This is a genomic window from Paenibacillus sp. 01T443 (genome assembly GCF_056398325.1).
Genome location: NZ_JBFTPE010000010.1, coordinates 57,672 through 115,342 on the forward strand (window position 1 = coordinate 57,672; position 57,671 = coordinate 115,342).

The following is a 57,671-nucleotide window of genomic DNA, read 5'->3' on the forward strand; positions in this document are numbered from 1 at the left end:
ACAAGTATACGGTCAAGCCTTCGCTATCTACGCTTACTCCGAATATTACCGGGCAACCGGCAATGAGTCTGCGCTTCAGCAAGCGATCGATTTGTTTCACACGCTTGAGCGCTACAGCTATGATGATCAATTTATGGGCTATTTCGAAGCGCTGACGCGCGAATGGCAGGAAACCGACGATAACAGCCTAAGCGAGAAGGATTTAAACGAAAAGAAGTCCATGAATACACATCTTCATGTCATGGAGGGTTATACGAATCTTTACCGGGTATGGAAATCAGACGAGCTTCGCTCCAAGCTGAAGGAGCTTATTGAAATAACGATCAAGCACATCATTAATCCGGTTAACGCGCACTTCATTCTATTTTTCAATGAGCAATGGAACTACAAATCCGAGCATATCTCATACGGCCATGACATCGAGGGCAGCTGGCTGTTAGTTGAAGCTGCCGAGGTGCTAGGTGACGAAGCTCTGCTTTCCGCAGCGAAAGAATCAGCAATCCGAATGGCTGATGCTACGCTTAACGAAGGCGTGGACGCCGATGGCGGTCTGTTAAACGAAGCAGGCCCGGAGGGCTTGCTTGATACGCATAAAGATTGGTGGCCGCAAGCAGAAGCGGTCGTTGGCTTCTATAATGCTTACCAAATGACAGGCGAAGAGAAATATCGCGAGGCTGCCGTTCGGTCATGGGCTTTCATCGAGCGCTTTATCGTTGACAAGGAACATGGGGAATGGCACTGGAGCGTAAATCGAGATGGTTCGCCAAGCGATAACGTTCAAAAGGTCAGCCCTTGGAAATGTCCTTATCACAATGGACGCGCCTGCTTTGAAATGATCGAACGTCTGAACGGGCTATCCACAACACACTAATGGAGGTTATTCTTATGAGCAAATTTAAGGAACGCAAGCAATTGCTGACTGAGCGCTATGAGGCGCTTATTCAACGCAAAAACGAGCCTGAAACGCTTGGAAACGGCGTTTTCGACCGTTATGTGCATCCTGTTCTCACGGCAGCGCATGCTCCGCTTATTTGGAAATATGATTTTAATCCCGAAACAAATCCGTTTTTCATGGAGCGCCTTGGCATCCACTGCGTTTTCAATCCCGGTGCGATTTTCTTAAACGGTAAATTCCACCTTGTCGCACGCGTCGAAGGCAATGACCGCAAGTCCTTTTTCGCGATTGCTGAAAGCGACAGCCCCGTTGACGGCTTCCGCTTCTGGGATCATCCGATCCTGCTTCCGGAGACAAGCGATCCTGATGTAAACGTCTATGATATGCGTCTCGTTCAGCATGAAGACGGCTGGATTTACGGATTGTTCTGCACGGAAAGAAAAGATCCATCCGCGCCGAAGGGAGATCTCTCGAGCGCTATCGCGCAATGCGGTATCGTAAGAACGAAGGATTTGAAGCAATGGGAACGCCTTGCCGATCTGAAAACCGCATCGAACCAACAGCGAAACGTCGTGCTTCATCCTGAATTTGTGGAAGGCAAATATGCATTCTACACTCGTCCGCAGGATGGGTTCATCGACACAGGCTCAGGCGGCGGCATCGGTTGGGGACTATCCGATACGATTGAAAATGCGGTTGTGGAACGCGAGATTATTATCGACGAGCGTCACTATCACACCATAAAAGAAGTAAAGAACGGCCAAGGCCCTGCTCCAATCAAGACGGATAAAGGCTGGATTCATATCGCTCACGGCGTTCGCAACACTGCGGCAGGCCTCCGTTATGTGTTATACGCCTTCCTTTCCGACTTATATGAGCCAAACAAGGTTACGCACCGTCCAGGCGGGCATTTGCTTGCTCCAGAAGGCATCGAACGCGTAGGCGACGTATCGAATGTTGCCTTCTGTAACGGCGTCATCGCACAGGATAATGGTGATGTATTTATTTATTACGCCTCCTCCGATACGCGCTGCCATGTAGCCGCAACGACAGTAGATCAGCTGCTTGACTATTGCATGAATACACCGGAGGATCCGCTTCGTTCGCACGCTTGCGTAGAACAGCGCATTGCTTTGATTGATCGCAACCTGCAGCCGCAATCTTAATTTTCCAACCAAGCGTAAACGGCTGTCGCCGTCCTCTGTGGCAAAAGCAGTCGTTTCGCGGAGATATATAAGCACATTTATATGTGAAAACATATAAATTCTTATATATCAAAAGAGGGAGTGCTTCCTATCGTCCTTACAGACGCTTAGGAAGCACTCCCTTCTTATTGTTTAGCGCTTTTTCCGATTATTTCTCACAAGTAAGACCATGATGACAATTAAAAATAATCCGATAACGTAGAACGAAGCTTTCTTCCAGTCAAAGATACTGCCGGCATACTCACCGTCATAATTTGCTTTGATAAAAGAGTCATCCGCCACCTTAACGGCTATGGCTACATTGCCTGCTACCCCTTTGATCGCATAGTATTCAGTACCCTTCGGATAAACATTCGAGAAATTACCTGAATAAGTGCCTTCTTCATCCGAATAGGAAGTCACCTTCCCGATCCTTGAGCCAATATGCTCTATATCTACTGTGTTATCCGACACCGTATAGGACTTCCCATCGTTAACAACAAAACGGCTTGCCCAGTCGGCATGAGCTGCAGCCCCTACAAAAAACGCACTCAGCAGCAAAAACACATTCGTAAGTAACCATGATTTTTTGTACAGCTTCATTGTCATAAGCCTCCGCACTCATTTATTTACCTTTGAGTTTTCAGACGCTGCATCGCAGAGAAAAGTTTCTTTTTTTTACATAAGGTTCGATCGGACAGCTCCTATCTCATCTATTTGTCTGCCCAAGCGTGTAGGAATAGAAGCTCGTAACTGGCAGCAATGCCTCCATTCAAGCTGAACTGCTCCTCGTACACCTTATACATGTCAGCGAACAGGCGTCGCGAGCTGAGGCCGCGCATGGCAACGGCTTCCGAAGTGCTTGCACCCATCGCTTTTACCGAAATCAGAAAATCTCTTACAGAAGCATACGTTTCCGTCTGGATGGAATGCTCATATTGGATGCTTGAAAAACCTGATTCCTTGAGCAGGCTTTTCCACTGGTCTGCCGATTGGAACGACAGTCCGTGCCGCTGCGGCTCTATTCCATTGGCTCGGTAAACTTCATGAAAAGACTTATGCAGCTCATGGAACGTACCGGGCCCGAAGGTGGTGAACAACAGCAAGCCCCCGGCACGAAGCATTCGGCGAAGATGGTCCAGTGTTTGCTTCGGATTGCTCAGCCATTGAAAACAAGCACTCGAGACGATGAGATCAAACGAGGCTGACGGAGCATTAGGAGCCCATGTTTCAACGTCTGCTTGAAGAAAGCTTACACGTGTCGTCTTTTCTTTGCTGCTGCCGGATTGGTTTGCTGTATTCCATAGAAGTCGTTGTTCTGCTGCTTTGATCATATCGGGCGCAATGTCGAGAGCAGTAATCGACGCATTGGACCAATCCTTCACCAGCATTTCAGTCAGAGCGCCCGTGCCGCAGCCGATTTCAAGAATATTAGACCAGTCTCTATCACTCTCATGCTCCCTATCCTTAAGAGATTTGGCGAGCCGGTTTGCCATGCTGCGCTGCACATGGGCGTGAACGTCATACGAACCCGCCGAGCTGCGGTTAAATTGACGCTTAATAGCCGCTGTTCTGCTGCTCATCCCACCATCTCCTCAGTTTCTCAGCCATGTCTGTTTCTCTCCCCAAGAACGGAACATGCCCTCCGCCGGGTATAGCAAGCAGCTCCGCTTGAGGTACTCTCTCAGCAAGCTCTGACGCAGCTCCGAAAGGGCAGATCTGATCCGCCGTGCCGTGGACAAGAAGAACCGGGCATTTAATTTCCGGTAATTGAGACAAACATTCCTCGCTTCGCAGAAGCTGGAGTCCGGCAATTAATGCCGAGGCTGTCCAACTGCCGTTACCAGGAAGGCTATTACCCAAACCGGACTCCCATTCGGCCTCGGTAAACATATTCCTGCGAAATTTCATTTCAACGCCCTGCCGGTCGTTCATTAGCCCTTTAATCATCTGTCTAACAAATACATCCGGCCAGCCGAGGTCCGTCTCTTCCTTTGAACGGGTAAAACGAGCGTTCGTCGCAAACAACACAAGGCCATCTACGCAGCCTTTGGCCGCTAATTTCAGTGCCAGTAATCCGCCGAGCGACCAGCCTCCGATCAAAAGTGGACCACACCCCCTTGTATTGCAGTTGAATGCACGCGAAGATCGGAAATTTTCCACCGCCGATTCAGTAAGCATCAGCATTTTCTCTGGAGAATCGGCCTCCTTGTAATCAGCGAAAATATGATGAAAATCAGGCAGTTGCTCTCGAAGCCGATCGAAAACCGTTTCCGGCATGCTCCAGCCTATCAGCCACAAGATCGTGCCGACTGCCTCCTGCTGCTGATTCTTTAATTGGGCAGCTGCTGCCATCATGGTCTCAACACTCCTAATTGCTGTCCGATGATGCGAATTTGCGATGCTGCATCGGTTAGTTCCTTATCCGTATGGATGGCTGATAACGAGAAGCGGATTCGCGCCGTACCCGCAGGGACGGTAGGCGGCCGAATGGCCGCTGCAGCAATGCCAGCAGATTCGAGAGCGCCGCTGAAGCGCAGAGCCGCATCGTTATCACCGACGATCACAGGCACAATCGGAGAGTCTCCTGCGATGATTTTAAAACCAGAAGAGCCAAGCAAGGACCGAAAGGACCTACTGGCCACGAAAAGCCTTTCGCGGCGCCAAAGTTCATCTTGTACCAAAGCTAATGCCTCGGATACACCTGCTGTGATAGAGGGAGGAAGAGCAGTCGAATAGATGAGAGGCCTAGCCTTGTTGACCAGCCATCGAATGAGCATGCGGTTTCCGCAAATATAAGCGCCGTAGACACCGAATGATTTGCTGAAAGTTCCCATATGAATATCCACTTCTTCCTGCAGTCCAAGCTCATGGCATAAACCCTCGCCTCGTTTCCCGTAAATCCCACCGCTGTGCGCCTCATCTACCATCAGCATCGCTCCGTACTCACGTTTGAGCGCAGCGAGCTCGCGCAATGGCGCCTGGTCGCCGTCCATGGAGAAAACCGCATCGGTTACGATCAGCTTTCTCCGTCTATCCCGGTGCTTATCTAATAACGCGCGCAAATGCTCCATATCATTATGACGGTACCGGGCATGCTCCGCACGGCTGAGTATAACGCCGTCCGCAATGCTTGCATGATTCAATTGATCGCTGAACACAACGTCACCTCTGCTTACTAATGAGCCAATAACACCGGAATTAGCCATATAGCCATTTGCAAAAACTAGCGCCGCCTCGCGGTTTTGCCATTCGGCCAGAGCTTCTTCAAGACGGCTGCATGACACCCGATTGCCTGTCACAAGGCGGGAAGCACCTGATCCGGCGCCTTCGGCGAGAAGAGCTTCGCGCATCGCTTCAATTATTGCAGGATGCTGCGAGAGACCAAGGTAATCATTGGAGGACAAGTTGAGCAGCTTCCGATCTCCGCGCATCATATAACCGGGAGATTCGGGGACCGGACTGCACTCACGCAAGGAACGCTCCAATGAGGCGTCAGCCAATAATTCAAGTTCTTTTTCCATCCAGTTCATGGTCGGCACCACCTTAAAGGGCGTTTAATTCAATCTCAAAGCCCAAATCCTCTATGATTTGATGATCGGCCGAAACGTCTTGCCCTGCCGTTGTCAAATAGTCACCTACAAACAGTGAATTTGCAGCGTACAGAGACAATGGCTGCAGTGTACGAAGATTGACCTCGCGACCGCCCGCCACGCGGATTTCTTTGGAAGGGCAGATAAAACGGAACAAAGCCAGTACCTTCAATGCTTTCATCGACGGCGTACGCCCTGCATTTTCCAGAGGAGTTCCCGGAATCGCGTTCAGAAAATTGATCGGAATCGAATCTGCATCCAGCTCGCGAAGCGCATAAGCCATTTCAACGATTTCTTGGTTTGTCTCGCCCATGCCGATAATGACTCCGGAGCACGGGGACATCCCGTATGCCTTTACTTGTTCTACGGTTTCGACACGCTGGTCATAGGTGTGGGTCGTCGTGATGGATGGGTAGTTGGCTTTGCTGGTGTTCAGGTTGTGGTTGTAGCGATGTACGCCAGCTTCAGCAAGACGTTCTGCTTGCCCGTCTTTCAGAATGCCCAGGCATGCGCAAATTTTTAGCGGCATCGTCTCACGTATTTCTCTAACCGCGTCCACCACTTGTTCCAGTTCCTTGTCTGTCGGGCCTTTACCTGCCGCTACGATACAGTAGGTTCCGGCTTGGCGTGCCATCGCTTCACGGGCGCCATCCAGCAGCGTTTCTTTATTAAGCAGGGTATACTTGTTTACCGCTGCCGTTGAAACAATAGATTGTGAGCAGTATCCGCAGTCCTCGGGACAAAGCCCGCTCTTCGCATTGATGATCATGTTCAGCTTCACTTTTTTTCCGTAAAAATGTTTTCTCACCCTAAACGCAGCATACATCAGCGGCAATACCTCATCGTTATCGGAGTCGAGCACAGCGAGCCCTTCCTCTATCGTGATACATTCTCCATTCAATGCTTTTTGGGCAAGCGACTGCCATTCCATATCCGCTGCAATTGTTTTCATCTTTATTATCCTCCCATAGTTTGGACTTCTAATGCCTGTCTAATAGGCGCAAAATGCACTGATTCTCTCACACTATGTATCCACGTATTTGAAGACTCTTCCCGGTGCAGGCGTGGAATTCGGCCGAGCACCCTCAGGCCGCTGTAACGCTCGATTAGTTCCGCATTCGTGGCCACGCTCGGATCGTCATGCGGCTCCGTTATTTCGCCATCGTTCAGGATGACGCCTATAATCGGTACTCCGCGATGCTGCAGGAATGACGCCGTCAGCAGCGTATGGTTAATCGTACCGAGGCCGGAACGGGCTACGATGAGCGCAGGGAGCTGAAGCTCCGAGATCAAGTCCGCCACCAAGGCGTCATCGGTTAGCGGAACAGCGACACCGCCCGCTCCCTCAATAATTAGCGTCTCATAACGGCTGGCGAGCGGGATGCCGGCGGTGATCAGCTCCTTTAGCGTGAGAGTCACACCAGCATGCTTGGCTGCGAGCAGCGGCGTAAGCGGAGCTTCAAATGAAAATGGAGCCACCGCCTCCGGCCGGTCATCGATTCCCGTGCTTTGCAGCAGCCGTTCAGCATCGGTCACTCCGCTGCCAATCGATGCTCCCGACTGGACCGGCTTCCAGACACCGGTATTCATCCCTTCAACTCGAAGCACTGCGGCTATGGCTGACGACACAACCGTTTTTCCCACGCCGGTATCCGTACCTGTCACAAATATTCCGCGTATTGTTGTTTCAGCGTTTATACGGCTCATTTAACTGAACCGCCTTCGGTAACGCTAACAATCGATTCCGCCAAAATATCCGTCATGGCATCGAGTTCGGCCTCGGTACTGACCAGCGGTGGAATGAAGACCATCACATTGCCAAGCGGTCTTGTTAACATTCCGAGCTCTCTGGCCCGCAAACTTGCCCGAACGCCGACCCGCTCTGCCCAATCGTACGGCTCGCGTGATGCTTTATCGCGGACGAGCTCAATTCCGATCATCAGTCCCTTTTGCCGGATTTCGCCGACATGCGGGCGATCCTTCAGGTCTGCGAGCTTATGCTCGACGAATGCCGCCTTTGCTCTCACTCCTTCTATGATGCTCCGCTCTTCAAACAGCTTCAGACTGGCCAAAGCAACGGCGCAACCGAGCGGATTCCCTGTAAAGCTATGACCGTGAAAAAATGTTTTCTGCTCTTGGTAATCTGCATAAAACGCGTTATATACCTCATCGGTCGCAAGCGTCGCTGCCACAGGCAAATAGCCGCCGGTAAGCCCTTTTCCGATCACCATCAAATCAGGCGATACGTCTTCGAGATCACAAGCGAACATTTCGCCCGTTCGGCCGAATCCGGTCGCTACCTCATCGGCGATAAGCAGCACATCATGCTTACGGCAAAGCGCAGCCATCTCTCGTAAACAGTAAGGCGGCATGACAACGATGCCTCCTGCTCCTTGTACAATCGGCTCTACAATAAGAGCCGCAATCTCATCTGCCCGGGTCTCTAGCAATTGACGCAGCGCGGTTAGCGTAGCCTCCAATGCCTGAGCCTCACCTCCCTCATGGCGATAGGCGTAGGGATAAGGAATCACATGCGAGGGAAACAGCATAGGGCGGAACACGTCATGGTATAGGGGAATCGCACCGACACTTACCGCACCGATCGTATCTCCGTGATACGCTTGATTCATGGTAATAAATGTCTTCTTGCTCCTTACCCCTTTGTTATGCCAGTATTGAAACGCCATTTTGATCGCTATCTCGACGCCCGTTGCTCCGGAATCGGAATAAAACACTTTGTTCAAACCTTTTGGTGTGATCTCCGCCAGCTTCTCTGCAAGCTCAATTGCCGGTACATTGGCCATCCCGAGAAGGGTGGAATGAGCGACTCTCCCGAGCTGCTCCGTAATCGCTTGATTCAGCTCCGGGACGTTATGTCCATGCACGTTGAGCCAAACGGATGAGAACCCGTCATAATACGCCCTTCCATGGACGTCATACAGCATAATGCCTTCACCACGTTCAATAACAAGCGGATCAGAGTTGTTGTAGTCTTTCATTTGAGTAAAAGGATGCCATAAGTGGTTCTTGTTTAGCGATGCAAGCCGTTCGTAATCCGTTGCCACAATGATCACCATCCATCTATCATTTAATTGTTAACCTAAATTTTATTTTTAAGGTTAACAATTAGGTGAGATTATTCTATCAATCAAGAACGCCCCTGTAAAGAGAATTCAAAATGAAAGATTGAATTTGCTCCGCACTTCTCCAATACATCAAAGAACCCTTCTGCAATAGTTGCAGAAGGGTTCTTTGGAAATATTTAAAGGATGATCACAGAATCTGTATTTACCGATCCTGCTTTGGATTTATTTTGTGCAGCTGAAAACAAGAAAAAGCGGGATTCTCATCCTTCTCTGATACTCTTCCTCACTGTTAAACATCTGGTAATTCGGCGTGCATTCCCTAACATCCTCAACTTGAAACCCTGCGCGCTTCAACGACTGAAAATATTCCTCGAAGGTTCTGTGGTATTTGATTACACTTTCACCAATCCAAGGTTCAGTACGCTTACCCATTTCAAAATAATCGTCGACTATCCAGTCCGACTTCTTTCCAGATGCTGCAGCACTTTTCATCGATGAAGTTAAGACGGGGTGTTGTACGCTAAAAATAAATTTGCCCTTGGAATTTAATGCACGGCGGATTTGATCAAACGTTGGTTTGAGGTCTTGCAAATAATGTAATGCCAGCCGTGAAATCACCAAATCGTATTGCTGAGCGGGGTAATTCCAGCTCTCCATTGCAGCATGATGAATCTTGCTATTGGCTGAATCTACTTTGTTCCTCGCCTCATTTACCATATTAACCGAGCCTTCCACACCCTCATAGAAGCCGCATCCCAGCTTGAGCAGCTCGTATCCGAAGCCAGCATCCCCACAACCCAAATCAAGCACCTGTTTACCGACGACATCGCCAATAAGCTCAAGCAGTACAGGCTTTTCAATGATGTTGTTTGGACTGTCTGCGCGGTTTCTTCTCGATAAGTAGTTAACAAAAAAATCAGTGTTGTCATAAGCGGATGACCCTTTGTATTCCAAACGAATACCTCCTGACCTACTTTGTATATAGCCTAAGATATTCGGGGTATGCACGAAGATGTATTTCTTTAGCCCACTTTTGGTCTTATCTTTCACTTCTTGAATATTCTCTGATTCAACGTAATAACCTGCAGGCCTTCCTCGAAACGGGTTATGTACTCCTCTTTCATTCCTTTTCTTAATAGATCTTATTAACGCCGTTAGGAGGAACAAAGGTTGCCGATCATATCAGCAGCCTTGTAGATGTTTATTGAGTCTAGTAAAGTTAATATGAAAAAACATGGGAATTAGGTGTATGATGTTGAAACCCTATCTTATTTTTGACTTTGACGGAACGCTTGTTCAGTCGAAAAAGTTGGCTATCCAACTTTTTAATGAGCTTTCAGAAAGCTATGGTGGCCGAAAAATTAACAACCATGATATTGCATATCTTTCGGGCTTATCTATTCCAGATCGTTTACGAGCTCTAAATGTTCCTCTACGGAAGCTCCCAGCGTTGGTTTTCGAAGGGAAACGCGAATATAAGAAGGCAGCTGTTCACTTGCAGCCAGTTGAGGGTATAAGAGATGTTCTTTTGTCACTTAAAGAAAATGGCTATTCGTTTGGGATTCTTTCGTCCAACACATCGGAAAATATCCAGCAGTTTCTTGACTTTAATGAGTTTCCCTCCTTTGATTTCATTCATTCAGCCACGAATCTTTTCGGTAAGCATAAGGCAATTACAAGCATGGCTCGAAAATTACAGATTCACCGCAGCCATATGCTTTACGTAGGCGATGAACAACGTGATGTACTAGCTTGCAAGAAGATTGGGGTGAAGATCGCTGCAGTGACGTGGGGATTTGATTCCGCCCCCTTGCTGGCTGCAGCAAAACCGGACTTTTTATGTGATACCCCTGAAGCATTTGCTGGTCTTTTTCAGACGATAAGTTTATAAAGCGCCTGTCTTCACCGCGCAGCACTGGCATTCCGCCACCTATAAAACGAAAAGACCATCCAAAAAAGGCAATCAGCCTTTCTAGACAGTCTTCTTTTCTCTCCATCTGCTACCTCACAAAACTTGGATTTACCTGCCCCGTAGACTCCCGATAAAGCAGTTCTCCCGCAACCAGAAGTTTCTCCATCGGTTCCTGCTTGCTCTCGATTCGGCTGATAAGCCGATCAACCGCACGTTTCCCAAGCGCTTCCTTAGGTACATGCACGGTTGTCAAAGCGGGTGTCATCCGGAAAGAGTCATCAATATTGTCGTAACCTGTGACCGATACCTCCTCGGGCACCGATACGCCGAGCTCCTGCAGTGCTTTTACCGCGCCAATTCCAATCATATCGTTGGCACAAAGCAAAGCAGTAGGCAGGGCCTTCGCCTTTATCCGTTTCATGGCCCACTGTTTAATCGGCTCTAGAAATTGTTCATGCTCGAATCCCTCAACCGGCAAATAACATTCACTGCTGATGGCAAAACGGGACACTTCCTCTGTCTGCTCCTCCAGCGCGCTGCGGAAGCCCAAGAAGCGGTCCTTAAAGCTTCGTGAATAGTTCACATCACCGATAAAGCATAGCTGCGTATGCCCCTTGCCCATTAAATGCTTTGTAAGGCGGTACATTGATTCATAATTGTTTGTGAATACCGTATCGCTAGGAATAAGCATGTCCTCATGATCGACGAGAACCATTGGCAGGCCGATACGATGTACCTCCAGCAGCAGCGGTGTCGAGATTTCACCCACGCCGACCAGCCCCAATATACCGTTAGGGTTTAAGAAATGCAGGAAATGATCGACGCTCTGCTCCGAGACAATAACCATGCCGTAGCCGCCCTCTTCCAATCTGGAAGCTATGCCGTCTAGAATGCGTCCCCAATAGAGCGACTCCTTCGTTTGAAAGCGAATGTTCGGCATCAGCACGAGCACCGACTGTTTACCCGCAGCAGGGATTTTGGGCAGCTGCTCCAGCTTCATCGTCTTAACATAAGCGTTCTTTTGGGAAAAATAGCCTAACTGTGATGCTGCTTGAATAACCCGCTCCTGCGTAGCCTCGCTGACTCCGCCTTTACCGGAGAGCGCCTTGGAAACGACAAACTTGGATACTCCCAAATAATCGGCAATTTGCTGCATCGTGACCTTCTTTGACATTACAAAACTCCACCTTAACTTTCGGTAATGGTTCGTGCTGCTTTCCATAGCTCGTTATATTTATCGAATGCCTTCTGCAAATCAGGAGCGGCAATCCATTCCTGGATAAAATCGCCTGACCAAAAAGAAATTTGCGCCGAATTAGCAATCTCGAGCAATAAATCATTCGGAACCCGGCGCTCCAGCAGCTCGATATTATAGGATAAAAACTGCTGGAACTGCGGCAAGGAAGGCTGCTTCTCCTCGTTGACAGGCAAAAATCCGGAGTCATCGACATAGCCGGACTCATTTATGAAAAACTTCACCCACGCCTCAGCCAGCTGCTTATTGTCGCTAAATTTGCTCACGCCGACAAACCAATCCGGGCTTAATGGCGCATAACGCTTATCGCTATTGTCATACGGAAACGGAAAAAAACCGATATCTTCCGATTTTGCTCCAGCAGCGATAACTTGATTAATGACCCAGTTGCCCATTAAATACATAGCCGCTCTGCCGTCCGCAATCTCTGTTTTGGAGGTTTCCCACTGATTAGACATCATCTGCTTCTCTACATAACCGCGATTGATTAACGTTTTTACGATTGTAATCGCTTGACCCCAAGGGTTATCAATCTGCCAAGGCGCATCTTCGTTTACCATATTGTTTAAATAATCGGCATCGCCGGTCATATAGCTGACCAAATCCTCGCCCCATGTCATAAGCGGCCATTGGGCTCCATAGTTCAAATATACAGGCAGGATACCCGCATTCTTCAACTGCTCGCAAGCAGCATAAAACGCATCCAGCGTTACGGGAATCTCCGTGATTCCGGCCTTTCTAAAGGCATCCTTGTTATAGACGATCCCCGTCGTCGAAGCACCCGTAGCAATGCCGTAACGGGCTCCGGCATAAGCTTTAAAATCAGCGAAGCGGATATTTTCAAACAGGCTGTCATTTAGCGGTTCGAAATAATCGGGCAAATTCTCATTTTTAATATTGTTTGGCAGCAGCAGCACATCACCCAGATTACGAGTGGACAACCGGACCATAATATCGCTCGCATAGTTCGGCACGCCTTCGAAGGTCACGGTTACGCCGGGATGAAGCTCGGAGAATCGATCCGCATATTTTTTGAATACGCCGTTCTCCACAAGATCAACGCGATTGGTCAGCACTCTAAGCGTCACGTTCCGGTTTTCCTGCTCGGTCTGTTTCTCAGGTTTGGATCCCGCTCCGTTTCCGGGTGAATTATTCTCGCAGCCTGCGATACACAGGCCGCATAACAGAACCACAAGCATTATAATGGACCTGTATTTGTTCATTCTGCTTCTCTCCCTAATTCAATTGGAAGCTGTAAAATCACCTCGGTGCCTATGCCCCATTCACTCGTTACCTTCAGTCCGTAGGTATTTCCATAGTGGAGCTTGATGCGTTCGTTTACATTTTTCAAGCCAATACCGCCTGATTTCCGTTTCACAACCGCTTCCTCTGCCCCAGCCAAAGAACGATTTAGGCGCTCTAGAGTCTCCTCGTCCATGCCGAGCCCATCATCCTTGATCCGGAGCCAAATGATTTGGGAGGTCTGCTCGCTGCTGATTTCGATCCGCATACACGGCTTGTTGTCATCCATGCCATGATAAATCGCATTTTCGACAATCGGCTGCAGCACAAGTTTAATAATGGGATAGCTTAACAAGTTTTCCGGCACGCGGGTAACCAAGCGAAAACGATTCGGATACCGATAATTGAGCATTTCCACATAATTCCGCATATGCAGCAGCTCGTTATCCAAGGTAACTTCCTCATGCAGGTCGCTGATGCTGTAACGCAGCAGCTTTCCAAGTATAGCAATCATATCGGCGGCGATCTGATCGTCGTTCAGCTCGGCTGCCATTCGAATCGACTCCAGCGTGTTATACATAAAATGCGGATTGATTTGGCTCTGCAGCGCATGCAGCTCTGCTTCCTTCTTCTTCTTCTCGATTACATAAATATCTTGAATGAGATGATCGATCCGAACAATCATCCGATTGAACTGCGTACCCAGCTGTCCAACCTCGTCACGGTATTTAACCTGGAACTGTACGTTAAAATCGCCTTCCTGCACATTTCTCATCAAGCGCATCATCTTGCGCAGCGGATTCGTTAGCGCGAACGAAAAGACAAATGAAATGAAGAGCGCGACGATTATTGTAACAATCGTTGCAATCCAAATCACTCTGCGTATTACAATCGTATCCTTAGTGAGCTCGCTGTCAGGAATTGCGGTCATAACCTTCCAATTCGTGTTGGGCGATGTCGTATAAATATATAGTTGGTTTACACCGTCGCGTTCAAAATAAAAGCTGCCTTTGGCGCCCTTTGCCAGTCCAACCGCGCTATCATCCGCAATATTCGTTGCCATGCGAGATTTGTCGCTGTCGTATACGACATTCCCAAGCTCATCGATAATAACCGATTTCCCGTTCGTTACCTTATCGAGCTCGCTCATTTGGTCTTCAATGACGCTAATATTCGCATCAACGGCAATTAAGCCAATCGGCTTAAGCGACTTGTCAATGACCTTGCGGACGACGGTAAACGCATATCTGACGCTCTGCAAATTGCTTGTATACTTCTGGGTGCTGAACAGCAATGCTTCGCCGCCTGAGGTTTTTACGCGCTCGCGCCAGTAGTCATAGCTCTCCTTTACATTAAGCCGAATTCCGCCGCCTGCCGTTGAATAGTAGCCGTTCCCGTACGTATCAAAAATATAAACGGAGTTTGCACCGCGTTTTATCGTATTGATGAACGAGATATTTCCTTCTATCCCCCGCTGAATGAGAAGCAGCTGGTCAAAATCATCCGGCAGCTGGCTGCTGTTATTTCCAGCCGTTTGCTGCCGCTGATCATAATAAGCATTCGAGCGGATTAAATTTTGCTTTATGTCGTCTTGATAAGCCGGAATCGAAGAAATACGAACCATGTCCTCGATGTAATCATCCACTCGAACCATCATATTTTCAAGCATTTTGGTTGAATAGACTATCGTCTTTTCCTCGATCGAGCGTGAATAATTGCTATAGGAAATGTAGCCGATAAACGCCAGCGGCAGCGTAATTAGAAGCAGGAAGACGATAAACAGCTTCCTCTCCATCCTCATTCCGCCAAAAGCCGCCCATATGCGCCACAATCGTTTTTTCACACTCATCCTCTTACTCCCTCATTCTCTAGATGGCAGGCATGACGTTTCCGCCGTTTACAGGAATATAGGCGCCTGTAATAAAGCTTGCCAAATCGGAAGCCAGAAATGCTACCGTATTGGCAATTTCTTGATCGGTGCCTCTGCGCTTCAGCGGCACGCTTTGCGCATAGGGATTGTTTTCATCAATGCCGCTTGCACGGTCGCGATCGCTGATGGTCCACCCTGGCGCCACCTGGTTAACCGTAATCTGATGCTCCCCTGCCTCCTTGGCTAGTACGCGATAAACGCCGTCCATCCCGCGTTTCCCGGCTGTGTAAGCCGATTGGTTCACAAAATTTTGCATCGCGCATTCCGTATTTATGCCGATCACTCTGCCTGCTTTCCGTTCAATCATCGCAGGCACGAATGCTTTGGCCAAATAGACGCTTTGCAGCACACATGATTCGAACTGGCTCACATAATCGGCAATAGGCTGCTCCAGTATGCTTGTCCATTGATATTGGATAACCGCGTTCGCGACAACGATATCTACATGTCCAAGCTCCGCGGTTACCTTTGCTTTCATTTCATTAATATGCTGCTCGTTCGTTACATCTGCCTGCACGATCATCGCTTGTCTTCCGAGATCGGTAATTTCCTGCAAAAGCTCTCTCGCCTTAGCTTCGTTATTATTATAATGAAGCACGATGTTAGCGCCGCAGCTAGCAAGCGTACGTGCCATTACCCGACCCAAATCGCCGGTCGCTCCTGTAATTAATGCTGTTTTATTCGATAGATTAATTTGCATGTAATTGTTCACCCTTCTTATGAAAAGAGATTTGTTATATCATTTATCATAAATTATGCTACCAAAAAATCAATGTTTTATAAAGCGTATTCAAAAAAAAGGCGGATTTGCCTACAAGTAAACGACATAACGAATTAATTTATAATATGGTTATCTTTTTACGCTATGAAATCCGGGTGTTTCTAGCAATATTCCTTGTGATTTAGACTGTTTTCATGTATATTACAGTCTATACACACCAACTAATCATTCACATATGTATTAATAATATCGCTCATTCGGAGGTTATCCATTGAAAATCGAGCTATCAGAGCAAAGCCTGCCCATATTTGAGGCGATTTCAAGTAATGTTCGTATCCAAATTATTCATCTGCTATCCAAAAAATCAATGAACATTCGTGAGCTTGCCGAAGCGTTAGGGCTAAGCAGCGCGATTATGACTATGCATGTCAAGAAGCTGGAAAAGGCGGGCATTATCCGTTCCGAAATGACGCCAGGCAAAGGCGGCGCCGCACAGAAGGTGTGCTCCCTTAGCATGGACGGACTTGAAATCGCTTTTCCGCGCAAGGATGTCGTTCATCGCGAATCCAGAAGAACGGAAGTATCCATTGGCCACTATACCGATCTAAGCATTGTTCCTACCTGCGGCATTTGCACGACCGAGAAAGTTATCGGCATCTTCGACGATCCGCGTTACTTTCTTGATCCGGACCGCGTCAACGCCAAAATTTTATGGTTCTCACAAGGCTACATTGAATATAAAATTCCGAACTTCCTTCTCAGCAGCGAAAATCCGGAAGAGCTCGAAATTTCAATGGAAATCTCGTCGGAAGCACCGCTTACCAATATGAATTGGCCTTCGGATCTTACGTTCTTCTTTAATGGCGTCAAAGTCGGCATGTGGACGAGTCCTGCCGATTACGGCGGAAAGGGCAAGCTTAATCCCCCATGGTGGTTTGACGATGTCAACCAATTCGGATTATTGAAGCGGCTTATTATTAAGAAAGACGGGACTTATATGGACGGTCTCAAACTATCCGATGTTAGTCTCGACGAGATTGACATCAGCAACAGCCACTGGACCTTCCGTATTGCCATTCTTGAGGATGCCGAGCACATCGGAGGTTTCACCTTATTCGGGTCTGGCTTTGGCAACTATAATCAGGATCTCATCTTTAAGCTCTATTATACGAAGGTGGCTCAAGAGGATCGGACGACGCTTGCCTAAAGAAGCTTATAATAGAGCGTCAAGTGTAAACGGCTGACGCCGTCTTTAGCGGCAGAAGCTCGTTTCGCGATGAAATATAAGCATTGTATAAGGTTAAAATTTATACTTTCTTATATTTTAAAAGAAGAGCTGTGCGCCTCGAGGCGCACAGCTCTTTTTTTCAGCGTAATAGAGAAAACCGTTGGATTTCCGTCCGCAATATTAGCTTAAAGATCTTAACGCATTCGTATCGAAGTCCTGCAGCTCATCCGTACGACCGTCGCGTATTTTTGCCGCCCACTCCGGATCGGCCAGCAGAGCTCTGCCGACTGCCACGAGATCAAACTCCTCGTTTTCCAGCCTTTCCAGTAATCCGGCTAAAGAAGATGGCTTTGCCGTATTTCCTGTGCTGCTTCCAAACTCATTGTCGAGACCGACTGAGCCGACGGTTATCGTCGGTTTTCCAGTCAGCTTCTTTGTCCACCCTGCCAAATTCAATTCGGAACCCTCAAACTCAGGCTCCCAGTAACGGCGCGTAGAGCTATGAAATACATCGACTCCCGCATCAACGAGCGGTGTCAAAAATTGCGAAAGCTGCTGGGACGACTCGGCTAATTTTGCCGTATAATGTCCGCCCTTCCACTGGGAAAAACGCAGCACAATCGGAAAATCGGCTCCGACAGCACGGCGGCACGCCTCCACAACCTCAACTGCAAAACGTGTACGGGCTGCCAAATCACCGCCGTAACGATCTGTACGCTTATTTGTTCTATCCCAGAAGAACTGATCGATTAAATAACCGTGCGCGCCATGCAGCTCAATGCCGTCAAAGCCGATTCTAGCGGCATCGGCCGCGGCCTGCGCAAATGCTGCAATCACGTCGGCGATCTCATTTTCCGTTAACGGCTCCGTTACTTTTTCTCCGGAAAGATTTAGTCCCGATGGTCCGATCGGCAATGCCTCCGGATTAGGAAGATCTCCAATTTTACGCGTCAATCCTACATGCCATAGCTGCGGAATAATCTTTCCTCCAGCCTCATGCACAGCGTTCACTACGTTTGACCAATGACTTAAAGCAGTCTCTCCGTGAAAGCTAGGCCAATTCGGGCTCGCTCCTGCGGCGGGATGATTTATAAGCGTTCCTTCCGTAATGATCAGGCCGACTCCGTTTTCCGCCCTCCGACGGTAATAAGCAGCGACATCCTCACTGGGCACTCCGTTCGGTGAATACCCCCTGGTCATCGGCGCCATAACAATTCGATTGGCAACCTCTAGATTTTTGGATGAGAAAGGCTTAAACAACGCTTCAACCGACGTTTCGCTTTTGGCATTAGACATATGGACTCCTCCTCTATATTCGGTATATAATTTAGTTACAGTTTACCCTTCTTTATAATAGCATTTATTCCCTTGTATTCCCAGTCCTATAATTAAAATTAATTTTTATCATCTAGCAGCTTATAAACATAAAAAAAAGACTGAGCAAAGGTCGATTTCCGCCTCGCACAGCCTTTAATGGAAGAACAGCATTTTCCTTGCCTTATGCTGATCTCCCTCTGTTTTCTTACTCAGCTTTCYCCTCCGGAGGCAGCAGCACGATTCTGCCTTCTCCCAGCTCTACGCGCAGCTTGTTGGAGTTTTTCACGCCGATGGATTCGAGATAGTTGGCCGGAACCTGTAAGCGGCCTGCTTTATCAAGCACGGCATACTCCACATGGGTGCCCTCTTCCTCATCTGCTTCCTCCAGCTCCGCCAGCTCTTCAAGATACGAGCGTTTACGCAGCATCTCTGAAGAAATTTTGCCATCGCGGATAGCGGCTACGCGATCCACCTTCTTCGCCAGCTCAGGATCATGCGTAACGATGACAACGGTAATGCCAATCGTTCGATTCAGCTCGCGGAACAAGTCGAGAATTTGATTGGCCATACGCGAATCCACCGATCCGGTCGGCTCGTCAGCAAGCAGCAGCTTGGGATGATTCGCCAGCGCAATAGCGATCGCGACCCGCTGCTGCTCTCCCCCCGATAATTCATACAGCTTGTTCGAAGCCCGGTGGCTAAGACCCACCGCATCAAGCAGCTCTTTGGCCCGCCAACGCTTGCGGCTCCCCGTAAGGAGGATCGGCAGCTCCACGTTCTCAAGCGCCGTCAAATAAGGGATTAGATTTCTTGCATTATTTTGCCAGACGAATCCGACGCTTTCCCGCTTATAACGCACGAAATCGCGCTCTTTAAACTTCAGCATATCTCTTCCGTCAACAGTCAGCTTGCCGGCCGTTGGGCGATCCAATCCGCCCAGCATATTTAGAAGCGTCGATTTGCCGCTGCCGCTATTGCCGATAATGGCCATCAGCTCGCCGTTTTCAATATGAAGATCGAGGCCTTGCAGGGCGAATACCTCTAGGTCGGCTGTTTTGTATATTTTGACAAGCCCTTCGCAATGTATCATCCGTCAATCCTCCCCTAGCTTTATCGCTTGATGGATACGCAGGCGCGACAGCATGTACGCCAGTATGCCAAGCCCAATGACCAGCATGAAGCCGACAAGCAAATAGATGCGCATTAAATCCGAAGCGTCGAACATGACCTTGAACGGCGGTACAAGGCTGCTCGGATTAAAGGCAATTTGAAAATTAGGCACGTACAATCGGCTCGCCACGTTTCCGACTGCGATTCCAATGAGAACGGCAACGCCCGAGGTTAGCAGCTGTTCAACCGCAAGCATTCCGATAAGCTGTTTAAGCGATAAGCCAATCGCCCGCAGTATACCGTTTTGCAGCGTTCTGCCCCGCAGCGACAATACCCAGTACAATAAAAACCCGATAAAGCTCACGAGAATGGACAGTACGAAGCCTAAGGTCAAAATTCCGTTCAACGCCATCAGAAACGGATCATTTTTGGCATTCACGAGTGCTTCTCTCGTATTCACGATGTTCGTGATCGGAAGCTTTGATTCCTTGAGTCCTTCATAAAAGTCAGCCGTGCTTACCTCGGGCTTCAGCTTGATCCAGACATCGTATGGCTCGAGGGCAAGCTGTACCTGTATGCGCGGCAAATGTCCTACGATCAGCATAGGCGCGTTACCAGCTGGCGACTCATCGCTCGCATCCACGCTGCCTACGGCTGGGTTTGGATTAAACGTAGGGAAATAATCGATAATGCCGTACACCTTAAACGGCTGCTGCGGCACATCGCTCCAGCCCACCCAGATCGTATCGCCAGGCTTCACCTTGTTTTGCTCGGCAAGCGTCTTTGAGATGAGCACGGCTTGCGAGTCGCCTGCGAGCAAATTCAAATAGTCATTGATCGGATAATCAAGCAAGCTGTCGCGAAACCAAGTCGTTGCTCCAAACTCATCGGTATCAATGCCGATAAGCGTTGCAGCCCCCGAGCTGTCATTCACGCTGAAGGCAGCTTCCTTTTTGAACACTTTTGCCGCATGCTCCACGCCCTTAATCGTCTTAAAAGGCTCAAACGCGGGCTCCAAATAATGTACAGGCGCTTGCGTGACCGGTGTTTCCGGCTGCGGCGCCCCTGGAGCTGGAGGAGGCGGGGCGTCATTAGTCCATTGCGACGTCAAAACGATCTCTGCGCCGTTGCCATACCTGATTCGGTCCTCTGTATTATTGTTGATCGTCCGTGCCGCAGAAGCGCTGAATACGCCTGTCGCAATCGTCATGATGAGAAAGATCATCAGGAATTGATATTGCGTGCTGGAGCGTCCGACTTGGATCAAGGTCGCGTATACGGATGGCGGCCACCACTTCTTACCGATCCAGTACACGAGCCTAAGCACCCATGGATACAAGCGGAGCAAGAGTAAGCCCGCTCCCATAATAAACAACGCGGGAACGACAAACTGCAGCGGATCAATGTTCAAATCATCGGCATTCAATCCTAAGCTTTGCAGATCGGCCAGCCTTTTTTTGAATGTGTATAATCCATAAATAGCCAGGGCCAGCGCAATGACATCAAGAAACATTTTATGCCATAGCGGAGATTTCAAAAGTCTGGCTAATTGCTGCTTATGTCCGACAATGGAGACGCGGGTCGCCATAATAATCGGGATAAGCATAATGACAAAGCAGGCAGCGGATGCGATTGCTCCATAGCGGTAAGCCTCCTCCGTCAGTCTGACAGGCAGACGGACACGCTGCACAAATTCGAGGAATCCATTCGATGCGCCGAGCAATTCGGTCAATGCTACGCCGAGCAATGGGCCTATGCCAAATGCGACGCCGCATAAAATAATTCCTTCCACTGCATAGGAGGTGATGACCTGCCAGCGCGCCGCTCCTCTGCTGCGCAGGACGGCAATTTCGTTCTTTTGCCGGTCGGCGATAAGATTCGATACCATAAACATATAGAAGCCAAGCATAATTAATACGGGAACATTCAGCGACCACATTAACGTTCTCAGCTGCTCCGCCCGCTCCAAATATTTGGAGATAGTGTCGAGCGCTGGCGTTTCCGAAACGGTCTGATAAAGCGTTACGTTGTTTAGCATCACGTTGCGGATTTTGTTGGTCGTCTGAATGAAGTCATCTACGAATCTTAGCTCAAGCTTGGAATAATCCAGCACGAAGAACCAGCCTACCGAAGCTACCGGAAAACGGGCTTCCTGCATGAGATGCTGCTGCGCAATCTTGTCGCTGATAACAAAACTTCCGCTCAGCTCGCTCAGGTCCGTATCTCTGAAATACGGATCATCATCCAGCTTCTTCTGAAAAACACCTACCGGCTTAAACTTTATTTCCCCGGCAATTTTATCGTCATCGACAAAAAATTCTGAATCCAGAACCGTTTTGAATTGTATGAGGCCCCGTTCCGTCACAAGCACTTCATAAACGCCATCGACTGGCTGCTGCTCTGCCGGCATTCTTCCGTCAGTCAGCTTGATATGCTCCTCTAGATCAGAGAATGAGCGCAGCGTCATGGTCTTAACCGACTTCTTCGAACTCGGATCAGGATCATTTTGCGGCCTGATCTTCATTGATTTCGATTGCATATCCACGACAAGCTGCTGCACCGGAATTTGAAAGCTGGCCTCAGCCTGCTCCTGAATGTAGCGGTCCACTTGCGTATAGATCTTATTCATTTTCTCTGGTGTTTCTTTCGTGTAAAACAATTTATTGTATTGGTTTCCGGGATAAACGCCTTTCTGGGTCTGCATCGTCTCTAAGTCCTTGACCAGCATCCGCGACAAAATAGCCTCTGAGTAAATCGGCATGCTGCTGACGAGTGCGACTGACATCACCAGGCCGATAAACAAACTAGCAACCAACCACTTATTTTGCACCATTTTTCGTATAATCATGACAAACAAAGCCACTTCAAAACCTCCCAAGCGTCAACGGCTGTAGATAAGCAATCGGCAAAAGCTCGTTCTATTACTGCAGCACGACGACCGCGCCTTCCTCGAGACCCTTCGTAATTTCCATTTCGGTTGACCCTTTAATTCCCGTTTCCACGTCGATTTCGCGAATTTTATTGCCGTCCTCCAGCGTTCTGACGAATGTTCTGCCAAGGAAGCTGCGCACACCGCTGCGAGGGATCTTCAAAACATCATCGCGCTGCTGCAAAATAATTTTCACATCGGTAAACGCCCCGATCTTCGCATCGCTCGGCACTTTCGGCACTTCGATGAACAGCGTCTTGGAATAACGATCCTGCAGCTGCTCGTTCAAGGTCGTTGGAGCCGATGACGGCGTTTGTACCACTTTTCCCTGAAGCTCTTGTGTGCCAAAGGTAACGAAAGCAGGGAAACCCACATCTACGCTGCTAATTTCTGCACCTGCCTCAACCCTGAGCGCGACACGGAGCTTCGAAGGATCGGAAATAATGACAAGCGTCTGATACGCCTCGACAAAATCGCCCTCCTCCAGTTCCTCAACAAACGTAACTTGTCCGTCCATACCGGCAACAAGCTGCTTGCTATTGAAGGTGGCCATTAGCCTCTCCAGTTTTAACTCCTCGATCTCCATTTGCAGCTTAGCGATATTGATCGCATCGCTGTCTGCGCCTGCTTTGGCTTGCTTAAACGACAGCTTCGCCCTTGCAACCGCGAGCTGCTGCTCCTTTAATTGAATATCTAATCCGTCAACGTTAAGCTGAACAAGGACATCGCCCTTCTTCACCTGCGCGCCGGCGGTCACCATCATCTTCGCGATGCGGCCGCCTTGGCCCGTAAACTGGGCAATCTCGGACTTCGTCGATTCAAGGCTGCCGCTTCCTTTAATTTCTTGCGTAATCGTCCCTTTCTCAACCGTGACCGTGCGATAATTTTCTTGCGCAGGTTTAACGAGAGGCGGCTTTAATGCCTCCTCCTCAGCAGGAAGCAAGGAACACCCCGTAAGTGAAGCGCTAAGAAGCAGCGCGAATGACCAGCCTAGCAGCGGCTTAAGCTTTTGCGACAATTTGTCCATCCTCCAATTCATAAACATGGTCAACAATTTCCATAATGGCAGGATCATGCGTCGTCATGATAATCGTCATGCCTGCCGTCTCTACCAAATCGCGAAATACCTTCATAATTTGCAGGCCCGTGCGGCTGTCCAGCTCGGCAGTAGGCTCATCGGCCAGCAAAAGCTTCGGCTTATGGGCAATAGCCCTTGCGATTGCCGTTCTCTGCTGCTCCCCGCCCGAGAGCTCGAAAGGACGATGATGCATGCGTCCCGTCAAGCCGACCTGCTCCAAGGCTTCAACGGCTGCTTCCTTCCGGCCGTTCGCCGCCATACCGGAAACTCTTAATATGAATTCCACGTTTTCATAGGCAGACATAAGAGGAATGAGAGCGAAGGATTGAAAAATAAGTCCCATTTCATTGCGTCTAACCTTATCCCTCTCTTGATTCGACATCGCTGTCAAATCGCGGCCTGCAAACGTGATTTGACCTTCTGTGGGACGGTCCAAGGCGCTTAGTAAATTAATAAGCGTCGTTTTCCCGGAGCCTGATCTTCCTTTAAACGCGATCAGCTTGCCGGCGGGTATGGATAAATCCACCCCTTTTAATACGGTGACTGCTCCCATTCCACGTCCGAACGTTCTTTTTAAAGCGCTTGCATGAATGATATCATGCGTCGTTGGCAGCATTTTAAGGTAATCCTCCGTTTCCAATAAAACGTTTACATTTATATCTTTTTCCATTTTAACCTCACCCATCTTGATGTACAAGCAAAAAAATAAGCCTATCAGACTAGCGCAGCTAGACTAATAGACTTTACCGGCATTATACATCCAACTTTAAAAAGAATATGACCGCCGTGACCGTAATAATGCTCAAAATCGTGGAAACAAATACCGATTGCGAAGCAAATTCCGCTTCATTATCAAACTCTACCGCCAGCAAAACGCTGCTTAGCGATGTCGGCACGGCAGAGGAAACGATAAGCGCAGCAGCGGTCAGCTTATCGAGACCCATTAGCCACACAATTAACCATGCAAGCAATGGGCCCGCAACGAGTCGCAGCATACCCGATAAGCTGACGTCGATGAGAAGGGATCGATTGATTTTCCATTCCATATTGCCAAGCTGAACGCCTAATGTAATTAGCGCCGTGCCAATAAAGGCAGAAGATAAATATTCGATCGGCGTAGCCAGCGGCTGCGGGATCGCCACCTCGAAGCCCCGCAATAAGAAAGCCAGCGGAATGACGTAAATGATCGGCATGGACAATATGGTCCGCCAAATGGCGCGCATGTCGGCTTTATGCGCGTTGACATTATAAATGCCATACGTGTTCGGCACCAGTGATTGCACCATCATAATTAATACCTGGATGGCGAGCGTCTTTTCATTTCCCGCAAAAGCCAGCTGATTAAGCGGTATGCCGTAATTCGCGCTGTTATAGAACAGAACGCTGTTGCGCATCGCGCTTTTCATGCTGGGCTGATAGCCTCTAATTCGAATGACAGCCTCAACGATGAAATATTGTGCAAGCATGAAAATCAGGAAGAAAAACAAGATTTTTCCGATAACCTGCGCGGAAATATCGGTTTTATAAAGCAAATCGAACATGATTGCCGGCGAAAACAAATAAAAGTTCAGCTTGGATAAGGTTTTGATATCCAGCTTGAACGCTCTTTGAATAATGATGCCGAGACCGATCATAAAGGCCATCGGAAGTACGTTGGTCATGAGGATATGAAGGAAAATACTCATTGCTGCATCTGCTTCTTTCTATTCTAGAGTTTGAGAAAGCGGCCAGTGCGGCCCTATGTTCGCTTCACTCATTTTAATAGGATACGGATCGATTAGGCAAGCTTTCTAGTAGGCGCGGACTTTCTGATGCTGTTGCCCCGTATCAGATTCCTGATTTCCCCACTCTATTAATTAACTGGAATTTCTCAGGCTAAGTTAGCTTTATTCAACCGATATTTTGAAATAACTGGAATTTTTCATGTTAATCCATCGGTTTCGCATCAGATTCTCCTAATTGCACAGAATTAGATGGAACTTTTCCATCTAAATTCCTTTAAAAGCAGAAATCTATCATTTTAAAGGGAGAAATTCCATCTATCAAATCTAACAACTAACGACTAACTACTAACGATTAGCGACTGATGGCTGCAGATTTAAACAAAAAAAACGAACAGCCTTCCGGCGTATGAAGCCGTTAGCTGTCCGTGATTCTCGTCTTTGAATACGCTTAGAGCTGCTGCTCCTGCTGATACAGCACCGTCGATAAATAACGCTCGCCGTTGCTCGGAATGACCGCGACAACCCGTTTGCCCGTGCCCAGCTTCTGCGCCAATTGAATGGCTGCGAACACGGCCGCCCCTGAAGAGATGCCGCCTAAGATGCCTTCCTCTTTCGCTACTCTTCTCGCCGTTTCGAAGGCATCCTCATTGGTTACCTGTATGATTTCATCATACACCTTTGTATCCAAAATCGATGGAACGAAGCCCGCTCCAATACCTTGGATCTTGTGCAGCCCTGGCGATCCTCCCGATAAAACGGGGGAGGAGGCCGGTTCAACAGCCGCAATCTGAATGGATGGGAACCGCTCGCGCAATATTTCGCCCGCGCCCGTGATCGTGCCGCCGGTACCTACCCCCGCTACAAAGCCGTCCAGCTTGCCGTCAAGCGACTCGATCGCCCTTACGATTTCGGGACCGGTCGTTTCACGATGAATTTTCACGTTGGCCGGGTTATCGAATTGCAGCGCCGGAAAATATTCAGGATGCTTCGCTTGAAGCTCCTGCGCCGTTCGAATCGCTCCCTTCATCCCTTCTGATCCCGGGGTAAGCACCAGCTCAGCCCCGTAAGCCCGCAGCAGATTGCGGCGCTCCAAGCTCATCGTCTCAGGCATAACCAGAATCGCTTTATAGCCTCTGGCCGCTGCGACCAAAGCGATGCCAATGCCCGTATTGCCGCTTGTTGCTTCAATAATCGTATCCCCTGGCTTCAGCTTTCCTTCACGTTCAGCTTCTTCAATAATGCTAATCGCGATTCGGTCCTTAACGCTGCTGCCGGGATTAAAAAACTCCAGCTTCAAATAAATTTCCGCGCTGCCTTCCGGCACCACTTTGTTTAATCGAACGAGCGGCGTACTCCCTATTAAATCGGTAATATTGCTTACGACGAGACTCATGACATCTACCTCCTGCTATAGTAATGGCCCTGCGGCACGTGCCGATACTTTGTGGAGCAATGCAGCTTACTGCCGGCTACACCGCAACATTGCCTTGCGAATGCTCATAAAGCTCTTTGTAGTGACCGTCATGCTCAAGCAGCTCTTGATGATTGCCCTGCTCCACGATTTCACCATGGCTCATGACAATGATACGGTCGGCCTGCATGATGGTAGATAATCGATGCGCGATGACAATTGTCGTCCGATCCTGGGACACGACTTGCAGAGCATTCTGAATCAGCTGCTCCGTATGGGAATCCAAATTCGCGCTCGCCTCATCCAATATAAGTACCTTTGGCTTAAAAACGATAATTCTAGCGAAGGAGATCAGCTGGCGCTCGCCTGCCGACAAGCCGCTGCCGCGCTCCGACAGCTTCGTCTCGTAGCCGTCCTTCAGCTTCTTGATGATCGTATCCGCCCCAACAAATTCGCAGGCGCGAATAACCTCCTCGCGGGAGATCGACTCATCGAACATCCTTATATTTTCGATAATGCTGCCCGAATAAAGGTACGGCTCCTGTTGCACGAGCCCGACCAGACGGTGCAGCGTGGCTTGCGGAATGTCTCGTACATCCGTCTCATCGATAAGTATGCTGCCTTCCTTCACATCATAAAAGCGGCATAACAAGCTGATCAGCGAGCTTTTGCCTGCGCCGGTCGTCCCCACCACGCCAATGAGCTCGCCGGAATTAATGTGCAGGTCCAGATCGCGGATAATCGGTATCCCTTCCTCGTAGGAAAAGGAGATCCGGTTAAAATCGATCCGGCCTTTTACCTGCTCCAGGCAGAGGTTCGACATAGAAGCCTGATGTTCATCAGCGTCTTCGCCCAGCTCTTCCTTCCGCAGATCCACATGGTCCAGCTCGCGATCCGTCACATCCGGCTTATTCTCAAACACGCTCCAAATTCGGGTAACGGCCACCGTAGCCGACTGGAGCGTATTCCACTGCTGCGTGATCGTATTAATTGGCTGAAAAAACTGGCGAATATACGTAATGAATGCATACAGCACCCCAAATTCAAGCTGCTGCCCGAGCACGGCATTGCCGCCGATCCACGTTACGAACGCAATCGATAAATTGCTCAAAATATCAAAGGTCCGGCCAAACACGACATTCGTACGGATTTCCCGAAGATTCGCCTTGAAATACAAGCCGTTTCGCTCATTGAACTGCTTCTCCTGCTCCTTTTGCTGGTGGAACACCTGCACCAAATTCATGCCTGACAAATTCTCCGCTACAAAAGCCACCAAACGGGACAATCTCGTTCTTGCAAGCTGATAGGTCGTACGCATGAAGGAACGGAAGGCGATGGCGATTGCCCATATGATCGGAAGCAGGATTAAGCAATACAGCGCCAGCTTCGTGTCCAGCTGAAACATCATCACGATAATGAAGACAAGGGTCAACCCGTCACGGAACAGGCTCAGCAGCACTTGATTAAAAAATTGGTTCAGCGCCTCGGTATCGCTCGAGACATGCGTAATGAGACTGCCGCTCGACATGCGGTCGAAATAGCGCATCGACTGCTTCAAAATATGTCCGAACAACTGCTTGCGAATACGCGACACGATGCTTTGGCCGATATTTTGGAGCAAATTGTTTTGAAAATAGGTAAAAAGCAAACTCGACAAAGATAAACCAAAATAAATAAAACAAATCGTAAGGAGGCCTTTGAAATCGTTTTTGCCGGATAATAAATTATCATCAATCGCAATTTTCATCAAAAAAGGCTGCAGCAAATCCGATAAAATGGCTATCAATGTACAGCAAAATACGCCGATGAATGCCCACAAATGCGGTTTTGCATAGCCGAACAGCGTGCGGAAGGCAGATACATATTCCGGCTTCTGTTCCGGCTGATTAGGATCACCCTTCTGATCCGCCTGCCAATTATGAATGGCTTGTGCCGGTCGCATGTTGACTTCCCTCCTCCTGTATAGCATGAAGCGTAGCATAGAGTCCTTGCTGCATGAGCAGCTCCGCATGTGTTCCCCGCTGCACGATCATACCGTCATCCAGTACGATAATTTCATCCGCATGTTTAATTGCACTGATGCGGTGCGCAATAATGATCGTCGTTTTGCCGTTTCGATCGGTTTGGAGCGCTTCAATAATGTCCTTCTCCGTCACCGCATCAACCGCACTGACGCTATCGTCCAAAATCATAATAGGAGCATTTTTGACGATTCCCCGCGCAAGGCTCGTTCGCTGGCGCTGGCCGCCCGATAAAGTTAAGCCTCGCTCGCCAAGCCTGGTTTCGAACTGATTCGGCAGCTCAATGATATTATCGTAGATTTGGGCATGCTTCGCAGCAGCCTCAACGGCTTCAAGGTCAAGCTCTCTGTTAGAGAATGCGATATTTTCTTTAATCGTCGTACTGAATAAGAAGCCATCCTGAGGTACATAGGCAATTTGATTGCGCAAGCTCGCAAGCGTCATCTCCCTCACATCCGTCTGCCCGTAAACAATGGTGCCAGGAGGCGGATCAAAGGTGCGGAGCAGCAGCTTCATCAAGGTTGTCTTACCGCTGCCTGTTCGGCCGATGATGCCTAGGGTCGTACCGGCTTTCACGTTCATGCTTATATTTCGCAGGACGGGATTCGAACCTGGATCGTAAGCGAACGTCAAATTCCGAACAGTGATCCCTGCATCCTCCAAATTTACAGCCTTAGCATGATCCAGCTCGACAATATCCGATTGCTGCGCGAGCAAGCCGTTCAACCTCTCCAGAGAAGCGCGCGAGCGTTGAATGGAATTGATTACGTTACCAATTTGCTGAAGCGGATTCATCAGCATTCGGATATAGAGCGTTAAGGCAACAAAATTACCGAGTGTGATCTGCTTCGTAATCGTCAAATAGCCGCCAAAAGCAAGCCCGATAATTAAAGCGATTGCCCCCAGAAATGGAATCAACGCCTGAAAGAATGATGAAACCCGCACCAGACGCAATTGCTTATGCCTGATTTGCTCTACGGTTTTGCCAAAACGCTCATTCATAATGTCTTCGACCGCAAATTTCTTGGTCACCCTTATCCCGCCGAATTGCTCTTCCGCGGTTTCCGTCATCGTGCCCAGCGCTTCCTGCACCTCAAGTGACCTCTTTCTAATAATAGGACCGAGATAAACAACGATGACCGGGATCAGCAGCAGCGGGAAGACAGAAGCCAATATTAAATAATAGGGTATATGGCTCAGCAGCATCATGGTTATCGCCGCGATCAGCAGCATCGTCGCGTTTGCGGTCGAATTGACGCCCATAGAGATGGACTCGCGAACCGCGGTGACATCATTCATAAAGTAGCTGAGCAGCTTGCCGACGCCATTCTTCGAATAGAACTTTTCGCTCATGTCGGTAAAATGCTTAAACAATCCCCTTCGTACAAGAAACTCGAATTTTCTTCCCACATACATAACCAAATACATCGCTAAGCCGTTAAACAGTACATGGCCGACACCTATCAGCAGCAGCAGCAAGCTGTAGTCCACAATCAGCTTGCTCGTTAATCCGCCCAATTGCAGCTTATCCGTGAACTGACCCAGCACCTTTGGAAAAAAAACATTGATCAAGTTAGAAATCAAATGGAAAAAAATTGAGATCAGGTAGATATACCACGTTTTCCGAAAAAAATCTGCCAATATTCTTTTTGATTTCAAAAAACGATCACTTCCTAAAATGGAGTATTTTTGTTACGCTTCATCGGTTTGCGGGAATTGCAATTCATACAGCTGGTTGTAACGGCCTTGGAGGTTCAGCAGCTCGTCATGCGTTCCATGTTCAACGATCTGCCCCTGCTCCAGCACGTAAATCCGATTTGCCTTCTGAATGGTAGATAAACGATGCGCAATAACGAGACAGGTCCGGCCTTGGAGCAATTGCGCCAGCGCATCCTGGATGTGCTGCTCCGATTCTGTATCCAGCGAAGCGGTAGCTTCATCCAGTATGATGATCCGGGGATTTTTCAGAATAGCTCTAGCAATAGAAAGCCGCTGCTTTTGCCCTCCTGACAGCTTTACTCCCCGTTCGCCAATTTGCGTCTCATAGCCCTGCGGGAAGGAATCGATAAAGCCGGCAGCATTCGCCGCTTCAGCCGCCGCGATAACCTCGGCATCCGTCGAATGATGATTGCCGTAACGAATATTTTCCGCAATCGAACCGTTAAACAAGACGATATCCTGCGACACAATACCGATCTGCTCTCTAAGTGAGGCTATCGTGACATCCTTTAATGAATAACCGTCAATCGTTATTTCTCCAGACTGCGGATCATAAAATCTAGCGATGAGATGCGCAATCGTTGTTTTGCCCGAACCCGATGATCCGACAAGTGCGGTCACCTTGCCAGCCTCCAGCTCCAATTGAAAGTCTTTGAGAACGGTTGAATCGCTCGAATAAGCAAAATCGATATGATTAAAAACGATATGCCCGCTCACAACAGGAAGACTGCTTGCATTTTCCCGCTCAACGATCTCGGCTTTCGTGTTCATAACTTCCATAATGCGCTCGTAAGCGGCAGCCGATTGCTGAATCGTGTTCATGATGCGGCTAAAATGCCGAACCGGATTTTGCAATAAACGCAAATAAGCAATAAACGCAACAATGGTGCCCACTGTCATCTGATCCTTCATAGCCAGCCATGCGCCGAAGACCAGTACGATAGCGAGACCAAGAAAATTAAGAAAATCGATAATAGGTTCATAAGCGGCCCGCAAGCGGGTCACCTGAATATTCGCATCCATGTTCCGCTGGGTTCGTTCGGAGAACCGCTCCGACTCGTATTCCTCAGCGGTAAACGCTTTGATTAGCCTTATGCCCGTCAGCGTATTTTGCAAATGGTCGCTGACGTCAGCCACGGACTCCTGCACCGTTCGGAACGACGATCGCATTCTCTTGCCAAAGACTTTCGTCGTCAAAATCATAAATGGGAAGGTCGCAAGCAGCAGCAGCGTAAGCTTCCAGTCTATCCAAAGCATATAAACCGCAATGGCTGTAAAGGTAAAGAAATCGGTAAATAATTGCATCATGCTGGAGGAAATCATCTGCTGAAGGATGCTTACGTCGTTCGTGACGCGTGACATCAAATCGCCGGTACGATTGCGGTCAAAGAAGGAAACATCCAAGCTTTGCATATGGCGGTAAAGCTCATTACGAAGATTGTAAAGCACTTTTTGCCCGACGGAGGCCATGAGCGAGGTACTGATATACCGCAGGGCGCCTAACGCGACAGCCGAGCCTAATACTCCTCCGCCAATCAGAACAAGCTTGCTGAACAGCTGGTGCGGGATAATATGGTCGATCGTATAACGAGTCAATTGAGGCACGATGAATTCCAGCAGCGAAATAGCGATAACACAGGCTATTGCAGCAATCAATAGAGGCAGCTGCGTCTGGGCATGCTTATAGATCCGTATGAACATGCTGTATATGCTTGCCGGTTTTGCCTTCTCGCCCGTTCCAAATTTTCTCATGCCGCCGCCCTGCCTGAACGTGGGAGCAGAGTTAAGGTTGTTGCTCATAGGCATCCCCCTCGCCATTGCTTTCTGCTTCAACAGCGATTTGGCGAAGCGCGAGACGCAGTTGATCGAGCACGATGCGGAGCTGCACTGCTTTGCCGGCATCGCTCACGGCCGTCCGCTCAGCTGCCTTCAGTAAATGAAGCAGTTCCTTGCCCGCAGGCGTTAACCGCCGATTGGGCTTGTTCCGATCACATGGCACTCCCTCTTCATCCGGGCTGCTAAACTCCCGGCGGTCCGAAGCATCAACGGCGCTTTCCTTCTCTTCAAGCAAATAAATCCTGCCTTCTTCCGTGATCTCAAATATCTTCTTGCCGTCCTGCTTCGAGGATTCCACGAATCCCTGATCCCTCAGCATTTGCAGGGTTGGATATATCGAGCCTGCACTTGGCTTATAAGTGCCTCCCGATTGCTCTTCGAGCGCCTTCATCATTTGATAGCCATGCATACTCTCCTTCCCCAGCAGCTCCAGCAGCGCATATTTTACTCCGCCGCGGCTGAAATAGCGCCTGCCTGAACCATTGTTGTCTCTTTCATTTGCATGATGCAAAAATAATCTTTCCTCTGGCTGCCATCCTTCTTTCATTCCGTAATCTCCTCCGTTAACGATATATCGTATTAATTAGAATAATATACGATATATCGTTAATTGGCAATCATTAGTTGCGCAACCAAAGGTAACCTTGCATACCGAATTTGCATCCCTTTTTCTCAGCGGATTTTTTTCCATGAAAAAATCCAGTAAAAACGTACTTTACTGGATTCGGTCTCATTCCATGCAATCGGTTTTAGAATTTACCTTTGGAAGCTGCCGGATCATTGTCAATAATGGAGGAGATACGCTCTAATGTATTTCCGTCAAGCACGATACCTGAAGCCTTCGCGTTTTCTTCTACCTGTTCGGGACGGCTCGCTCCTACCAATGCACTGGATACATTCGGCTGACGCAAAATCCAAGCAAGAGATAGCTGACCGACCGTAATATCAAGTTCAGCCGCGATACCCTTCAGCTGCTCTACCTTTACAAGCTTCTCCTCTGTAATTTTATTTTTAAAGTTTTCATGCTTCGCCGCGCGAGACTCGTCAGGCACTTGATTGTCTGCTGTATATTTACCAGTTAACAGTCCTTGCGCAAGCGGTGAGAAAACAACCTGGCCGAAGCCTTTTTTGAGCCCGAGGGGAATAATCTCCTTCTCAATGTAACGCTCAAATAAGTTGTAGATCGGTTGGTTAACCACAATGCGGTCGAGCAAATATTTGTCCGCAATCGCAAAGGCTTCCGTAATTTGCGCCGCCGTCCATTCGCTGACGCCGACATAATGGACCTTGCCTTGGCGGACCAAGTCCTCGAATGCGCGAAGCGTTTCTTCCAGCGGCGTCTCCGTATCAAAGCGGTGGCTGTAGAAAACATCCACATACTCGAGACCAAGGCGCTTTAAGCTTGCGTTTGCCGATTCGATCACATGCTTTCGGGATAAGCCGCGATCATTCGGCCCGTCGCCGATTTTTCCGTATACCTTCGTTGCAAGCACATACGATTCGCGGGGATAAGCCCGGAGCGTTTCCCCCACAACCTTCTCTGCCTCGCCCTTCGCGTATACGTTGGCGGTGTCAAAGAAATTAATGCCGAGGTCGTAAGCCGTTTGAATCGACTTTACCGCGTTCTCGCGCTCTACGTAGCCACCATACGTAAGCCAGCTTCCGAGACTGATTTCACTTACCTTCAACCCGCTTGCGCCCAATTGGCGATATTGTACAAACATGTTATGATTCCTCCCAATAATTAGTTAGCCGCTATGAGCCTGCTTCTTCTCGTTCTCCTTGCGCAGCGCCCAAATCGCTTTGTTCGCATTTTCCGGCCGGGCGAGCCCGAGATTTTCACGCAGCGTCCTGCCTTCATACTCCGTCCGAAACAGGCCGCGGTTTTGCAGCTCTGGAACGACCTTATCAACGAACGTTTCCAACCCTTTGAAATAAATGTGCGGTAAAATATTAAAGCCGTCGGCTCCGTTCTCGCGAATCCACTTCTCGATAAAATCGGCGGTCTGCAGCACCGAGCCTGTAAAGGAAACATGGCCGTGTCCCGCTGCGCTTCGGGCAATAAACTGACGAATCGTCATCTGGTCCCGTCTGGCGGCGTCCACGACGACCTCTTGACGGCTTGTAATGCCGGTCGTGATCGTTCCGTAAGGCTTTGCTTTATCCACCGGCACGAGATCATCCAGCGAGTATTCCGACAAGTCCACCGTAAAATAGTTCGACAGCCTGCGCAGCGCCTGCTTCGTATTGAGCAAGCTGTTGAATTCCTCCTCAATGTCTCTTGCTTCTGCTTCTGTATCTCCGACGATCGGGCTTAGTCCCGGCATAATCAGCAGCTGCTCCGGCTTGCGTCCGTATTTCTTCAGCCTCAATTTTACGTCCGTATAAAACTCCTGAGCAGCGCCCAGCGTCTGCTGCGCCGTGAAGATAACCTCCGCCGACTTCGCGGCAAGCTCCCTACCGGCATCCGACGAGCCTGCCTGCACAAGTACCGGATAGCCTTGCGGCGGTCTAGGGATGTTCAGCGGCCCTTTGACTGAATGGTATTTGCCTTGAAAATCGATTTCGTACACCTTGCTGGAATCGATCGTCACCTCATTCGCCCTGTCGTAAACAAGAGCGTCCTCTTCCCAGCTGTCCCACAGCTGCTTGGTAATTTCGACGAACTCGTCGCCGATCTCGTAGCGCTTCGATACCTCGGGATGCTCCGTCCTGTTGAAGTTGCCGGCATCCGCCTGCGAATGGCCCGTCACGATGTTCCAGGCCGCCCTTCCTTTACTGATATGATCCAGCGAAGCAAACTTTCTGGCCACATGATACGGGTCATTGTAGGTCGTGCTTACGGTAGCGATAAGCCCGACATGCTTCGTCAGCGCGGCAAGGCCGGACAGCAGCGTGAATGGCTCCAGTCTTCTGCCGAGGCCCGAATAGTTGTCCGCGGTAAACAAGGAATCGAACAGCCCTCTTTCCGCGATCTTTGCAATGTTCGCGTAATAGTCGAGGTCCAAATCCTCCTTCGGACTCGAATCCGGATGCTTCCAGGCGGCGGAATGATGTCCGGCTCCCCGTAAGAACACATTAAAATGAGCTTTTTTGTCTGATTGCAAGCCGCTCATGTTCATCACCTCATCAAGTTTGTTGTGAAGCGGCAGCGAGCCTTCGCTCCTGCCATTTTCTTCGGAACACCGGGAGCAGCGCTTTGCCGGAGGCCGACGCTTCCTCCAGGTTCGGATATCCGGACAATATAAAGGAAGTGACGCCGATGTTTGTATATTCGAGCAGCCGGTCCGCCACCTGCTCCGGCGTTCCGACAAAAGCCATCGCGCCTCCGCCCCTTACCTGGGCCAGCCCCGCCCAGAAGTTGGGACCGATCACATAATCATTGGCTTCCGCCAGCTTGCGCAGCTCGTTCTGCCTCTGCTGGCCCGCAGACAGATTGTAAAACAGCTGCCCTTTGAGGCCCTGCTTCAAAGCCGGATCGATGCGGCTGACGATTGTTCTGGCCGCGGCCCAAGCTTCCTCCTCGGTATCGCGGATAACCACCTGGGCCCGCAAGCCGTACCTTATCGTCCGGTCGATTCCTTGCGTCTGCAGCAGCTCCTTGCGGTGCTGCTCGACCTCATCGATCTGCTCCTTGATCCAATCAAGCGGCTCCGCCCACATGAGGTAGACGTCGGCAATTTCCGCCGCGGTCCGCTTGGCAGCCGGCGAGCTGCCTCCGAAATAGAATGGCGGATGCGGTCTTTGAACAGTCGGCGGATAGCTGATGCCGCCTTCCAGCTGAAAGTATTTCCCTTGATGGTCATAACGCTCGATATGCCCCAAAGCATCATGCGCCGCAACCAGCCCGTCTCTCGGCACCGCTCCCGAATTGATCCATAATTGCTTTACGATCTTGATATATTCAAGCGTTCGCTCATAGCGGGCTTCCTTGTCAAACGCCAGCGGATCGCCCATCGCCTTCATATCCGCCGCTGAGCTGCCGGTTACAATGTTGATCAGTGCCCTGCCGCCGGTCACCTCATCCAGCGTTGCTCCCATCCTTGCCGCAAGCGCCGGTGCAATGAGTCCTGGCCTCATCGCCACGAGCGGCTTGAATGTCTTCGTATGGGCTGCAAGCGTCGCGCCGACCAGCCAGGCATCCGAGCAATTCCCGCCCGTTGGGATAAGCGCAAACGTATAACCMGCTTCCTCCACTGCCTGAGCGACTTTGATATTGTAGGCGATGTCGACCGTACGCTCGGATTTCACGCCTACATACGGCCCGTCCCCCCTTGTCGGCATGTACCAGCCGAATTCCGGTTCGATCTCATAAATGCGACTCATGCTGAACACCCCGTTTTCCGATTTTATAAAAGCTTTCGTTCCCGTTCTCCCCTACTTTAGTTCAAACCCCCGTTTCAACAGGAATTCGTGCATATGTCCGCGGAGCCTCTCCTTGTTAAACCGTTTGAGCATTTCCTTGGACCATTTCGTTTCCTGCTCGCCTCCTTTGCCTCCGCCTTTGCGGGTCGCATAATAATGGCGGGTGATCTCGTCATAAGCCTTGATTTCCTCCTCCAGTCCTTCCTGCCGGTACACCTCTTTGTGATAGACAGCCGCCAGCGGCAATCTCGGCCGAATGTCCGGCTCCTGATCGGGAACGCCCACACATAAGCCGAACACTGGATAGACGAGCTGCGGAAGCTCGAGCAGATTGGTTACCGCCTGCGGATTGTTGCGGATGCCGCCGATATACACCGTTCCGTACCCGAGCGATTCAGCCGCAATCGTTGCATTCTGGGCAGCCAGCGCGGCGTCGATTGTGCCTAGCAGGAACAGCTCCACATTTTGCTGCAGCTCAATATCCTCATGCAGTCGCACCGCCGTTCTAATTTTGTTCAGATCCGCTAACCATACGAGGAACACGGAACTCTCCGCAATTTGCTGCTGGTTGCCGGCAAGCTCCGCGAATTTCCGTTTGCGCTCCGAATCTCTCACCGCGACCACGCTGTAGGCCTGTATGTTGGAGGAGGTAGGGGCAGCCTGCGCAGCCAGCAAAATATCCGTCAAATGCTCCTCGGGTACCGCCGCGTCTTTATATTTCCGCACGGAGCGGTGCTTTCTCAATAGTTCAATCGTTTCGCTCATCGTTATCCCCCTGTCCCTTGGCATAAAAAAAACCGGAGACACATGATGCAGGTGTCTCCGGTTGACCGGTAGCCGTATAATTCCGATTATTCCAAGGAATTTAATATGAAAAATGTCATACAAAACTTATCACGGAAAAGAAGAGTTGTCAACACGCAAATTAGACAGATTTTCGTTGCAATTCATAGTTTACCGAGTATAATTCTCGGTATATTTATTTTACCCGTTTGACTGGAGGTAATGACATGGTTGATCTCATCATAATCGGTGCCGGTCCTTACGGCATTTCACTTGCCGCGCATGCCAAAGCTTGCGGGCTTTCCTATGTTCTTCTGGGGAGGCCGATGCATTTTTGGAAGGAGCAAATGCCGCAAACTATGTTTATCCGGACGAATCCGCGCTACATCAGCTTCTCCGACCGCGATGACGCGCTGACGATCGAACGGTTTAGCCAAGAGACGAAGGTTCCGCTCGAATCCCCCTTTCCCCGGCCGGCCTTCGTAGACTACGCCTTCTGGTTCGCCCACCATGCCCGTGTCTCTTTTACTCCCGAGCTGGTCGTTTCGTTGGACCGCCTGTATGACGGCTTCTCGATCATTACAGAGACGGGCAAGCGATTAAACGGTAGAAACGTAGTCGTCGCCACTGGACTTCAGCATTTCAGCTACATTCCGGATGAATTAAACGGACTTCCTGCGGCGCTGCTGTCGCATACCTTCGGACAGACCGAGTTCGGCCGTTTCAAAGGACAGAAGGTCGCCGTCATCGGCAGCGGCCAAAGCGCGTGGGAAGCCGCCGCTTTGCTTCAGCTTGCCGGAAGCGAAGCGGAGCTGCTGTACAGGAGGGAAGTGGTTCAATACGCAAGCGAAGACAACACAGCTTCAGGGATGAAGCTGATTGAATCGGCCGAGCAGTTCTACAGGCTTCCGCTTGAGCAAAAGCAGGAACGCTGGCATACGCCCCGCCAAGGAAGCGTCGCTTCATTCCTTAAGCCTTATGTCGAAGGAAAAGTGAAGACAACCGGCGGAGCTGCCATCAAAAGAGCAGGTATGACGCAGGACGGCAAAGCGATTCTCGAACTATCAGGCGGTGAGCATCGAATCGCAGACCATGTCATCGCGGCAACGGGCTATCGCATCGACTTGAACCGGGTGCCCTTTCTGCCCGATTATTTGCTTGAAGCGATTCAGAGGGAGAGCTGCTTTGAACGGTTCCCCTTATTAAACGGGGATTTTGAAAGCAGTGTTCCCGGTCTTTTTTTTGCCGGACCGCTCGCCAGCCATACCCACGGTCCCGCCTTCGGCTTTGTCGCCGGTCTCCGGCAAGCCTGCCGGTCCATTATTCCATACATACAACAAAGCAAAGGGCGAGGTCATTAACCTCTCCCTTTGCTTTTTGTTTGCTTATTAAGGCGTGCCAAGCGTCGTCCGAAGCGTCTCAACGTCCTTGTTGATCGTATCGGTCGCCTTGCGGATTACTGAATTGACGTCCAGCCCGTTGACGGCCAGATCCTCCGCTGCCTCCGTCATCCGCGCAGAAATTTCTAGCTCGAACGGATGAATATAGTGTTCCTGCAGCGGCTCGCCGATAAATACGTTTTGCACCGACTTGCCCTGCAGCACCGGAATGTCAAGGCCGTATTCCTTCTCCAGCTCAGGATTGATAATCGCCGGAACGCGTCCGTTTCTAGCTAAAATACGCTGCCCTTCATCGGACAGGATTTCTGCGATAACCTGGAACGCCTCGTCCTTGTGCTTGCTTTGGCTGTTCACGGACAACGAGTGAATTTGCGCTTCTCTCGACTTGCCCAGCTGGTCTTCAAAGTTAGGCGCAGGCGCGATATCCCAGTTAAATTCCACGCCCTGCTGGCGCAGCTCCTCAAGCGGTCCGACCATGTTGGCAAGCCAGGTTACGCGCATTGCAATCGTCTGATCCTTCATGAACTGATCGCGGCCCCAGTTCCACGTTCCGTCAGGCGTCACGTAGCCCGGAATTTCAAAGATCCGTTTGTTGAGCTCGAACACGCGCAGCCACTCCGGTGAATCCAGCGCCGCATTGCCAGTATCGCGATCAACATAAGAAAGACCGAGTCCCTTAGCAAGGCCTGTCAGGTTATCGACGGACAACCCTACATAGTGGACGCCGTTTTCCGTTCGGGTCAACTTTGCCGCAATGTCGAGCACTTCATCCCATGTCAATTGCTTTTCGGTCGGATACTCGACACCGAATTTATCAAAAATATCCTTATTGTAGTAGAGGACGTGCTGATTGGCATTGAACGGTATCGCATAAATCTGGTCGCCCTTGCCCTTCGTCATATCCTTGATATAGTCATACAAAATAGGCTTGATCCGGCTTTCATCGAAATTGTGGCGCTTGATCAGCTCCCGCAAGTCTTCATACGCTCCGGTACGGATTATTTTCTGATGCGACGAGGATGAGGAATAAATAATGTCCGGGACATGCGTCGAGAGCACCTCTTCATTGGTCGTCGTAGCTGCCGGCGTAATCCGCTCAATCGTTACGTTCGGGAATTTTTTCTTAATTGGATCGGCAATCAGTGTCTGGAATTCAACATCCGGAAACGTGCCGCTTGTATTGAAAAAAGTCAGCGTAATCGGTTCGTCGCCAAGCTTCTTGAAATCAGCAGGCTCAGCGGATGGAGCTTCGGTATTATTCGGATCGGCTGCGCTGCCTGCCGTGCCTCCGTTCCCGTTCCCCCCGTTATTGCCTCCGCTTGCGCATGCCGTTATCAGTGCCAGCAGCAATAATATTGTAATGCCTAATGTGAGCTTCTTCATGATCGTAATCTCTCCCCTGAATAGTTGTGCATGTATGTGGATTTACAATACAGCCTTCTGTTTGTGCCGCGCATTGAGCGGCCGTTCGAGTCCAAGACGGTCCCTGAGCGTCGTTCCTTCATATTCGGTGCGGAACAATCCCCTGTTCTGCAGCTCGGGAATAACCTTCTCGACGAATGTATCCAGCCCGCCAGGATAAATTTGCGGCATGACGTTGAATCCGTCCGCAGCGCCATTTAAAAACCATGTCTCAATGACATCAGCAAGCTGAAGCGGCGTGCCCGTAAACGTAAAATGCCCCCTTGCCCCGGCAAGCCGGTTCACCAGCTGCCTCAGCGTCAGATTCTCTTCGCGGATAAGGTCGAGAATAAGCTGATGACGGCTCTTGTGGCCATTGACCTCATCCGTTTCGCGCAAGCCCTCGAGCGACAATGGCTCGTCAAGCGGATGCTGCGACAAATCGATGCCGAGACGTTCGGACAACCGCCTTACAGCCCCATCCTTATTCACGAATTCAAACAGCCTGTTCTCGATTTCTTGCGCCTCCTCCACCGTATCGGCAAGAATGGGACTGATGCCAGGCAATATTTTGAGCTGATCGGCGGTTCTGCCGTATTTCGGAAGTCTGGACTTCACATCCTTATAGAACACCTGGGCGCTCGCTATGCTCTGGTGGGCCGTAAATATCACCTCCGCCGACCTGGCTGCAAATTCCCTGCCGCTCTCCGACGATCCGGCCTGCACCAGAACAGGATAACCTTGCGGCGGCCGTGCGATGTTCAAAGGTCCCTTGACGCGATAATACTTCCCTTTGTAATCAATCGTGTGAACCTTGTCCGAAGCGATACGGATGCCGGAAGCTTTGTCATTCAACACCGCGTCATCCTCCCAGCTGTCCCACAGCTGCTTGACGACGTCTGTAAACTCCTCCGCCTCCTCATACCGGAGAGCATGCTCCGGATGCTCCTGCAGGCCGAAGTTATGAGAGGCGTTGCCCGCTCCGGTCACAATGTTCCAGCCCGCTCTTCCTTTGCTGATATGGTCCAGCGAAGCGAATTTGCGCGCGACGTGAAACGGCTCATTGTAGGTGGTGCCGACTGTCGCAATTAATCCGATATGCTTCGTGCTGCTCGCCAGCGCGGACAGCTCCGTGAACGGCTCCAGCTTATTAGAGCGGCCGGAATAGCCGTCAGCCAGAAACACGGAATCCATCAGACCGCGCTCCGCCGTCTGCACGATTTGCAGCACATGGTTAAAATCCAGGTTGCGCTCAGGCTCTGCTTCCGGAAGCCGCCATGACGCCTCATGGTGGCCGGTTCCGTACAAGAATGCGTTCAAGTGAAGCTGACGTTGTTTGTTACTCATCGATTTCCCTCCCGTTTGGCTGGTTAATGATTCGAAAGCCTGTTTTCACCATTCTGTGCGGTTGCAACAAGCGTAAACGGCTGTCGCCGTCCACATTGGCAAAAGCTATCGTTTCGCGGAGATATATAAGCACATTTATAAGAGAAAACTTATAAATTCTTATATATAAAAAAAAGCCCGAGATGCCCATAGGCAATCTCCGGCTTTCCGGTCGATAATAACAAAGTAATTATATAGGATTAAACAGAATTAACTTGAAATGAATATACCTCTTCGTTACAGTGTTGTCAAGCGGCTTTTTTCATCCTTAAATGTTTGCATGAGATCCAAATAACGTCATCTGACTCCGTCGAGCTTGGGAGCTGATATCACCGCCCCCTCTCCTAATGCCCAAACGGCATAGACCCTCTAAGCGACTGCTTTACCGCTCAGAGGGTTATGTCTGACTATATGTTACGTATTACTCTATCTTGCGTAATGTCTCGATTTCCTTTTTAATGGCTTCATCAGCCTGGCGGAGTGCTGTATTGACGTCTGTGCCGTTTAAGGCCACCTTTTCCGCAGCTTCCGTTACAAACTTCGTCACTTGATCCTCGTAACGGTGGATTTTATGATTTTTTTGTTGCTCCCCAATAAACACATTCTCAATATGTTTGCCTGCAAGAACTGGCACATCCGCTCCGAACTCCTTCTCCAGCTCAGAATTAATGACAGCAGGGACACGAGCGTTCCTCGCCAAAATCCGCTGCACCTCATCCGAAAGAATATGGGTAATGGCCAAGAAAGCTTCTTCCTTATGCTTGCTCGTATTGGAAATAACGAAGGAATGCACCTGCGCTTCTCTTGCCTTGCCCAGATGGTCGGAGAAATTCGGAGTTGGAGCAATATTCCAGTTCATTTCCTCCCCCTGCTGCCGCAGCTCTTCAAGCGGACCGACCATATTGGCCAGATTCGCTACCCGAAGCGCCAAATTTTTATCCTTGATAAAAGCATCGCGTCCGTAAACATGTTCGTTATTCGGGCCGATATAACCCGGCACTTCGTAAGATTGCTGCTGGAATTCAAAGATCTTTTTCCATTCTGGAAGCTTAGTCAAAAGCGGCTCGCCCGTTTCGGAATCCAGAATCGGCAATGCCAAATCTCGCATTAACGCTGTAAGCCCTCCCGTATCGTAACCGATATAGCGGATGGCATCATCGGTTTGCGTCAGCTTTTTCCCAATCTCCTGAACCTCTTCCAGCGACAGCTGTTCGCCATTCGGCGGATACTCTACTCCGAATTTATTAAATATATCCTTATTGTAATAAAGGATTGCCTGATTCGAGTTGAACGGCAGCGATACGATTTCGCCATTCTCGCCAAATTCTTTGATGTGGTCATAAAGAACAGGTTTCAATCGGCTTTCGTCAAAGTTGAATTTTTTGATCCACGGCCGAAGATCCTCTACGACATTTAATCGAATAAGCTGCTGCGGATTAATAATCAACGTTAAATCAGGCGCAGGCTTTGTCGTAAACACCTCTTGCACAGTAACCCCTTCCAGCGCTTCAATTCTCTCAATCGTAATATGTGGATATTTTTTGTTCACCGGTCCGGCAATTAACGTTTGGAACTCCGTTTTCGTCAAAGTAGGGCCTGTAACGTACAAGTACAGCTTTACCTGTTCCGGCAATGCCGCCGTATCAGGTTCGCTATTATTTTTGCCGCCCGTTTGCGCGCAGGAAACGAGGAGCGTGACCGCGACGATCGTAATGAAGAACCGTATCTTCCATCGGCCATTTTTTTTCATCTTAGTGCCCCGATTTTACAGACTGATGGCGAGTATTGGCCGGACGGGCCAGGCCGAGATTCTCGCGCAGCGTTTTTCCTTCGTAGGCAGTGCGGAACAGTCCCCGGTTCTGCAGCTCCGGTACCACCTTGTCCACGAACGCCTCCAAGCCGCTCGGATAAAGCTGCGGCATAATATTGAAGCCGTCGGCTCCGCCGTTTTTGAACCAGCGCTCAATGACGTCCGCCAGTTGAATCGGAGTCCCAGTAAAGGTAATGTGTCCACGTGCTCCGGCCAACCGGCGCGTCAGCTCCCGGATGGTCAAATTCTCGCGTACGGCAAGGTCGACGACGAGCTGATAGCGGCCCTTGCGCCCGTTAATGGCATCGATGCCCGGCAAATCGTCGATCGGCAGCGGACCGTCCAGCGGATAAGTGGACAAGTCGATGCCAACGCGCCCGGACAGCCGTTTGACAGCAGATTCCAGATTGATAAAGCCGTTCAATTCCTGTTCAATTTCCCTCGCTTCCGCTTCAGTGTCCGCAATGATCGGGCTTAAGCCGGGAAGAATGTGCAGCTGATCCGGTGTGCGACCGTATTTCGCCAGCCTCGACTTGACGTCGCTGTAGAAAGCTTGCGCCTCTTCCAGCGTTTGCTGCGCCGTGAACACAACCTCGGCCGTCTTGGCGGCCAGCTCCTTGCCCGTCTCCGAAGAGCCTGCCTGCACAAGCACCGGATAGCCTTGCGGGGGGCGGGGAATGTTCAAAGGCCCTTTGACCGAATAATACTCCCCTTTGAAGTTAATTTCATGAACCTTACTTTCATCCACTTGGATGCCGCCGGCCTTGTCATATTTGATAGCTTCATCCTCCCAGCTGTCCCACAGCTGCTTGGTCAGCTCGACAAATTCCTCCGCGTACTCGTAGCGGAGCGCATGCTCCGGATGCGCATCGAGACCGAAGTTGAAGGCAGTCGATTCCGTGCCCGTCGTCACGATATTCCAGCCCGCACGACCCTCGCTGATGTGATCGAGCGAAGCGAACTTCCGCGCGACATGAAACGGCTCGTAATAGGTCGTTCCGACGGTAGCGATGAGGCCGATATGCTCCGTTACGGTTGCCAGCGCGGCCAGTTGGGTGAACGGCTCCAGCTTGCCGGACGAACGGCCCGAATAGCCGTCGGCAACGAACAGCGAATCCAGCAACCCCCGCTCCGCAATTTGGGCGATCCTCTGATAATGCCGTATATTCAGCCCAAGCTCCGGCGTGCTGTCCGGATAACGCCAGGCGGCCTCATGATGCCCCGTTCCCGATATAAAAGCGTTCAAATGCAGCTTACGTTCTTGATTGCCCATTTTCTATATTCCTCCCATTCATGAATTCGATGAATCATTCAAAGGGGCAGCCCGCTGCTCCCGGCCCGGTCCAGCTGTCAGAAATGCCCCTCCAATCAGAAAAACCCCGCTTACATAAAAGATGGCGATAATGCCCGTCCAGGCCCCCACCAAGCCGAAAAATAAAGGCGCAATCATTTGCGACAGCCTGTTGGAGGCCATTCGCAGCCCAAGCACCTCTCCCGTTCTGTGCTTGGGAGACGCATTATAGGTCGTCGTCATGGACAGCGGCTGGCCGCAGCCGAGGCCTGCTCCCATCAGTGCGCTTAACAAACCGCTTAGCAGCGTATCCGTCGTCAACGGCACCAGCATAAAGGACACGCCTGCAACCAGGATGGAAGCCCACAGAACCGGCTCTCTGCCGAAACGCGCGGTCAACCTGGCAAGAAACAGCCTGACCAGAACCATCGTTAAGCCCTGAACGCCGATGATCCAGCCGATCGTCGATGCCGACATGCCCCAGGCGCTGGCAAACAGCGGAAAATAAGCCACGAATACATCGCGCGAATAAAGCACCAGAGCGCTGGAAGCCAGCGCTTTGCGCAGCAGCGGAATGCGCAGCAGCTCAAGCGCGGAGCCCTTCTCCGTCTCCAGCCCGGCCTGCCCGGCAGACCTCGGGGAATTGGGCAGGAGCATCGCGAAAGCCATCGGCACCAACCCTGCCACCGAAGCCATTCCGAATGCAAAGCCGTAAGAGCTGTAATCCGCAAGCATACCGCCGGCGACGGGGCCGACGATTCCCGAAAGCGCCACGGCCATGCTGAACAAACCGAAGTGATGGTCGCGATTTTGTGAATTGGACATGTTTCCGATTAGATTTTGCAACGAAATGCTTATAAAGATGTGCGATACGCCTACTAATGCTTGAGAGACGTACAAGGCCCATATTTCCGGAAAAAAGAAAGGCAGCGCCGTGCCCGCCATCATGCCCGCTACCCCGATCCGCACCGGGGATCGGTCACCGATAATGTCGGCCACCTTCCCGATGGGGATGGCGAGCAGCAGCGGAAACAACGCATAAGCGGCTGTAATCATGCCAATCCCAATGGCATCGGCGCCAAGGCTGATCCCGTACAACGTAACCAGCGGCCTCGTCAGGTTCATCATGAGCTGAAAGCTGAATGCGATCGCGATAATAGTGCGTAATCTCAAAGCCTGTCACCTGCCTCGCCGGAAGCTACTGTGCCGAGGCCAGATCCTTCGCAATTGAATTGGCCGGATAAGCGAGGCCAAGGTTTTCCCTCAGCGTGGATCCTTCGTATGACGTACGGAAGATGCCGCGATTTTGCAGCTCGGGCACTACCTTGTCGACAAAGTCGTCCAGTCCGTGCGGATAAATCGGAGGCATCAGATTAAAGCCGTCTGCGGCATTTGTATTGATCCATTCTTCAATAACATCCGCCACTTGAATCGGCGTTCCAGTAAACGTCAGATGTCCCCGCGCGCTGGCCAGCCGATTCACGACTTGGCGGAGGGTCAGGTCCGGGTCGCTGCGCAGCATGTCGATAATAAGCTGATGACGGCTCTTGCTTCCGTTGACGGTATCGATGCCTTTCGGGTCGACAATCGGCGGAATCGGACCGTCAAGCGGATAGCCCGTAAGGTCGATGCCGATGCGTTCCGACAGCTTCGCGACGGCATCGCTGGCATTATGGAAGGCGTTCAGCTCATCCTCCAGCTCCTGCGCCTCTGCTGCCGTATCCCCTATAATCGGACTAAAGCCGGGCAGGATCAGCAGGTGGTGAGGCAAACGACCGTATTTGGTGAGCCTTGCTTTCACATCCGCATAAAAGGCTTGCCCTTCGCCCAGCGTCGGCTGCGCCGTAAATATAACCTCGGCCGTTTTCGCCGCCAGCTCCCTGCCGCTTTCCGAGGAACCTGCCTGCACGAGCACCGGATAGCCCTGCGGTGGCCGCGGAATGTTCAACGGGCCTTTTACCGCATACACACTGCCCCGATAATTGATCTCATGAAGACGCTGCTCATCGAATTGGATGCCTGTCTGCTTATCAAATACAAGCGCTTCTTCCTCCCAGCTATCCCACAGCTGCTTGGTCACTTCGACGAATTCCTCCGCCCACCTGTACCGCTCCGAATGCTCCAAATGGGACTCCTTGCCGAAATTGAACGCGGTAGCGTCCGTATGTCCGGTCACGATGTTCCAGCCCGAGCGTCCCCCGCTGATTCGATCCAGGGAAGCAAATTTACGGGCAACGTGGAAAGGCTCGTTATAGGTCGTCCCGACCGTGCCGATCAATCCGATGTTCGTCGTTACCGACGACAAAGCGGACAGCAGCGTGAACGGCTCAAGTCTGCGTCCCGTGCCGACATACCCGTCAGCCATGAATAGGGAATCGAGCAGTCCCCGCTCCGCCGTCAAAGCCAGCTGTTTGTAATATTGAAAATCAAAGGTTTGCTCCGGCGTCGTTTTTGGATGCCTCCAAGCTGCTGCATGATGTCCCGCAGCTCTCAGAAAGACGTTTAAATGCACCTGCTTTTTGGTTACGCTCATTCTTCTGCCTCATTTCCTTTTGTAAGATGACAAAAAGCCGGAGACAAGCATACTGATCTTGTCTCCGGCAATCCGGTAGATAACTTGTTATTACTAGTTGTTTAGCATTATTACTGCCCCAATGTCGTTTTCAGCGTTTCGACATCCTTATTGATTGCTTCTGTCGCTTTGCGAATCGCCGAGTTGACATCGAGCCCGTGAATGGCAAGATCCTCAGCCGCTTCCGTGAGCCGTATGCTTATGCTTGACTCGTAAGGATGAATGTAGTGTTCTTGACGCGGCTCGCCGATAAAGACGTTTTGTACCGTTTTACCTTGCAAAACAGGAATTTCCGTGCCGTAATCCTTCTCCAGTTCCGGGTTAATAATAGATGGAACACGGCCGTTTTTCGCTATAATACGTTGTCCCTCACCCGATAAAATTTCCGCAATAACCTGGAACGCCTCATCCTGATGAGGGCTTTGGCTATTGATCGCAATGGAGTGGATCTGAGCTTCCCTTGTTGTTCCAAGCTGGTCGCTGAAGTTCGGTGCCGGCGCGATATCCCAATTGAACTCAACGCCCTGCTGACGCAGCTCCTCAAGCGGGCCGACCATGTTCGCGAGCCAGGATACGCGGATAGCGACATTCTGGTCCTTCATAAAGTGATCGCGCGTCCAGTTCCAGGTGCCGTCAGGCGTAATATAGCCCGGAATTTCAAGGATCCGCTTGTAGAGCTCGAATACCCGCAGCCACTCCGGCGTATCCAGCGCGGCTTGACCGGTCTCGCGGTCCAAATAAGGAAGCCCCAGTGATTTGGACAGGCCTGTTAAATTATCCACGACCAGACCAACGTAATTGACGCCGTTTTCGGTTCTGGTCAGCTTCGTGCCAAGCTCAACCGCTTCATCCCATGTTAATTGTTTTTCTGTCGGGTACGGCACGCCGAATTTATCGAATATATCTTTGTTGTAGTACATCACATGCTGATTAATATTGAATGGAAGCGCGAGTACGGCATCTCCCTTTCCCTTCGTTATGTCCTTGATATAGTCGTAGCCGATGGGCTTTAGCCGGCTTTCATCAAAATTGTGTTTTTTGATCAGCTCCCGCAAATCTTGATAAACGCCTGTACGGATAACACGCTGCTGCACGCTGCCAAATATAATGTCCGGCACATGCGTCGACAAAACCTCCTCCGGTGTCGTCGTTGCAGCCGGCGTAATGCGCTCGATCGTCACGTTCGGGTATTTCGCATGAATCGGCCCTGCGATCATGGCCTCAAATTCCACATCCGTAAACGTAGCGCCCGTTGAATAAAAGGTTAATTTTAGCGGCTCGTCGCCCAGCTTCTTAAAATCCGCCTGCTCTGCTGAGCCTTTATCCGCACTTGGCGTATTGGACGCCGCATTCCCGCTTGCCGGAGCGTTATTGTTGCCTCCGCATGCCGAGACGAGCGCAAAAATTAAGATTAAAATAAGAAAAGACCCTAGCTTCTTCATCATATATCCTCTCATTTCTATTATTTATTAGCGGTTCATCTTAAACGCTCTGAAACTTACGGGTATTTGCGGGACGGCTCAAACCAAGGCTATCGCGCAAGGTCGTGCCTTCATACTCCGTGCGGAATATGCCGCGGTTTTGCAGCTCTGGTATAACCTTGTCAACAAAGATTTCCAGACCTGTCGGAAAAAGCTGAGGCAATACGTTAAAGCCGTCGGCCGCATGGTTTCTAAACCATTTCTCGATCAGATCGGCTGTCTGTAGAACAGACCCGGTGAACGTAATATGACCATGCCCCCCATTGCTGCGATAGAGCAGCTGGCGAATGGTGAAATTTTCTCTGCGCGCCGCATCAAGGATAACCTCTTGCCGGCTGCGGATGCCGTTAAACTCTGCGGCCGGCTTTGCTTTATCGAGCGGCACCAGAGCGTCAAAGTCGTAATCATTTAAATTAACCGTAAACCGCTCGGATAAGCTGTCCAGCGCACGCTTCGTATCTACAAAGGAATGCAGCTCCTCCTCCAGCTCGCGAGCCTCGGCTTCCGTATCGGCTACGATGGGTGCAAGACCTGGCAAAATAACAAGCTCATGGGCGGCTCTTCCATACTTCGCCAGACGGGATTTCACATCGTTGTAAAACTCACGGCCTGCATCAAAGGTCTGCTGCGCGGTGAAGATCACCTCTGCCGTTTTGGCAGCCAGCTCCTTGCCCTGCTCGGAGGAACCGGCTTGCACGAGCACCGGGTAACCCTGCGGCGGACGCGGAATGTTAAGCGGTCCTTTCACCGCGTACGTATGTCCTTTAAAATTGATCTCATGGACCTTTTTGGGATCGACTAACTTGCCGCCCTCTTTGTCGAAGATAAGAGCGTCATCCTCCCAGCTGTCCCACAGCTGCTTAACAACTTCAACAAACTCCTCACCCGTCTCATAACGCTGCGCATGCTCCGGATGTTCGTCTCTGCTGAAATTATGAGCGGCGGAGCCTGCACCTGTTACGATGTTCCATCCTGCTCTTCCACCGCTGATATAATCCAGTGAAGCGAATTGCCTTGCAACGTGAAACGGCTCGTTATACACGGTCCCTACCGTTGCGATCAAGCCAATATGCTCGGTGACGGCAGCTAATGCCGACAGCAGCGTAAACGGCTCCAGCTTGCTTCCGCCTCCTGCGTAACCATCCGCGAGAAAAACCGAATCCAGCTTGCCACGCTCGGCAATTCTTGCAAGCTGCCCTAAATAATCAATGTCTAATTCCAGCTCGGGATGGGAGTCGTTGTGGCGCCAAGCGCCTGCATGATGTCCCGTTGCTCTTAAAAATACATTCAAGTGAACCTTGCGATTTGTTTCACTCATGATATATGCACCTCTTTTTCAGATTGTAGTAACTGGCTCGTATTTGCCGGACGCGCAAGCCCCAAATGGCCGCGTAAGGTTTTCTCCTCGTACGAGGTGCGGAACAGACCGCGATTTTGCAGCTCTGGAATCACCTTATCTACAAACTGCTCCAGGCCGCTCGGGTAAATCTGAGGCATAAGGTTAAAGCCGTCCGCCGCGCCGTTTCGAAACCATTTTTCAATTTCATCGGCAAGCTGCAGCGGTGTACCCGTAAAGGTGAAATGTCCTCTTGCTCCCGCCAACCGGTTAATTAATTGCCTAAGCGTTGGCTGCTCCCGTTCGATCAAATCCAAGATGAGCTGATGGCGGCTCTTCATGCCGTTCACTTGATCCGTGGAATGCGCACCGTCAAGACTAACGAGATCATCCAGGGAATGCTGCGATAAATCGATGCCCAGCCGATCGGACAACCGCTTAGTCGCTCCCTTATGGTCGATAAGGTCGAACAATTGATCCTCGATGTCCTTTGCCTCTGCCTCCGTATCCGCCAAGATCGGACTTAAGCCCGGCAAGATTTTCAGCTTGTCTGCCGTTCGTCCGAATGCGGCCAACCGGGATTTCACATCTTTGTAAAAGGCCTGTGCCTCGCCGAAGGTTAGCTGCGCCGTGAAGATCACCTCCGCTACCTTTGCCGCAAACGCCTTGCCGGTTTCCGAGGAGCCTGCCTGTACAAGCACCGGATAGCCTTGAGGCGGGCGGGCAATATTGAGCGGGCCCTTTACGCGGTAATGCTTTCCTGCATAATCGAGCGTCCGGACCTTTGCGGGATCAATAAGGATGCCGTTTATTTTGTCATTGCGTACCGCGTCATCCTCCCAGCTATCCCATAATCCTTTCACGATTTCCACAAATTCCTCTGCCGATTCATACCGCTCATGATGCTCGGGATGCTGTCCTTTGCTAAACTGTTCCGCTGCCGGGCCCGCACCGGTCACGATATTCCAGCCCGCCCGGCCTTTGCTGATATGGTCCAGCGACGCGAACTTACGAGCAACATGGAACGGCTGGTTATACGTTGTTTCGACCGTTGCTATCAGGCCGATATGCTTCGTTGCCGCAGCTAAAGCCGATAACAGCGTGAACGGCTCCAGCGAGCCCGAATGCGCCCAGTAGCCGTCTGCCAGAAAAACGGAATCCAGCAAGCCCCTCTCAGCGATCTGAGCCAGCTTCAAATAGTGCTTAATATCTACCCCTTTTTCCGGATGCGCTTCTGCATGCCGCCACGAGGCTTCATGATGGCCCGAGGTTGCCAGAAACGCGTTTAGGTTAAGCTTTCGTTCCGATTGGCCCATGCTTTCCATACCCCCAATAAAGTTTTTCACCAGCGTAAACGGCTGACGCCGTCATTGCGGCAAAAGCTCGTTTCGCGTTGAAATATAAGCAAAGTATAAGGATGAAATTTATACTTTCTTATATTTAAAAAAATAGCCAGAGCTGCCCTTAGGCAATCTCCGGCTATCCGGTTGATAATCCAATTAAAAACATAGGTTTTATTGGTATTATAGTAAGTGCTAAGAATTTATCATCTTAAAATCATTCTGTCAACGATTGTTTTTATGCCCTACTCCACTAAGCCCGTTCGTTCAACCCCTTCAATAAACCAGCGCTGGGCAAACAGGTAAACGACGAGCAGCGGCATAATGATGAGGAACGACGCGGCCATTTTGACGGCTTCGGCATATACGGTAATCTCCCCCGCCCCTTCGGCCAGCTTCATTTCGCCTGCCATTCTCGCCAGCGTGATCGATAACGGAACGTTTTCGGCCGTAAACATAAACAACGAAGGGAAATAAAAATCATTCCAGTTCCATACGAACGAGAACAACACCACGACAACGGTTGCTGAGCGAGATATCGGAAACATGACGCGAAAGAACATGCGGAAGGGTCCCGCTCCGTCCATCCGCGCCGCCTCGTCCAGCTCCTTGGGCAGTGTGGAATAAAAAGAGCGGTAGATGATGACAAACATCGCTCCCTTCAGACCGTGACCGAATATGGCCGGAACAACCATCGGCAAAAATGTGTTCAGCCAGCCGAACTCCTTAAAGAGCATGATCGATGGCAGAATCGTAATCTGCGGCGGCATAATAAACGTAAATAAGAGCAAGGCTCCCCATACTTTTTTGAATGGAAAATCCAGCCTCGCAAACGCATAACCAGCAATCGCGCAGGAAAATACCTGCAGCAGTGCCACGGAAGAAGCGAGCGACACGCTGATAAGAAAGCTTTTGCCATAGTTCAGCATTTCGCCCGCCTGCTGCAGATGCCCCAGAAAAATCGTCCTCGGCACCCAAATGACAGTCGGATCGAGGATGTTTTTGGCATCCTTCACCATCGTCGTAACCATGTACAGAATCGGCTTAATATAAATAAAAGCGACATTAATCAGAATGATATACACAAACAGCTTGAACAGCAGCCCTTTGTCGATCTCCGCTCCAAGCAGTCTATATCTAATCGTGTTTAAGCCTTGACGGAGCTTGTCGTCTGAATAAACCCTCACGGCCACCTCGCTGCCTCTTTTGACAATCTTCATTTACACTCACCTCTCCTTCCTTTTTATCTTTTTCCTGATAGCGATTTGTCGACTCTGCTGTAAATGAATAAGGTCAGGAGAACAAAGCTCAGGATAATCGAGAAATAAATCCATGCCAGCGCGCTGGAGCTGCCGTAGTTGCTCGTATTCACCCGGCTGACAATCGGATTGGACGGGAAGGTGAACAAGTCGACAACGGTGTACATTAAATTCAAGAAAATGTAAGGTACGAGTCCCGGAAGCGTAATTTTCCAAAAGGTATTCCACGGACCTGATCCGTCGATGCGGGAAGCCTCGTATACGGAAGCCGGAAGCGTTTGTCTTCCCGCCAGAAAGATTAATATTTGCACCCCCGAATACCAGAGCACCAACACAAACGAGCTCATGACCTTTTGAATGGGAGCCGCCCATGCCCCGGGAACATATTCCCGCAAATAGTAGTCGATCCGCAGCGTCTCCATAATGCTGAGCGAGCCTTCCCCCTGAGCAATGAATTCCTGAACGATTTGGCCGGAGGAAAAAATAACCGGAAGAAAAAAGATAACCCGAAACAGCGTTCTCCCCGGAAAACGCAAATTGAGCAAAATCGCGACTAAAAGAGAAAACACTAGAATGATCGGAATCATCATGGCCGACTCTCTCAGAAACGGAAACAGCTCCTCGTAGAGCAAGCTCCCGTTGGCGATCAAAATTTCTCGATAGTGGCTTAACCCGATAAACGTATAGTTCACGCTGTTGACCGTAATTTTGACCTGATGAAAGCTCATGTATAAGGAGTAGCCTAACGGAAACGCCACAAATACGAGAAAACCGAACACCCACGGTGCTATAAACAAGGAGCCTTCAAGCTTCCTGATCGTCGCGGCTTCAAGCTTGCGATTTAACTTCATCGCTTCGTTCCTCCTTTGATGACGACAAAGTCTTTCGCGGGAACGAATAGGCCGTCTTGGCTGTAATCCGTGTCATTGTAATTCACAACGGTGCGGTAATCGCCGCCGTAAACCGTTTCCTTCACATTTGGCGCAAGCGCACGGTGAGCGGTTATATACTGGTCCTGCACAGCCGCCAACGCTTCATTTGTTCTCGCGTATTCCTTAAGCAGGCCATCGATCCAATCCTTGTAGTTCAGGCTGTAATACCACAGCGAATACGACTTTTTCAAATCATCTGCTTTGTCTCCGCTGAGTACATAGGCTGGATATGCTCCGTATTCGATGCTCCGAAGAAATCCATCGCCGAATTCCTCGCGCAGGTTCGACCATTCCAGCGTGTAGGTACGCAGTCCATGAAGAACGATCTGGGCAAAAGGAATTTCTTCGCTGATGAATACGTCATATGAATAATCATCCGTTAGCCGGTGAACGTGATCCATTTGGTCCAGCGCATAGAAGTTCACATTGTTCGCCGCAACCGAACCGAGGGCGTCCTTTGTTTTTTCCAAAATGCCGCGCTGCACTTCGACGACATCCGCTCTGCTTGCCCCAAAACGGGTATTAAAATCGGTATTCACCTGCTGGCCAATACCATCCTCGAAATAAATGCCGTCTGCGCCCAAGCTCTTAAAGTCGTCCAAGTCCTTCGATACAACCTTCTCATAAAACTTAGGGCTGACAAACGCGGCGGCATCCTGGTCCTCGCTTTTCCGCTCCTCCAGCACCGTTCCCGCCAAATTGCGCAACCCGTCCCGCCTCCACCAAAACCGGTCATCCCCATTCGTATTAAGCGTGTACTTCGCTGTTAAATAAACAGGAATATTCAGGCTGTGAGCGAAGTCAATAAAGCTTTTCATTCCGCTGTTTCCGCCTAAGCGATTATCTACGGGAAAGTAACCGCCATGCGTGCTGTACCCGTCCTGCTGCCAGCCCGAATAATGGACCTGCAAATGCTGAATCCCTTTGTCGTAAAGCTGGCGGACAAGCTCCGCCGCTTCTGACGTGGAGGTCGCTTTTAAATAAGCGTCGCTAAACAATCCCTTCTCAATATCCGCGCCTACAATATCAACGAATAACGGAATATCCTTTTTGGGGGCTTGAAGCGGCTTGACCCCTTGTTCCTTGATTAAATAATTGCGATACACCTCTGCCATGCCTACATAATTGCTTTTCTCCGGAAGCAGCGGATAATAACGCGTGGCGCGGGCATCCGCAATGAACTTATCGCCGCTGTAGGTATAGAAGCCTTCCCCGGTGCTTTTGCTTACGCTTTGAAAGAATCGCTTCCGATACTGCCATTCGGTCGTAGCCCAGTTTGAGCGGCCTACTGACCCTGAAGGCGCCGCATAAACATTCGCGAACGCTTCGCCTTCAGAAATCACGGCAACAAACGCCTGATCACCTGATTTCATGCCGTAAACGGGCATCGCAATGCGCTGTCTGCCTGTATTTTCGTTGTAATAGGATAAATCCTGGCCATAGACGCTTTCATTATAGGTCAGCTGCTGCATCGTACGGTCTTCCCCGAAGTTGATCAATGAGCCTGAGCCGTCCGGCAGCAAAATGTAGCCCTCCTGGCCGACGGACGGCTGCGCTCCGAATAGGGGATAAAGCTTAATATTCAATAAGCTTAACGCACCTTCGACAATGCCCGAATCGAGAATTCTCGTCTCTACGTAATCCTCGTGCAGGTTCACCTCAATCGGGATTTTAAACTCAACCTTCGGCAGTACAAAGGTAACCGTAAAGCCGTTTTCGGTTGCTTGGAAATTTTCCAAATAACCTTGGTTCTCGATCAACCCCGCAGTAACGGAGGAGGATTTATAGTTTTTCGCATTTACGTATTCCACGATGACTGGTGATGAAAGATTATTTTTCCATGTATTCGGCACCGTCTCTTCCTTCCAGTATTGCGGGTCCGGATAGGAGCGCCATACCTTGCCCGACGCTTTGCTCAACACCTGGAAATGGGCCGTCGATTTATCCGCGAACAGCTTTAGCGTCTCTGATTCCGCGATTTGTACAAACCCCTCTTCAGCCGGCAAGCCAGCCTTATACGGGGTTGATCCCTTTGCTTCGAACTGGCCAGAGACATTAACCGCCTCAGCCGAAGGATTATTCCATAAGCCTGCGGCGAGAAATGCCAGCCAGCCGATCAGGGCCAGCGCGGCGCCGAGAAGCACGATCTTAGCAATGAGCTTATAGTTATAGTTGCGGACAGTCATCGGATGATCACCTCCTGGTACAAGGAATTGATAAAGTTGACCAATTCGATGCTGAGACTGATTAATATAAAAATCAAAACGACAATAATGGCGAGAGCGAGCAGCGTTAATAGAATAATAAAAACCGCTTCGATGAAGGTGTAGTTATGTATGCCTTGGACCAGCCAAATCAACAACAGAGCTACCCATAATACGATAAGCAGCTTTAAGAAATTGTAGATCGAAAGCTCATTCAAGGTTAATACATTCGACAGTAATGTTACGGGTATTCCCATGAGAATAATCGGAAATAAGGCGTAAGAACTGCCGTATAATACATCTCTAAACCGCCCCTCGCCTCTGAGCAGAGAGCTGATTAAATAATTGGAGACGACCCATCCGAGCCAAATCCCGACAAATTGAACCGTAATTGGAAGCAAATCCACACCTACATGCACAGCCGGATTAAAGATAAAGCTCGTTCCCGCTTGCATATAGCCATACGAAGCTGCCGCGAGTACGAATAGGATCAAGCTGCTTAGGAATCCAGCCTTATTCTCGTACCTGATCGCATAGAAGCCGTCGACCGGATGTTTAATTAAATAAAACACATGGTTAAGCTGCTCGAGCAGCGGATGCCTTGGCCTTGGCTTCGGCTTAGCTGTACCCTTCCGCTTGAGGCGAAGCTTTGCAGAAAATGCATTCAACAGCAGGTAGAGGATGCCGATCGCCAATGCGATATTCATCAGCAAGCCAAAGTGGCTTTGGAACCATTTCAGCCGGTTTTGCCAAAAGGATTCCGAATAACCGTTTATGACACCCGCCTCATAAAACAAATCCTCCGCTCTTTCGTAATTTTCTTTCTTATATGCAGCCTTTGCGAGCCCGATCAGCGCCGGCGTGTAATGGGCATTCTGCCGATGAACCTCGCTCCAAAGCGGCTCGCTTTGCTCGTACCTGCCCTCCTGCGTTAATTGATTGGCCTCATGGACCAAGCTGCCGAACTCCGACAATCGGAGCACTTGAATAAAATTGTTGACGCTGTCCAGTATAAGCAGCTCGCCCTTTGAGTTGCTTGCGATTGCCGCAGGCGTTTTTACGATTCCCGTCTTTGAAGTGGCCGTTATGACATCGCCTCCCCAGAAGAAGAGCAAGTTCCCATTCAAATCATACTGGCTGATGATATTCCAGACAGAATCGATCACCGTAATGTTGCCCGCAGAGTCCACGGTAATATCATTCAACTGGGGACTTATACCCTGCTGTGTATAATGAAAAAACTCGCCGTAGGATTTTTCAGGCTGCAGCGCGGCAAACTCCCCTTTGCCTTTGAGCTGATCCAGGCCTGCTATATTAAGCTTTTTGACCTGATCGGTTTGTATTTCTTTTGTAACGGTATAAATAAAGCCATTCTTGTCGATCGTTGAGTTCGCTATGGCACCTGGCAGCTTCTTAAGTTCCCTTTGATACATCTCCCGCGTATATACAAAACGTTTGAAGGCATCAAATAAAGAAAAGGCTACCCGATTTGGCCCGAAGAAGCTGATGAATTGGCCTTCGGGATCAAGCTGCACCAAGCCTTGGTAAGCGCCCAGCGTCGTTACATAAATAAATCCCCGCTTATCTACGATGAGATTAACCGGATCGTATTTGAATCCCGCTGGCAAATAACTGGACTCGGGACGCCCGAACGCTTTAAGCAGCTTCCCGTTTGGATCCAGCCTCACGACACGGTTATTTCCCGTATCCGCAACGTAAATCTCCCCTGCTTTATCGACGTATATGCCGCTGGGCTTCTTTAGCGGGCTCTCCTCCACCTTTATTTCGCGAATGTATTGCCCTTTCGCGTCCAGGTGCACGATGCGGTTATTGCCGGTGTCCGCAATATAGATGTGATCCTTCTCGTCTACAAAGATATCCTTGGGCTGATTAAATTGCAGCTTAACCTCTTCCCCTGCA

At 50.1% G+C, this 57,671-nt stretch carries 45 protein-coding genes (2 of these 45 cut by a window edge); 5 read left to right on the top strand and 40 right to left on the bottom strand.

The window, feature by feature from the left end; genetic code table 11:
- Together AC1DLI_RS19790 and AC1DLI_RS19795 are read left to right on the top strand one after the other, a co-directional pair.
- Positions 1-871, top strand: partial view of an AGE family epimerase/isomerase gene (locus tag AC1DLI_RS19790; RefSeq protein ID WP_477605617.1) — the 3' portion only. Its footprint begins 341 nt before the window's first position; only the last 871 of its 1,212 coding nucleotides appear in the window; its start codon lies beyond the left edge, outside the window; it ends in the stop codon at positions 869-871.
- A 14-nt stretch (positions 872-885) separates the two neighbouring features.
- Entirely contained in the window at positions 886-2,061 is a 1,176-nt protein-coding gene (locus AC1DLI_RS19795) for a glycoside hydrolase family 130 protein (protein WP_477605619.1), read from the top strand.
- A 171-nt stretch (positions 2,062-2,232) separates the two neighbouring features.
- Here the strand turns inward: AC1DLI_RS19795 and AC1DLI_RS19800 are convergent, their stop codons facing one another.
- From AC1DLI_RS19800 to AC1DLI_RS19835, 8 genes are all read right to left on the bottom strand, one after another.
- Positions 2,233-2,682 carry a hypothetical protein gene (locus tag AC1DLI_RS19800; protein ID WP_477605621.1) on the bottom strand — a complete coding sequence of 150 codons (450 nt, stop codon included), beginning with the start codon at positions 2,680-2,682 and terminating at the stop codon, positions 2,233-2,235.
- A 110-nt stretch (positions 2,683-2,792) separates the two neighbouring features.
- The gene (gene bioC, locus AC1DLI_RS19805; RefSeq protein ID WP_477605623.1) at positions 2,793-3,662 is read right to left on the bottom strand and encodes a malonyl-ACP O-methyltransferase BioC; all 870 of its coding nucleotides are present in this window, start codon (positions 3,660-3,662) and stop codon (positions 2,793-2,795) included.
- Complete coding sequence (locus AC1DLI_RS19810) at positions 3,637-4,437, bottom strand: alpha/beta hydrolase (protein WP_477605625.1); 801 nt, start codon at positions 4,435-4,437, stop codon at positions 3,637-3,639. The genes bioC and AC1DLI_RS19810 overlap by 26 nt, the downstream gene beginning before the upstream one ends.
- On the bottom strand, positions 4,434-5,612 hold the full coding sequence (bioF, locus tag AC1DLI_RS19815) for an 8-amino-7-oxononanoate synthase (RefSeq protein WP_477605627.1): 1,179 nt from the start codon (positions 5,610-5,612) through the stop codon (positions 4,434-4,436). The genes AC1DLI_RS19810 and bioF overlap by 4 nt, the downstream gene beginning before the upstream one ends.
- Positions 5,613-5,625: 13 nt before the next feature.
- Positions 5,626-6,624 (bottom strand): biotin synthase BioB, encoded by a 999-nt coding sequence (gene bioB / locus AC1DLI_RS19820; RefSeq protein ID WP_477605629.1) that lies wholly within the window; start codon positions 6,622-6,624, stop codon positions 5,626-5,628.
- Positions 6,625-6,629: 5 nt separating this feature from the next.
- Entirely contained in the window at positions 6,630-7,379 is a 750-nt protein-coding gene (gene bioD / locus AC1DLI_RS19825; protein WP_477605631.1) for a dethiobiotin synthase, read from the bottom strand.
- Positions 7,376-8,749 (bottom strand): adenosylmethionine--8-amino-7-oxononanoate transaminase, encoded by a 1,374-nt coding sequence (gene bioA / locus AC1DLI_RS19830; protein ID WP_477605633.1) that lies wholly within the window; start codon positions 8,747-8,749, stop codon positions 7,376-7,378. Before bioA ends, bioD begins: the two co-directional genes overlap by 4 nt.
- Before the next feature lie 231 nt (positions 8,750-8,980).
- Positions 8,981-9,712 (bottom strand): class I SAM-dependent DNA methyltransferase, encoded by a 732-nt coding sequence (locus tag AC1DLI_RS19835; RefSeq protein ID WP_477605635.1) that lies wholly within the window; start codon positions 9,710-9,712, stop codon positions 8,981-8,983.
- A gap of 295 nt (positions 9,713-10,007) precedes the next feature.
- On the opposite strand from AC1DLI_RS19835, the gene AC1DLI_RS19840 reads away from it, so the two are divergent.
- Positions 10,008-10,649, top strand: coding sequence for an HAD-IA family hydrolase (locus AC1DLI_RS19840; RefSeq protein ID WP_477605637.1), 642 nt, complete (start codon positions 10,008-10,010; stop codon positions 10,647-10,649).
- A 109-nt stretch (positions 10,650-10,758) separates the two neighbouring features.
- Here the strand turns inward: AC1DLI_RS19840 and AC1DLI_RS19845 are convergent, their stop codons facing one another.
- The 4 genes from AC1DLI_RS19845 to AC1DLI_RS19860 are packed head-to-tail and all read right to left on the bottom strand — an operon-like array spanning position 10,759 to position 15,797.
- Positions 10,759-11,844 (bottom strand): LacI family DNA-binding transcriptional regulator, encoded by a 1,086-nt coding sequence (locus tag AC1DLI_RS19845; protein ID WP_477605639.1) that lies wholly within the window; start codon positions 11,842-11,844, stop codon positions 10,759-10,761.
- Positions 11,845-11,858: 14 nt separating this feature from the next.
- Positions 11,859-13,148, bottom strand: coding sequence for an ABC transporter substrate-binding protein (locus AC1DLI_RS19850; RefSeq protein WP_477605641.1), 1,290 nt, complete (start codon positions 13,146-13,148; stop codon positions 11,859-11,861).
- Complete coding sequence (locus AC1DLI_RS19855; RefSeq protein WP_477605643.1) at positions 13,145-15,016, bottom strand: cache domain-containing sensor histidine kinase; 1,872 nt, start codon at positions 15,014-15,016, stop codon at positions 13,145-13,147. Before AC1DLI_RS19855 ends, AC1DLI_RS19850 begins: the two co-directional genes overlap by 4 nt.
- A gap of 19 nt (positions 15,017-15,035) precedes the next feature.
- Entirely contained in the window at positions 15,036-15,797 is a 762-nt protein-coding gene (locus AC1DLI_RS19860; RefSeq protein WP_477605645.1) for an SDR family NAD(P)-dependent oxidoreductase, read from the bottom strand.
- Between the two features lie 292 nt (positions 15,798-16,089).
- On the opposite strand from AC1DLI_RS19860, the gene AC1DLI_RS19865 reads away from it, so the two are divergent.
- Positions 16,090-17,025, top strand: coding sequence for an ArsR/SmtB family transcription factor (locus AC1DLI_RS19865; RefSeq protein WP_477605647.1), 936 nt, complete (start codon positions 16,090-16,092; stop codon positions 17,023-17,025).
- A 201-nt stretch (positions 17,026-17,226) separates the two neighbouring features.
- Here AC1DLI_RS19865 and AC1DLI_RS19870 read toward each other — a convergent pair whose 3' ends face one another.
- The 15 genes from AC1DLI_RS19870 to nfsA form a co-directional block, all read right to left on the bottom strand.
- Positions 17,227-18,342, bottom strand: a complete 1,116-nt coding sequence (locus AC1DLI_RS19870) for an NADH:flavin oxidoreductase (protein WP_477605649.1) — start codon at positions 18,340-18,342, stop codon at positions 17,227-17,229.
- A gap of 226 nt (positions 18,343-18,568) precedes the next feature.
- A complete protein-coding gene (locus AC1DLI_RS19875; protein ID WP_477605651.1) occupies positions 18,569-19,453 on the bottom strand; it encodes an ABC transporter ATP-binding protein in 885 nt (294 codons plus the stop codon).
- A 3-nt stretch (positions 19,454-19,456) separates the two neighbouring features.
- Positions 19,457-22,336, bottom strand: coding sequence for an ABC transporter permease (locus AC1DLI_RS19880; RefSeq protein ID WP_477605653.1), 2,880 nt, complete (start codon positions 22,334-22,336; stop codon positions 19,457-19,459).
- A 58-nt stretch (positions 22,337-22,394) separates the two neighbouring features.
- Positions 22,395-23,420, bottom strand: a complete 1,026-nt coding sequence (locus AC1DLI_RS19885) for an efflux RND transporter periplasmic adaptor subunit (RefSeq protein WP_477605655.1) — start codon at positions 23,418-23,420, stop codon at positions 22,395-22,397.
- Positions 23,404-24,096 carry an ABC transporter ATP-binding protein gene (locus tag AC1DLI_RS19890; RefSeq protein ID WP_477606108.1) on the bottom strand — a complete coding sequence of 231 codons (693 nt, stop codon included), beginning with the start codon at positions 24,094-24,096 and terminating at the stop codon, positions 23,404-23,406. Before AC1DLI_RS19890 ends, AC1DLI_RS19885 begins: the two co-directional genes overlap by 17 nt.
- A gap of 136 nt (positions 24,097-24,232) precedes the next feature.
- On the bottom strand, positions 24,233-25,165 hold the full coding sequence (locus tag AC1DLI_RS19895) for an AEC family transporter (RefSeq protein WP_477605657.1): 933 nt from the start codon (positions 25,163-25,165) through the stop codon (positions 24,233-24,235).
- Between the two features lie 487 nt (positions 25,166-25,652).
- Entirely contained in the window at positions 25,653-26,597 is a 945-nt protein-coding gene (gene cysK, locus AC1DLI_RS19900; RefSeq protein WP_477605659.1) for a cysteine synthase A, read from the bottom strand.
- 76 nt (positions 26,598-26,673) lie between these two features.
- On the bottom strand, positions 26,674-28,557 hold the full coding sequence (locus AC1DLI_RS19905) for an ABC transporter ATP-binding protein (protein ID WP_477605661.1): 1,884 nt from the start codon (positions 28,555-28,557) through the stop codon (positions 26,674-26,676).
- Complete coding sequence (locus tag AC1DLI_RS19910; RefSeq protein WP_477605663.1) at positions 28,532-30,295, bottom strand: ABC transporter ATP-binding protein; 1,764 nt, start codon at positions 30,293-30,295, stop codon at positions 28,532-28,534. Before AC1DLI_RS19910 ends, AC1DLI_RS19905 begins: the two co-directional genes overlap by 26 nt.
- Positions 30,296-30,328: 33 nt before the next feature.
- The gene (locus AC1DLI_RS19915; protein ID WP_477605665.1) at positions 30,329-32,155 is read right to left on the bottom strand and encodes an ABC transporter ATP-binding protein; all 1,827 of its coding nucleotides are present in this window, start codon (positions 32,153-32,155) and stop codon (positions 30,329-30,331) included.
- On the bottom strand, positions 32,139-32,738 hold the full coding sequence (locus AC1DLI_RS19920) for a PadR family transcriptional regulator (protein WP_477605668.1): 600 nt from the start codon (positions 32,736-32,738) through the stop codon (positions 32,139-32,141). The genes AC1DLI_RS19915 and AC1DLI_RS19920 overlap by 17 nt, the downstream gene beginning before the upstream one ends.
- A gap of 202 nt (positions 32,739-32,940) precedes the next feature.
- On the bottom strand, positions 32,941-33,915 hold the full coding sequence (locus AC1DLI_RS19925) for an aldo/keto reductase family protein (RefSeq protein ID WP_477605670.1): 975 nt from the start codon (positions 33,913-33,915) through the stop codon (positions 32,941-32,943).
- A gap of 24 nt (positions 33,916-33,939) precedes the next feature.
- Entirely contained in the window at positions 33,940-35,307 is a 1,368-nt protein-coding gene (locus tag AC1DLI_RS19930) for an LLM class flavin-dependent oxidoreductase (protein ID WP_477605672.1), read from the bottom strand.
- A 13-nt stretch (positions 35,308-35,320) separates the two neighbouring features.
- Entirely contained in the window at positions 35,321-36,517 is a 1,197-nt protein-coding gene (locus AC1DLI_RS19935) for an LLM class flavin-dependent oxidoreductase (protein ID WP_477605674.1), read from the bottom strand.
- A gap of 51 nt (positions 36,518-36,568) precedes the next feature.
- A complete protein-coding gene (gene nfsA, locus AC1DLI_RS19940; protein ID WP_477605676.1) occupies positions 36,569-37,321 on the bottom strand; it encodes an oxygen-insensitive NADPH nitroreductase in 753 nt (250 codons plus the stop codon).
- 245 nt (positions 37,322-37,566) lie between these two features.
- On the opposite strand from nfsA, the gene AC1DLI_RS19945 reads away from it, so the two are divergent.
- The gene (locus tag AC1DLI_RS19945) at positions 37,567-38,700 is read left to right on the top strand and encodes an NAD(P)-binding domain-containing protein (protein ID WP_477605678.1); all 1,134 of its coding nucleotides are present in this window, start codon (positions 37,567-37,569) and stop codon (positions 38,698-38,700) included.
- Between the two features lie 27 nt (positions 38,701-38,727).
- Here AC1DLI_RS19945 and AC1DLI_RS19950 read toward each other — a convergent pair whose 3' ends face one another.
- From AC1DLI_RS19950 to AC1DLI_RS20010, 13 genes are all read right to left on the bottom strand, one after another.
- Positions 38,728-40,122, bottom strand: coding sequence for an ABC transporter substrate-binding protein (locus tag AC1DLI_RS19950; RefSeq protein ID WP_477605680.1), 1,395 nt, complete (start codon positions 40,120-40,122; stop codon positions 38,728-38,730).
- Between the two features lie 42 nt (positions 40,123-40,164).
- Positions 40,165-41,487: an LLM class flavin-dependent oxidoreductase gene (locus tag AC1DLI_RS19955; RefSeq protein WP_477605682.1), complete on the bottom strand. Its 1,323-nt coding sequence runs from the start codon at positions 41,485-41,487 to the stop codon at positions 40,165-40,167.
- A 460-nt stretch (positions 41,488-41,947) separates the two neighbouring features.
- On the bottom strand, positions 41,948-43,276 hold the full coding sequence (locus AC1DLI_RS19960; protein WP_477605684.1) for an ABC transporter substrate-binding protein: 1,329 nt from the start codon (positions 43,274-43,276) through the stop codon (positions 41,948-41,950).
- Between the two features lies 1 nt (position 43,277).
- Positions 43,278-44,609: an LLM class flavin-dependent oxidoreductase gene (locus tag AC1DLI_RS19965; protein WP_477605686.1), complete on the bottom strand. Its 1,332-nt coding sequence runs from the start codon at positions 44,607-44,609 to the stop codon at positions 43,278-43,280.
- 18 nt (positions 44,610-44,627) lie between these two features.
- Positions 44,628-45,800, bottom strand: coding sequence for an MFS transporter (locus AC1DLI_RS19970; protein WP_477605688.1), 1,173 nt, complete (start codon positions 45,798-45,800; stop codon positions 44,628-44,630).
- Positions 45,801-45,825: 25 nt separating this feature from the next.
- Positions 45,826-47,160 carry an LLM class flavin-dependent oxidoreductase gene (locus tag AC1DLI_RS19975; RefSeq protein ID WP_477605690.1) on the bottom strand — a complete coding sequence of 445 codons (1,335 nt, stop codon included), beginning with the start codon at positions 47,158-47,160 and terminating at the stop codon, positions 45,826-45,828.
- 110 nt (positions 47,161-47,270) lie between these two features.
- Positions 47,271-48,641: an ABC transporter substrate-binding protein gene (locus tag AC1DLI_RS19980; protein ID WP_477605692.1), complete on the bottom strand. Its 1,371-nt coding sequence runs from the start codon at positions 48,639-48,641 to the stop codon at positions 47,271-47,273.
- Positions 48,642-48,681: 40 nt separating this feature from the next.
- Complete coding sequence (locus tag AC1DLI_RS19985) at positions 48,682-49,998, bottom strand: LLM class flavin-dependent oxidoreductase (RefSeq protein WP_477605694.1); 1,317 nt, start codon at positions 49,996-49,998, stop codon at positions 48,682-48,684.
- Entirely contained in the window at positions 49,995-51,332 is a 1,338-nt protein-coding gene (locus tag AC1DLI_RS19990) for an LLM class flavin-dependent oxidoreductase (RefSeq protein WP_477605696.1), read from the bottom strand. Before AC1DLI_RS19990 ends, AC1DLI_RS19985 begins: the two co-directional genes overlap by 4 nt.
- Before the next feature lie 269 nt (positions 51,333-51,601).
- A complete protein-coding gene (locus AC1DLI_RS19995) occupies positions 51,602-52,576 on the bottom strand; it encodes a carbohydrate ABC transporter permease (protein WP_477605698.1) in 975 nt (324 codons plus the stop codon).
- A gap of 23 nt (positions 52,577-52,599) precedes the next feature.
- Positions 52,600-53,466, bottom strand: coding sequence for a carbohydrate ABC transporter permease (locus AC1DLI_RS20000; RefSeq protein ID WP_477605700.1), 867 nt, complete (start codon positions 53,464-53,466; stop codon positions 52,600-52,602).
- Positions 53,463-55,733, bottom strand: coding sequence for a DUF5696 domain-containing protein (locus tag AC1DLI_RS20005; RefSeq protein ID WP_477605702.1), 2,271 nt, complete (start codon positions 55,731-55,733; stop codon positions 53,463-53,465). The genes AC1DLI_RS20000 and AC1DLI_RS20005 overlap by 4 nt, the downstream gene beginning before the upstream one ends.
- Positions 55,730-57,671, bottom strand: the 3' portion of a protein-coding gene (locus AC1DLI_RS20010) for a YIP1 family protein (protein WP_477605704.1). The gene runs 218 nt beyond the window's last position; the window shows 1,942 of its 2,160 coding nt (coding positions 219-2,160); its start codon lies beyond the right edge, outside the window; the stop codon is at positions 55,730-55,732. Before AC1DLI_RS20010 ends, AC1DLI_RS20005 begins: the two co-directional genes overlap by 4 nt.

Excerpts from the sequence above, each read along its gene's own strand:
- AC1DLI_RS19795 (WP_477605619.1), top strand. The coding sequence starts at position 886 with ATGAGCAAATTTAAGGAACGCAAGCAATTGCTGACTGAGCGCTATGAG.
- AC1DLI_RS19800 (WP_477605621.1), bottom strand. The coding sequence starts at position 2,682 with ATGAAGCTGTACAAAAAATCATGGTTACTTACGAATGTGTTTTTGCTG.
- bioC (WP_477605623.1), bottom strand. The coding sequence starts at position 3,662 with ATGAGCAGCAGAACAGCGGCTATTAAGCGTCAATTTAACCGCAGCTCG.
- AC1DLI_RS19810 (WP_477605625.1), bottom strand. The coding sequence starts at position 4,437 with ATGATGGCAGCAGCTGCCCAATTAAAGAATCAGCAGCAGGAGGCAGTC.
- bioF (WP_477605627.1), bottom strand. The coding sequence starts at position 5,612 with ATGAACTGGATGGAAAAAGAACTTGAATTATTGGCTGACGCCTCATTG.
- bioB (WP_477605629.1), bottom strand. The coding sequence starts at position 6,624 with ATGAAAACAATTGCAGCGGATATGGAATGGCAGTCGCTTGCCCAAAAA.
- bioD (WP_477605631.1), bottom strand. The coding sequence starts at position 7,379 with ATGAGCCGTATAAACGCTGAAACAACAATACGCGGAATATTTGTGACA.
- bioA (WP_477605633.1), bottom strand. The coding sequence starts at position 8,749 with ATGGTGATCATTGTGGCAACGGATTACGAACGGCTTGCATCGCTAAAC.
- AC1DLI_RS19840 (WP_477605637.1), top strand. The coding sequence starts at position 10,008 with ATGATGTTGAAACCCTATCTTATTTTTGACTTTGACGGAACGCTTGTT.
- AC1DLI_RS19845 (WP_477605639.1), bottom strand. The coding sequence starts at position 11,844 with ATGTCAAAGAAGGTCACGATGCAGCAAATTGCCGATTATTTGGGAGTA.
- AC1DLI_RS19850 (WP_477605641.1), bottom strand. The coding sequence starts at position 13,148 with ATGAACAAATACAGGTCCATTATAATGCTTGTGGTTCTGTTATGCGGC.
- AC1DLI_RS19855 (WP_477605643.1), bottom strand. The coding sequence starts at position 15,016 with ATGAGTGTGAAAAAACGATTGTGGCGCATATGGGCGGCTTTTGGCGGA.
- AC1DLI_RS19860 (WP_477605645.1), bottom strand. The coding sequence starts at position 15,797 with ATGCAAATTAATCTATCGAATAAAACAGCATTAATTACAGGAGCGACC.
- AC1DLI_RS19870 (WP_477605649.1), bottom strand. The coding sequence starts at position 18,342 with ATGTCTAATGCCAAAAGCGAAACGTCGGTTGAAGCGTTGTTTAAGCCT.
- AC1DLI_RS19890 (WP_477606108.1), bottom strand. The coding sequence starts at position 24,096 with ATGCTGCCAACGACGCATGATATCATTCATGCAAGCGCTTTAAAAAGA.
- AC1DLI_RS19895 (WP_477605657.1), bottom strand. The coding sequence starts at position 25,165 with ATGAGTATTTTCCTTCATATCCTCATGACCAACGTACTTCCGATGGCC.
- cysK (WP_477605659.1), bottom strand. The coding sequence starts at position 26,597 with ATGAGTCTCGTCGTAAGCAATATTACCGATTTAATAGGGAGTACGCCG.
- AC1DLI_RS19905 (WP_477605661.1), bottom strand. The coding sequence starts at position 28,557 with ATGCGACCGGCACAAGCCATTCATAATTGGCAGGCGGATCAGAAGGGT.
- AC1DLI_RS19915 (WP_477605665.1), bottom strand. The coding sequence starts at position 32,155 with ATGAGCAACAACCTTAACTCTGCTCCCACGTTCAGGCAGGGCGGCGGC.
- AC1DLI_RS19920 (WP_477605668.1), bottom strand. The coding sequence starts at position 32,738 with ATGAAAGAAGGATGGCAGCCAGAGGAAAGATTATTTTTGCATCATGCA.
- AC1DLI_RS19925 (WP_477605670.1), bottom strand. The coding sequence starts at position 33,915 with ATGTTTGTACAATATCGCCAATTGGGCGCAAGCGGGTTGAAGGTAAGT.
- AC1DLI_RS19930 (WP_477605672.1), bottom strand. The coding sequence starts at position 35,307 with ATGAGCGGCTTGCAATCAGACAAAAAAGCTCATTTTAATGTGTTCTTA.
- nfsA (WP_477605676.1), bottom strand. The coding sequence starts at position 37,321 with ATGAGCGAAACGATTGAACTATTGAGAAAGCACCGCTCCGTGCGGAAA.
- AC1DLI_RS19945 (WP_477605678.1), top strand. The coding sequence starts at position 37,567 with ATGGTTGATCTCATCATAATCGGTGCCGGTCCTTACGGCATTTCACTT.
- AC1DLI_RS19950 (WP_477605680.1), bottom strand. The coding sequence starts at position 40,122 with ATGAAGAAGCTCACATTAGGCATTACAATATTATTGCTGCTGGCACTG.
- AC1DLI_RS19955 (WP_477605682.1), bottom strand. The coding sequence starts at position 41,487 with ATGAGTAACAAACAACGTCAGCTTCACTTGAACGCATTCTTGTACGGA.
- AC1DLI_RS19960 (WP_477605684.1), bottom strand. The coding sequence starts at position 43,276 with ATGAAAAAAAATGGCCGATGGAAGATACGGTTCTTCATTACGATCGTC.
- AC1DLI_RS19965 (WP_477605686.1), bottom strand. The coding sequence starts at position 44,609 with ATGGGCAATCAAGAACGTAAGCTGCATTTGAACGCTTTTATATCGGGA.
- AC1DLI_RS19975 (WP_477605690.1), bottom strand. The coding sequence starts at position 47,160 with ATGAGCGTAACCAAAAAGCAGGTGCATTTAAACGTCTTTCTGAGAGCT.
- AC1DLI_RS19980 (WP_477605692.1), bottom strand. The coding sequence starts at position 48,641 with ATGAAGAAGCTAGGGTCTTTTCTTATTTTAATCTTAATTTTTGCGCTC.
- AC1DLI_RS19985 (WP_477605694.1), bottom strand. The coding sequence starts at position 49,998 with ATGAGTGAAACAAATCGCAAGGTTCACTTGAATGTATTTTTAAGAGCA.
- AC1DLI_RS19990 (WP_477605696.1), bottom strand. The coding sequence starts at position 51,332 with ATGGGCCAATCGGAACGAAAGCTTAACCTAAACGCGTTTCTGGCAACC.
- AC1DLI_RS19995 (WP_477605698.1), bottom strand. The coding sequence starts at position 52,576 with ATGAAGATTGTCAAAAGAGGCAGCGAGGTGGCCGTGAGGGTTTATTCA.
- AC1DLI_RS20000 (WP_477605700.1), bottom strand. The coding sequence starts at position 53,466 with ATGAAGTTAAATCGCAAGCTTGAAGCCGCGACGATCAGGAAGCTTGAA.
- AC1DLI_RS20005 (WP_477605702.1), bottom strand. The coding sequence starts at position 55,733 with ATGACTGTCCGCAACTATAACTATAAGCTCATTGCTAAGATCGTGCTT.